This window comes from Streptomyces sp. KL116D (genome assembly GCF_030766975.1).
Classification (GTDB): Bacteria; Actinomycetota; Actinomycetes; order Streptomycetales; family Streptomycetaceae; genus Streptomyces; species Streptomyces longispororuber_A.
Genome location: NZ_JASERH010000113.1, coordinates 1 through 42,474 on the forward strand (window position 1 = coordinate 1; position 42,474 = coordinate 42,474).

40 protein-coding genes are annotated in these 42,474 nt (G+C 73.6%); 18 read left to right on the top strand and 22 right to left on the bottom strand.

Annotated features, from left to right (window positions below; translation table 11 throughout):
• The 5 genes from RBJ77_RS43710 to RBJ77_RS43730 form a co-directional block, all read right to left on the bottom strand.
• On the bottom strand, positions 1-682 hold a 682-nt coding region (locus RBJ77_RS43710; protein WP_372350077.1), incomplete at its 3' end, for an ABC transporter ATP-binding protein.
• Positions 679-1,779 carry an ABC transporter ATP-binding protein gene (locus RBJ77_RS43715; protein WP_372350078.1) on the bottom strand — a complete coding sequence of 367 codons (1,101 nt, stop codon included), beginning with the start codon at positions 1,777-1,779 and terminating at the stop codon, positions 679-681. The genes RBJ77_RS43715 and RBJ77_RS43710, both read right to left, overlap by 4 nt.
• Positions 1,776-2,711 carry an ABC transporter permease gene (locus tag RBJ77_RS43720; RefSeq protein ID WP_372350079.1) on the bottom strand — a complete coding sequence of 312 codons (936 nt, stop codon included), beginning with the start codon at positions 2,709-2,711 and terminating at the stop codon, positions 1,776-1,778. The genes RBJ77_RS43715 and RBJ77_RS43720 overlap by 4 nt, the downstream gene beginning before the upstream one ends.
• Positions 2,708-3,697, bottom strand: a complete 990-nt coding sequence (locus tag RBJ77_RS43725; RefSeq protein ID WP_372350080.1) for an ABC transporter permease — start codon at positions 3,695-3,697, stop codon at positions 2,708-2,710. The genes RBJ77_RS43720 and RBJ77_RS43725 overlap by 4 nt, the downstream gene beginning before the upstream one ends.
• 10 nt (positions 3,698-3,707) lie before the next feature.
• Complete coding sequence (locus RBJ77_RS43730; protein ID WP_372350081.1) at positions 3,708-5,396, bottom strand: ABC transporter substrate-binding protein; 1,689 nt, start codon at positions 5,394-5,396, stop codon at positions 3,708-3,710.
• A gap of 241 nt (positions 5,397-5,637) precedes the next feature.
• Here RBJ77_RS43730 and RBJ77_RS43735 point away from each other — a divergent pair, with 241 nt between their 5' ends.
• The 3 genes from RBJ77_RS43735 to RBJ77_RS43745 all read left to right on the top strand — a co-directional run bounded on the left by RBJ77_RS43735 (position 5,638) and on the right by RBJ77_RS43745 (position 9,835).
• Positions 5,638-6,657 carry a LacI family DNA-binding transcriptional regulator gene (locus RBJ77_RS43735; protein WP_372350082.1) on the top strand — a complete coding sequence of 340 codons (1,020 nt, stop codon included), beginning with the start codon at positions 5,638-5,640 and terminating at the stop codon, positions 6,655-6,657.
• Positions 6,658-6,810: 153 nt separating this feature from the next.
• Complete coding sequence (locus RBJ77_RS43740) at positions 6,811-8,754, top strand: cellulase family glycosylhydrolase (protein ID WP_372350083.1); 1,944 nt, start codon at positions 6,811-6,813, stop codon at positions 8,752-8,754.
• 82 nt (positions 8,755-8,836) lie between these two features.
• A complete protein-coding gene (locus tag RBJ77_RS43745) occupies positions 8,837-9,835 on the top strand; it encodes a Gfo/Idh/MocA family oxidoreductase (RefSeq protein WP_372350084.1) in 999 nt (332 codons plus the stop codon).
• A gap of 167 nt (positions 9,836-10,002) precedes the next feature.
• On the opposite strand, the gene RBJ77_RS43750 is transcribed toward RBJ77_RS43745, so the two are convergent.
• From RBJ77_RS43750 to RBJ77_RS43770, 5 genes are all read right to left on the bottom strand, one after another.
• Positions 10,003-10,419, bottom strand: a complete 417-nt coding sequence (locus RBJ77_RS43750) for a PaaI family thioesterase (protein ID WP_372350085.1) — start codon at positions 10,417-10,419, stop codon at positions 10,003-10,005.
• A gap of 22 nt (positions 10,420-10,441) precedes the next feature.
• On the bottom strand, positions 10,442-11,641 hold the full coding sequence (locus tag RBJ77_RS43755) for a cytochrome P450 (RefSeq protein ID WP_372350086.1): 1,200 nt from the start codon (positions 11,639-11,641) through the stop codon (positions 10,442-10,444).
• A 43-nt stretch (positions 11,642-11,684) separates the two neighbouring features.
• The gene (locus RBJ77_RS43760; protein ID WP_372350087.1) at positions 11,685-12,926 is read right to left on the bottom strand and encodes an ROK family protein; all 1,242 of its coding nucleotides are present in this window, start codon (positions 12,924-12,926) and stop codon (positions 11,685-11,687) included.
• An 89-nt stretch (positions 12,927-13,015) separates the two neighbouring features.
• Positions 13,016-13,681, bottom strand: coding sequence for a response regulator (locus RBJ77_RS43765; protein ID WP_372350088.1), 666 nt, complete (start codon positions 13,679-13,681; stop codon positions 13,016-13,018).
• A gap of 125 nt (positions 13,682-13,806) precedes the next feature.
• Positions 13,807-15,078 carry a histidine kinase gene (locus RBJ77_RS43770; protein ID WP_372350089.1) on the bottom strand — a complete coding sequence of 424 codons (1,272 nt, stop codon included), beginning with the start codon at positions 15,076-15,078 and terminating at the stop codon, positions 13,807-13,809.
• Between the two features lie 179 nt (positions 15,079-15,257).
• Between RBJ77_RS43770 and RBJ77_RS43775 the strand changes: the two genes are divergently transcribed.
• Entirely contained in the window at positions 15,258-15,476 is a 219-nt protein-coding gene (locus RBJ77_RS43775) for a hypothetical protein (RefSeq protein ID WP_255967268.1), read from the top strand.
• 25 nt (positions 15,477-15,501) lie between these two features.
• On the opposite strand, the gene RBJ77_RS43780 is transcribed toward RBJ77_RS43775, so the two are convergent.
• Together RBJ77_RS43780 and RBJ77_RS43785 are read right to left on the bottom strand one after the other, a co-directional pair.
• Positions 15,502-15,918 carry a ribonuclease gene (locus tag RBJ77_RS43780; protein WP_372350090.1) on the bottom strand — a complete coding sequence of 139 codons (417 nt, stop codon included), beginning with the start codon at positions 15,916-15,918 and terminating at the stop codon, positions 15,502-15,504.
• A 64-nt stretch (positions 15,919-15,982) separates the two neighbouring features.
• A complete protein-coding gene (locus RBJ77_RS43785) occupies positions 15,983-16,888 on the bottom strand; it encodes a DMT family transporter (RefSeq protein ID WP_372350091.1) in 906 nt (301 codons plus the stop codon).
• Positions 16,889-17,060: 172 nt separating this feature from the next.
• Between RBJ77_RS43785 and RBJ77_RS43790 the strand changes: the two genes are divergently transcribed.
• Positions 17,061-17,792: an SDR family oxidoreductase gene (locus RBJ77_RS43790; protein ID WP_372350092.1), complete on the top strand. Its 732-nt coding sequence runs from the start codon at positions 17,061-17,063 to the stop codon at positions 17,790-17,792.
• 64 nt (positions 17,793-17,856) lie between these two features.
• Here RBJ77_RS43790 and alc read toward each other — a convergent pair whose 3' ends face one another.
• The gene (alc, locus tag RBJ77_RS43795; protein WP_372350093.1) at positions 17,857-18,990 is read right to left on the bottom strand and encodes an allantoicase; all 1,134 of its coding nucleotides are present in this window, start codon (positions 18,988-18,990) and stop codon (positions 17,857-17,859) included.
• Positions 18,987-20,333 carry an allantoinase AllB gene (gene allB, locus RBJ77_RS43800; protein ID WP_372350094.1) on the bottom strand — a complete coding sequence of 449 codons (1,347 nt, stop codon included), beginning with the start codon at positions 20,331-20,333 and terminating at the stop codon, positions 18,987-18,989. Before allB ends, alc begins: the two co-directional genes overlap by 4 nt.
• Before the next feature lie 209 nt (positions 20,334-20,542).
• Between allB and RBJ77_RS43805 the strand changes: the two genes are divergently transcribed.
• On the top strand, positions 20,543-21,343 hold the full coding sequence (locus tag RBJ77_RS43805; protein ID WP_372350095.1) for an IclR family transcriptional regulator: 801 nt from the start codon (positions 20,543-20,545) through the stop codon (positions 21,341-21,343).
• A 140-nt stretch (positions 21,344-21,483) separates the two neighbouring features.
• Here the strand turns inward: RBJ77_RS43805 and RBJ77_RS43810 are convergent, their stop codons facing one another.
• Together RBJ77_RS43810 and RBJ77_RS43815 are read right to left on the bottom strand one after the other, a co-directional pair.
• A complete protein-coding gene (locus RBJ77_RS43810) occupies positions 21,484-22,170 on the bottom strand; it encodes an ABC transporter ATP-binding protein (protein WP_372350096.1) in 687 nt (228 codons plus the stop codon).
• Positions 22,167-23,225 (bottom strand): ABC transporter permease, encoded by a 1,059-nt coding sequence (locus tag RBJ77_RS43815; protein WP_372350097.1) that lies wholly within the window; start codon positions 23,223-23,225, stop codon positions 22,167-22,169. Before RBJ77_RS43815 ends, RBJ77_RS43810 begins: the two co-directional genes overlap by 4 nt.
• Positions 23,226-23,360: 135 nt before the next feature.
• On the opposite strand from RBJ77_RS43815, the gene RBJ77_RS43820 reads away from it, so the two are divergent.
• Together RBJ77_RS43820 and RBJ77_RS43825 are read left to right on the top strand one after the other, a co-directional pair.
• A complete protein-coding gene (locus RBJ77_RS43820) occupies positions 23,361-24,536 on the top strand; it encodes a sensor histidine kinase (RefSeq protein ID WP_372350098.1) in 1,176 nt (391 codons plus the stop codon).
• Positions 24,533-25,159, top strand: coding sequence for a response regulator (locus tag RBJ77_RS43825; RefSeq protein WP_372350099.1), 627 nt, complete (start codon positions 24,533-24,535; stop codon positions 25,157-25,159). Before RBJ77_RS43820 ends, RBJ77_RS43825 begins: the two co-directional genes overlap by 4 nt.
• Before the next feature lie 108 nt (positions 25,160-25,267).
• Here the strand turns inward: RBJ77_RS43825 and RBJ77_RS43830 are convergent, their stop codons facing one another.
• A complete protein-coding gene (locus tag RBJ77_RS43830; RefSeq protein WP_372350100.1) occupies positions 25,268-25,873 on the bottom strand; it encodes a universal stress protein in 606 nt (201 codons plus the stop codon).
• A gap of 100 nt (positions 25,874-25,973) precedes the next feature.
• Here RBJ77_RS43830 and RBJ77_RS43835 point away from each other — a divergent pair, with 100 nt between their 5' ends.
• On the top strand, positions 25,974-27,452 hold the full coding sequence (locus RBJ77_RS43835) for a PLP-dependent aminotransferase family protein (RefSeq protein WP_372350101.1): 1,479 nt from the start codon (positions 25,974-25,976) through the stop codon (positions 27,450-27,452).
• A gap of 25 nt (positions 27,453-27,477) precedes the next feature.
• On the opposite strand, the gene RBJ77_RS43840 is transcribed toward RBJ77_RS43835, so the two are convergent.
• Positions 27,478-27,798 (bottom strand): DUF5955 family protein, encoded by a 321-nt coding sequence (locus RBJ77_RS43840; RefSeq protein ID WP_255967294.1) that lies wholly within the window; start codon positions 27,796-27,798, stop codon positions 27,478-27,480.
• Between the two features lie 192 nt (positions 27,799-27,990).
• Between RBJ77_RS43840 and RBJ77_RS43845 the strand changes: the two genes are divergently transcribed.
• Together RBJ77_RS43845 and aceB are read left to right on the top strand one after the other, a co-directional pair.
• On the top strand, positions 27,991-28,593 hold the full coding sequence (locus tag RBJ77_RS43845) for an NTP transferase domain-containing protein (RefSeq protein WP_372350102.1): 603 nt from the start codon (positions 27,991-27,993) through the stop codon (positions 28,591-28,593).
• Positions 28,594-28,799: 206 nt separating this feature from the next.
• Positions 28,800-30,422: a malate synthase A gene (gene aceB, locus RBJ77_RS43850; RefSeq protein WP_372350103.1), complete on the top strand. Its 1,623-nt coding sequence runs from the start codon at positions 28,800-28,802 to the stop codon at positions 30,420-30,422.
• 280 nt (positions 30,423-30,702) lie between these two features.
• Here the strand turns inward: aceB and RBJ77_RS43855 are convergent, their stop codons facing one another.
• A complete protein-coding gene (locus RBJ77_RS43855) occupies positions 30,703-31,608 on the bottom strand; it encodes a HipA family kinase (protein WP_372350104.1) in 906 nt (301 codons plus the stop codon).
• 109 nt (positions 31,609-31,717) lie between these two features.
• Between RBJ77_RS43855 and RBJ77_RS43860 the strand changes: the two genes are divergently transcribed.
• The 3 genes from RBJ77_RS43860 to RBJ77_RS43870 all read left to right on the top strand — a co-directional run bounded on the left by RBJ77_RS43860 (position 31,718) and on the right by RBJ77_RS43870 (position 35,044).
• Positions 31,718-32,965: an FAD-dependent monooxygenase gene (locus tag RBJ77_RS43860; RefSeq protein WP_372350105.1), complete on the top strand. Its 1,248-nt coding sequence runs from the start codon at positions 31,718-31,720 to the stop codon at positions 32,963-32,965.
• Between the two features lie 61 nt (positions 32,966-33,026).
• The gene (locus RBJ77_RS43865; protein ID WP_372350106.1) at positions 33,027-34,298 is read left to right on the top strand and encodes a VWA domain-containing protein; all 1,272 of its coding nucleotides are present in this window, start codon (positions 33,027-33,029) and stop codon (positions 34,296-34,298) included.
• Entirely contained in the window at positions 34,298-35,044 is a 747-nt protein-coding gene (locus tag RBJ77_RS43870) for a hypothetical protein (RefSeq protein ID WP_372350107.1), read from the top strand. Before RBJ77_RS43865 ends, RBJ77_RS43870 begins: the two co-directional genes overlap by 1 nt.
• A gap of 70 nt (positions 35,045-35,114) precedes the next feature.
• Here the strand turns inward: RBJ77_RS43870 and RBJ77_RS43875 are convergent, their stop codons facing one another.
• Positions 35,115-35,759 carry a winged helix-turn-helix transcriptional regulator gene (locus RBJ77_RS43875; RefSeq protein WP_372350108.1) on the bottom strand — a complete coding sequence of 215 codons (645 nt, stop codon included), beginning with the start codon at positions 35,757-35,759 and terminating at the stop codon, positions 35,115-35,117.
• Between the two features lie 80 nt (positions 35,760-35,839).
• On the opposite strand from RBJ77_RS43875, the gene RBJ77_RS43880 reads away from it, so the two are divergent.
• The 4 genes from RBJ77_RS43880 to RBJ77_RS43895 all read left to right on the top strand — a co-directional run bounded on the left by RBJ77_RS43880 (position 35,840) and on the right by RBJ77_RS43895 (position 38,795).
• Entirely contained in the window at positions 35,840-37,048 is a 1,209-nt protein-coding gene (locus tag RBJ77_RS43880) for a pyridoxal phosphate-dependent aminotransferase (protein WP_372350109.1), read from the top strand.
• 28 nt (positions 37,049-37,076) lie between these two features.
• On the top strand, positions 37,077-37,697 hold the full coding sequence (locus tag RBJ77_RS43885; RefSeq protein ID WP_372350110.1) for a C39 family peptidase: 621 nt from the start codon (positions 37,077-37,079) through the stop codon (positions 37,695-37,697).
• A 3-nt stretch (positions 37,698-37,700) separates the two neighbouring features.
• Entirely contained in the window at positions 37,701-38,159 is a 459-nt protein-coding gene (locus tag RBJ77_RS43890) for a hypothetical protein (RefSeq protein ID WP_372350111.1), read from the top strand.
• 96 nt (positions 38,160-38,255) lie between these two features.
• Entirely contained in the window at positions 38,256-38,795 is a 540-nt protein-coding gene (locus tag RBJ77_RS43895; RefSeq protein ID WP_372350112.1) for a hypothetical protein, read from the top strand.
• 16 nt (positions 38,796-38,811) lie between these two features.
• On the opposite strand, the gene RBJ77_RS43900 is transcribed toward RBJ77_RS43895, so the two are convergent.
• The gene (locus tag RBJ77_RS43900) at positions 38,812-40,104 is read right to left on the bottom strand and encodes an SWIM zinc finger family protein (RefSeq protein ID WP_372350113.1); all 1,293 of its coding nucleotides are present in this window, start codon (positions 40,102-40,104) and stop codon (positions 38,812-38,814) included.
• Positions 40,101-42,474, bottom strand: a 2,374-nt coding sequence (locus RBJ77_RS43905) for a DEAD/DEAH box helicase (protein ID WP_372350114.1), incomplete at its 5' end; no start/stop codon positions are given. The genes RBJ77_RS43905 and RBJ77_RS43900, both read right to left, overlap by 4 nt.

Here is a 42,474-nt window from a genome sequence, read left to right on the forward strand (position 1 = left end):
CGACGATCTGGCCGCGGTACATGACCATCACGTCGGCCGCGAAGTGCCGGGCGGTGGCCAGGTCGTGGGTGACGTAGAGGAGCGCGAGCCGGCGCTCCTCCTTCAGGCGGTCGAGCAGGCCGAGGATCTCCAGGCGGATGGAGACGTCGAGCATGGAGACGGGTTCGTCGGCGAGGAGGACGGCGGGGCCGGGTGCCAGTGCCCGGGCGATGGCGACGCGCTGGCGCTGGCCGCCGGAGAGTTCGTGGGGCCGTCGGCGGGCGATGTCGGCGGCCGGGGCGAGGTTGACCGAGTCGAGCAGGGCCGCGGTGCGCGCGTCGACGTCGGCGCGGGTCGCCCGGCCGCTGACCAGGAGCGGTCGGCGCAGGTGGTGGCCGATGGTGTGCGCGGGGTTGAGGGAGGCGAAGGGGTCCTGGAACACCATCTGTACGGTGCGGCGGTACGCGGCGTCGCGGGTGCGCTCCGCACCGCCGAGCCTGACCCGGCCCCCGCTGGGCGCGACGAGGCGCGACAGGGCACGCACCACGGTCGACTTCCCGCTGCCGCTCTCGCCGACCAGGGCGAGGGTGTGGCCGGGGTGCAGGGCGAAGGTGACCTCGTCGACGGCGCGCAGCGGCGTCGTGCCGCGCCGCGCGAAGTCGACGGTGAGCCGGTCGACCTCCAGAGCGGGTGGGGCGTTCACCGGTATCTCCCTTCGGACGAGGACGAGGGGGGCGCGCCTTCCGGGGCGCGGGCGGTGCCGATGTGCGGCTCCGCCGGGTGGGCGCGGGCAGCCGCGTCGGACGGTGGCGCGGCGACGGCTCCCCCGCCCGGAAAGTGACAGGCCGCCGCCGACGACCCGGCACCCGACAGCTCCGGCCGCTCGACCCCGCACCGCTCCCTCACGGACTCGCACCGGGGCGCGAACGCACACCCCGCCTCCGCCACCCGCAGGTCCGGCGGCTGCCCAGGGATCCCGCGCAGGTCCCGCCGCTCCCCCGTGAGCGCGGGGAACGACCGCAGCAGGCCCCGCGTATAGGGGTGGACGGCGCCGCCCGCGGCGACGGTCGCCGTGTCGGCGTACTCCACCACCCGCCCCGCGTACATCACGGCCAGCCGGTCGCTGATCTCCATGAGCAGGTTCAGGTCGTGCGTGATGAAGACGACGGCGAAGCCGAGCCGCTCCCGCAGCTGCTCGATCTCGTCGAGGATCTCGCGCTGCACGACCACGTCGAGCGCGGTCGTCGGCTCGTCCATGATGACGACGTCGGGTTCGAGGGCGAGCGCCATCGCGATGGCGACGCGCTGGCGCATCCCGCCGGACAGCTCGTGCGGATGCGACCGCAGCCGCCCCGCGTCGATGCCGACCAGCTCCAGCAACTCCCCGCCACGGAGCCGCCGTTGGGCCGCGGACAGTCCGGGCCGGTGTGCCCGGAGGACGTCGTCGAACTGGCGGCCCACCGTGGTCACCGGGTTGAGCGCGTTCATGGCGCTCTGGAAGACCATGGCGAGGCGCGTCCAGCGCACGGCCCGCAGCGCGTCCCGGTCGAGCGCGTACAGGTCGTCGCCGTCCAGCGTCACCGTGCCGCCGGACAGCCGGCCCGGCGGTTGCAGCAGCCGGGCCAGGGCGTACGCGAGGGTGGACTTGCCGCAGCCCGACTCCCCGGCGATGCCGAGGAGTTCGCCGCGGCGCAGCTCCAGGGAGACGTCGCGCACGGCGCGGGTGGGGCGGCCGTCGCCGGAGTCGTAGACGACGTCCAGGTGCTCGGCGGTGAGGATCACATCGGACGGCGGCGTCATCGGGGCCTCCGTGCGCGCAGTCGGGGGTCGAGGATCTCGTCGAGCCCGAAGCTGATCAGGGAGAGGGCCGCGCCGAGCACGGCGATGGCGAGGCCCGGCGGGACGAACCACCACCAGGAGCCGCCCGCGAGCGCCTCCGCGTTCTGCGCGAAGTAGAGCATCGTGCCCCAGGTGAGGTTGGACGGGTCGTCCAGGCCGAGGAACGCGAGCGAGGCCTGGGTGAGGACCGCGAAGATCACGGCGAAGATGAACTGCGAGACGATGATGGCGAGTTCGTTGGGGAGGATCTCGACGAGGACGATCCGGCGCCTGCTCTCGCCGTAGAGCCGTGCCGCCAGGACGTAGTCCCGGGTCCGCAGCGACAGCGTCTGGGCGCGCAGCACCCGTGCCGACGCCGCCCACGTCGTCAGCGCGATGACGAGGATCGTGGACGCGGTGCCCGCGCCGACGTACGCGGCGACGACGATGACGAGCGGCAGCCCCGGGACGACGAGGAAGACGTTGCTGAGCAGCGACAGGGCTTCGTCGGTGAGGCCGCCCGCGAAGCCGCCGCCGATGCCGACGACGACCGAGACGGCCGTGGCGACCAGGGCCGCCGCGCCGCCGATGAGCAGGGTGCCGCGGGTGGCGACGACGAACTGGGCGAAGACGTCCTGGCCGGTCTGGGTGGTGCCCAGCCAGTGGGCGGCGGACGGCGACCGGGTCAGGTCGGGGCCGATCTCGTTCGGGTCGCCGAGGAACAGCGGGCCGAGCAGGGCCGTCAGGACGAGCACCGCGAGGACGCCGAGGCCGATCCGCAGCCGGCGCGAGCGCAGGGCCGCGCGGAGCCGGCCGGCCCGGGGTGCGGGCGCGGCGAGCGTGGTGACAGTCAGCGGGTGCGCGGCTGTGCCGCTCCATGAGGGGCGGTGGTCGGGTGACGGGCGGGCGGTCATGAGGCGGCCTGCCGGGTGCGCGGGTCGATGACGGCGTACACGAGGTCGACGAGGAAGTTCGCGGCGAGCACCGCGAAGGTGATCATCAGGAAGACCGCCTGCATGAGGGGGTAGTCGTTGTTGGTGACGGCCTGGAGCATCGTGTAGCCCATGCCGGGATAGGAGAAGACGATCTCCATCACGAGCGAGCCGCTGACGATGAAGCCGAGGGTGATCGCGAATCCGGCGACCGAGGGCAGGACCGCGTTGCGGGCGGCGTAGCCGATCATCACCGTACGGGGGCGCAGGCCCTTCGCCTCGGCGGCGATCACGTAGTCCTCGGCGAGGGTCGACACCATCATGTTGCGCATGCCGAGCATCCAGCCGCCGACCGAGCTGAGCACGATGGTGACGGCGGGCAGGATGCCGTGCTCGACGGCGGAGCCGAGGAAGGCGCCGCTGAATCCGATGTCGTACGTCTCGTCGTAGCCGCCGCCCTGTGGCAGCAACGGCCAGACCTGGCTGGTCAGATAGAGCAGGAGCAGGGCCACCCAGAAGTACGGGACGGCCGCCAGGAACGTCGCCGACGGGATCAGCGCGTCGAGCCGGCCGCCGCGGCGCCAGCCGGCGAGCGTGCCGAGGGTGATGCCGAGGACGACGCTGAGCAGGGTCGCCATGCCGACGAGGACGAGGGTCCAGGGCACGGCCTGCCGGACGACGTCGCCGACCGGGGTCGGGAAGTAGGTGATGGACAGGCCGAAGTCGAGGTGCAGGAGGGAGTCGAGGTACTCGCCGTACTGCTGGGCGAGGTTGCCGTCGCCGAGGCCGAGCATGGCCCGCAGCGACTCCTCCTGTCCGCTGGTGACGGATCCGCCGACGCCCTGCATGCGGGCGAGCATCAGCTGGACGGGGTCGCCCGGGATCAGCCGCGGCAGCAGGAAGTTGAGGGTGACCGCGAGCCAGGCGGCGATCACGTAGAAGCCGAGCTTGCGCAGGACGTGACGCATCGCCGCGGCCCTACTTCGACGTCTTGGCCGGCTTGAGGCGGGCGGCGACCCAGCCGCCGTCCGGGTCCAGCCAGACGGAGGGGGCGGCGTAGAGCTTGTCCTCGGTGGGGTAGCCGGTGACGTTGTTGCCGTTGAACTCGGCCTCGTTCTGCGCGGCGAACAGCGGGATCAGCGGCATGTCGTCGATGAACTCCCGCTGGATCGTGTAGTAGTGCGGCTTCTGCTTCGCCAGGTCGGTGGTGTCGGCGATCGCGGCGAGGGCCTTGTCGACGGTCGGGTTCTTGTAGCGGCCGTAGTTGCCGACGTTCGTGGTCTTGCCGATGGCGGGGGCGATCGCGCTGTCGAGGAGCTGGTCGTAGTAGGCGCGCGGGTCGGGCGTGTACCCGTAGTTGGAGAGCAGGAGCTGGAAGCGGCCGGTGGACTGGGCGTTGGCGAACTGCGCGTAGGCGACGGCCTTGATGTTGAGCTCGATGCCCGCCTTCTTGAGCTGCTGCTTGGCCATCTGGGCGACGCTGATGTAGTCGGTCCAGCCGGAGACGAGGGTGAGGTCGAGGCTGAGCTTCTTGCCGTCCTTGGTCCAGCTGCCGCCGCTCTTCTCGTACCCGGCGGCCTTCATGTGCGCGTCGACCTTGTCCTGGCCGGTCTCGAACGTCGCGTCCTTCAGGGACGGGTCGAGGACCGATTCGAAGTTGGGGCGGAGCAGGGCCGTCGGGCTGATGGCAGGGGCCTGGCCGTCGTAGACGCTCTTGCTCATGAAGTCGCGGTCGAGGGCGGCGCTGATCGCCTTGCGGACGTCGGGGTCGGCGGTGGGGCCCTGGGCGGCGTTCGGTACGAAGTAGGTGACCGCGAGGGGGATGTTGACGAGGGCGAACTTGGGGTTCTTGTCGAGGTAGTTCTTCTTGATGTCGGGGATGAAGCCGCCCGCCCAGTCGGTGCGGCCCGAACTGATCGCCGCGGTCGCGGCGTTGTTGCCGCTGAAGGAGAGGTAGCGCATGGTCTTGAAGCCGGGCAGGCCCTTGATGTAGTAGTCGTCGCGCGCGGTGAGGTCGAGGGTGGTGCCCTTGACGGACTTCACCTTCCAGGGTCCGGTGCCGACGGGGTCGGTGTTGAGGTCGGTCTTCTTCTTGCTGTCCGGGATCTTCGACCAGATGTGCTTCGGCAGCATCTTCAGCTTGCCGAGGATGAAGTACTCCTTGGTGTACGCCGGTTGGGAGAAGGTGAGGCGTACGGAGTCCTTGCCGCTCGTGGTGATCGTGTCGAGCGGGAGGGCGAACTGGTTGAGCTCCTCGTTGTCCTTGGCGATCTGGAAGGTGTACGCGACGTCGTCGGCGGTGAACGGCTTGCCGTCGTTCCAGGTGACGCCCGAACGCAGGGTGATGGTCAGGGACTTGCCGTCGTCGCCCCACTTGTAGGCGGTGCCGAGCCAGTCGTCGACCTCGCCCGCCTTGGCGGCGTTGAAGTGGAACAGCGGCTCGTAGATCATCCCGTGGGTCGCCTGGAGGGGCTGGGGCGCGAACGGGTTGAAGTTGCGGACGAAGTTGCCGGTGGAGCCGGTCGACACGGTGAGCACACCGCCGCGGCCGGCGCCGCCGTCGTCGCCCCCGCCGCCGCAGGCGGCCAACGAGGCGGAGAGGAGGAGGGCCGTGCCCGCGGCGACGAAGCGTCGGCGGCTCGGCGGGGAGGGTGGGGCGGCGGTCATGGCGGATTCCCTTGCTCTCGCTGTGGCACAGGGGTGCTAAGGGGTGCTGTGAAGGTGCTCGTGGAGCGCTGCCGCATTCGGTGGTCCGCGCACCGTCGGCGCCGTGAAAGTAGACGCGTGCGAAAGTGGCTGTCAATGCGCCCGCGGCAAACTCATGGGAATTCAACTGAACCGGATTAGCACGGCAGTTCATCGAATATCGTCGAACGAGCAGGCCACTCCCCCGGGAAGGGAATCGTCAGTGAAGCGACCCACCATGGCGGACATCGCGCGCCGCGCCGGTGTCACGAAGGCCGCCGTGTCCTTCGCGCTCAACGACCGGCCGGGGGTCTCCGCGCCCACCCGGCGGCGCATCCTCGCGATAGCCGAGGAGCTGGGCTGGCAGCCCAACAGCGCGGCACGGGCGCTGTCCGACGGCAGGGCGGGGGCGTTCGGTCTGGTCATCGACCGGCCGGCGCGCACCCTCGGCCTCGAACCGTTCTTCATGCAGCTGGTCTCCGGCATCCAGGCCGAACTCATCACGGACGCCACTCCGTTGGTCTTCACCATGGCCGAGGACCAGGCGGCGGAGATCGCCCTGTACCGGGCGTGGTGGGCGCAGCGCCGGGTGGACGGGGTGTTCCTGGTGGACCTCAAGGCGGACGACGCGCGCGTCGCGGTCCTGGAGGAGCTCGGCATGCCGGGGGTGGTGATCGGGGCGCCGGTCGGGACGGGCCGGCTGCCCGCGGTGTGGAGCGACGACGGGGTCGCGGTGCGTACGGTCGTCGGCCGGCTCGCGGAGCTCGGGCACCGCCGGATCGCCCGGGTCAGCGGCCCGTCCGTGCTGCGCCACACCATCATCAGGACGGACGCGTTCGCCACGTCCGTACGGGAGTTGGGGATCGCGGGCCGGATCGTCGAGGCGGACTACAGCGGCGAGCGGGGCGCGGCGGCGACGCGTGAGCTGCTCGCCGCGGGCCCGGACCGGCCGACGGCGATCCTGTACGACAACGACGTGATGGCGGTGGCCGGACTGACCGCCGCGCAGGCCGCCGGGGTGCGGGTGCCGGAGGACCTGTCGGTGGTGGCGTGGGACGACTCGGCGCTGTGCGAGCTGGTGCATCCGCCGCTGACCGCGCTCAGCCGGGACATCGCGGCGTACGGCGCGCACGCGGCGCGCCGGCTGCGGGAGGCGGCGGGCGGGCGCGAGGTGGGTGACCTGGAGGATCCGCCGCCACGGCTGACCGTGCGCGGCAGCGTGGGCCGGGCACCGATCCAGTAAACCGGTTAATCGATCATTCCCTGAAGCCGCACGTGGTATTGACGCTAAACCGGTACAGCGGTTCACTCGACATCCAGTACGCGGCACGCCCGTCCGCACGGGCCGCGCTTCTCGCCATCGCTCATGTCCCCCATTTTCAGGGAGAGTTCGCCGATGCCGCGTTTTGCTGCCCGGATTTCCCCCGACGGCCGCCCGGTGACCTGGATCGGGGCCAACTTCTGGTCCCGCTCGGGCGGTCCGCTGATGTGGCGTTCGTACGACCCCGGACTCGTCACCGACGAACTGCGCGTGCTGCGCGACCACGGCCTGAACATGACGCGCTCGTTCTTCTACTGGCCGGACTTCATGCCGGAGCCCGACCGGATCGACGAGGAGCTGTGCGGGCACTACGCCGACTTCCTCGACCGGCACCACGCGCTCGGCATGACGACCGTCCCGACGTTCCTGGTGGGCCACATGTCCGGGGAGAACTGGGATCCGGCCTGGCGCGGCGGTCGCGATCTGTACGGCGACGTGTGGCTGGTCGCCCGGCAGGCGTGGTTCGTGCGCGAGACGACCCGCCGCTTCAAGGACCATCCGGCGGTGGCGGGCTGGCTGATCTCGAACGAGATGCCGATCTACGGGGCGCGCGACACGTCCCGTGAAGTGGTCGAGTCCTGGGCCCAGTTGGTCGTCGACGCCGTCCGGGCGGGCGGCGGCACCCAGCCCGTGTCGCTCGGCGACGGGGCCTGGGGCATCGAGAACTCCGGTCACGACAACGGCTTCTCGGTACGGGACGCCGCCCGCCTGTGCGACTGGCTGGGGCCGCACGTGTACCGGATGGAGAACGACCCGGTGCGCCAGCACTACGCGGCGGCCTGGGTCTGCGAGCTGACGTCGACGTTCGACCGGCCCGTGGTCCTGGAGGAGTTCGGGATCACGTCGGCGTTCGCCTCGGACGAGAACGCGGCCACGTACTACCGGCAGGCGCTCCACAACAGCCTGCTGTCCGGCGCCACCGGCTGGATCGCCTGGAACAACACGGACTACGACACCCCCGCCCTGCGCGAGCAGCCGCCCTACCGGCACCACGCCTTCGAGCTGTACTTCGGCCTGACGGACAGCGCGGGCCGCCCCAAGCCGCAACTGTCCGAACTGCACGCCTTCTCCGAGCTCCTGGCCGACGTGGAGTGGGAGCGGTGCGCGCGGGCGGACACGGACACGGCGCTCGTCGTGTCCTCGTACCTCGACACCCCGTACCCGTTCACCCGCGCCGAGGACCGGTCGTACGTACAGGAGACCGGACGGCAGGCGTGGATCGCGGCGCGGCTCGCGGACGCGCCGGCCACGGTGGTGCGGGAGAGCGACGGGGAGCTGCCGGACGGGTACCGGCTCTATCTGGCGCCGTCCGTCAAGCAGTTGCTCGCGCCGACCTGGTACCGCCTGGAGGAGCTGGCGCGCGGCGGGGCGACGGTGTACGTGTCGTACGCGCCGGGCGCGCACGAGGAGCAGCGCGGCCCGTGGTACGCGCGGCTCGACGAACTCTTCGGCGTGCGGCACCAGTTGACGTACGGGCTGGTGAACCCCATCGAGGACGACGAGGTCACGTTCGCCTTCGAGCGGGACTTCGGGAGCCTGGGGGCGGGGACGCGGCTCACGCTGCGGGCGGCCGGGACGGAGCACAGCCGGTGCTTCCTGCCGGTGGAGGCCGGGGAGGGCGCCGAGGTGGTGGCCGTCGACGGGCGCGGGCGGCCCGCGCTGGTGGAGCGGGCGGTCGGGGCGGGGCGGCTCGTCCTGTGCACCTACCCCGTGGAGCACATGGCCGCCGTGACGCCGCGGGTGAACCCGGAGGCGACCGGCGTGCTCTACGACGCGCTCGCCGTGCGGGCCGGGGTGCGCAGGCCGGTGACCGTGGCGGACCAGCGGGTGGCGGTGGACCTCGTCGAGCACGCGGCCGGGCACCGGTGGGTGTGGCTGGTCAGCCAGTGCGCCACCGAGCTGCCGGTGAAGCCGGTGGTCGCGCGGGGGTGGCGGCTGACGACCCGCTCGGGCGAGTCCGCGGAGGCGGTGACGCTGCCGCCGTACGGGGTGCTCGTGCTGCGGCTCGACGCGGTCTGAGGCCGGGTCCCGCCCCGCTCGGGCAGGTGTTTGTCAGGACAAAGGATTGACAGCACCTGGGCGGGACGGCACGTTGGGTGCCATGCGCATCGGACTCATCGGGACGGGCCGTATCGGCACATTTCACGCTGGCGTTCTGGAGCGGTACCGGGAGGTGGGATCACTCGTCGTCACCGACGCGGAGCCCGCGCGGGCCGTCGCCCTGGCCGACCGGATCGGGGCGACGGCGGCGCCGAGCGTCGACGACCTCTTCGTCTGGGGCGTCGACGCGCTCGTCATCACCGCCGCGACCGCCGCACACGCCGAGCTGATCGGCCGGGCGGCGCGGGCCGGACTGCCGGTGTTCTGCGAGAAGCCGATCGCGCTCGACCTGCCCGGGACGCTGGCCGCGCTGCGCGAGGTGGAGGCGGCCGGCACGGTGCTCCAGCTCGGCTTCCAGCGACGCTTCGACGCCGGGTACACGGCCGCGCGGGAGGCCGTCCGCTCGGGACGCCTCGGCCGGCTGCACACGGTGCGGGCCGTCACCTCCGACCCGGCGCCGCCGCCCGCCGCGTACCTGCCGCTGTCCGGCGGCCTCTACCGGGACTGTCTGGTGCACGACTTCGACGCGCTGCGCTGGGTGACGGGGCGGGAGGTCGTCGAGGTGTACGCGGCCGGGTCCGACGCCGGGCCCGCCATGTTCCGGGAGGCGGGGGACGTGGACACCGCCGCCGTCGTGCTGACCCTGGACGACGGGACGCTGGCCACGGCGACGGCGACGCGGTGCAACGGGGCCGGGTACGACGTGCGGATGGAGCTCTCGGGCGAGCGGGACACCGTGGTCGTCGGCCTCGACGACCGGACGCCGATCGCCTCGACCGAACCCGAGGGGCCGCCGGCCGCGGACAAGCCGTGGCCGGGCTTCCTGGAGCGTTTCGCCCCGGCGTACGAGGCCGAACTGAAGGCGTTCGTGGACGTGGTCAGGGGCGAGCGCGCCAACCCGTGCGACGGCTGGGAGGCGCTGAAGGCCCTGCGGGTCGCGGAGGCGTGCGAGGTCTCGCGGCGCGAGCGGAGGGTCGTACGGGTGGACGAGGTGGCGTAGTCGACCGGTGCGGTCGGGGTGACGGGTGGGGCCGGTACGGCCAGGGCGACCAGTGCAGCCCGTGCGGCCCGTGCGGCCCGTGCGGCCCGTGCGGCCGGCGTGACCTGAACGGCCCGTGCGGTGGGCGCGTCGGGGCCGAGCCGGCGCCGACGCCCGGAACGCCCCGCTCAGACCGTGAGCACCGTGCCCTGCGCCACCGCGCACAGCTTCTCCGTGCCGTCCTCGTCCACCGTCACGAGATCCGCCCTGACCACCGCCTGCCTGCGCCCCGCGCTGACCACCTCCGCCCGGGCCGAGAGGGTCACGCCCCGGGCCGGGCGGACGTACTGGATCGAGAAGCCGGAGGTGAGGACGGACGGGCCGAGGGCGGCGCCCGCCGCGAACGTCAGGGCGTTGTCCGCGGCGTAGGAGAGGACTCCGCCGTGCAGGAAGCCGTTCTGCTGCTGGAGTTCGGGCCTGATGTCCAGTTCGAGGGTGGCCGCGTCGTCGCCGAAGGCGGTGAGACGGGCCTGGACGAGGCGGCTGAACGGCTGGGCCTCCAGGGTCTTCCGGGCGAGTTCCAGGTCGAAGACGGGCGCGGACATACGGAAGTCCTCCAGGGCGTGGCTACCAGCGGACCCGCAGTCTACGAACCCCGCGGATCAGCACCCCGGGCAGCCAGGCGTCCGGCGTCCCGTCGAGCGCCAGGTCCGGGCAGCGCTCCAGCAGGGAGCGCAGCGCGATGCGGCCCTCCAGGCGGGCCAGCGGCGCGCCCAGGCAGTAGTGGATGCCGTGGCCGAACGCCAGATGGCCGCGCGGGTCGCGGCGGATGTCGAAGCGGTCGGGCGCGGGGAAGCGCTCCGGGTCGCGGTCGGCGTTCGCGATGCAGATGACGACCGGCGCGCCCGCCGGGATCACGGTGCCGCCGATGTCGACCGGCTCGGCGGCGAAGCGGTGCGTGGCCGTCTCGACCGGGCCGTCGTAGCGGAGCATCTCCTCCACGGCGCCGTCCAGGAGGCTCATGTCGGCGCGCAGCGCGGCGAGTTGGCCGGGGTGGTCGAGCAGCGCCCGCACGCCGTTGCCGATCAGGTTCACCGTGGTCTCGTGGCCGGCGATGAGCAGCAGGAAGGCCATGCCCCGCAGTTCGTCGCCGGACAGCCGGTCGCCGTCCTCCGCCGTGGTCCTGATCAGCGCGCTCAGGAGGTCGTCGGCGGGCGCCGAGCAGCGCTTCTCGTCGATCAACTCGTCGAGGAATCCGGCGAGTTCGACATGGGCCTCGTACGCCTCCTCGTCGGACGTCGGCGCCACCATCTGCGTCGACATCCGGCGGAACCGGTCGCGGTCGATGTCGGGCACGCCGAGCAGTTCGCAGATGACGACGAAGGGCAGCGGGAAGGCGAGGGAGGCGATCAGGTCGGCGCTGCCGCGCGGCACCATGTCGTCGAGCAGCTCGTCGGTGATCTTCTGGACGCGCGGGGCGAGGGCCGCGACCCGGCGGGGGGTGAACTCGCGGGTGACGAGCGAGCGCAGCCTGCCGTGCTCGGGCGGGTCGGCGAAGAGCAGGTGCGGTCCGATGAGGTCGCCGTCCATGCCCCACGGCGGGCTCTTGACCAGGCGCGGGTCGGTGAACGCGGCGCGCGCCGCCTCGTGCCCCACGATCAGCCAGAGCTCCTCGGCCGGGCCGGGGCCCGGGGTGCGCACCTGGTGGACCGGGCCGAGGGCGCGCAGCTTCTCGTACACCGCGTACGGGTCGGCGTAGTACCCGTCCCTGCCGCCCTCCGCGTACTCTCCCAGGTCGACGATCCCGGCCCCGGCCCCGTCCACCATGTGCGCTCTCCCTCTCGCTGCGGCGACCCCGTCCCCACGGTGTCTAACTCGCCCCGCTGACGATCCGTTCCCGGCGCGCGCCGCCCCTCTCCAGGAACCGGGCCAGCGGCAGGGCCGCCGCGCCGACGGTGACGGCGTCGGTCCCGAGCCGGCCGAGTTCGACGGTGGTCTGGGCGAACGGGTGGCGCAGCGCGTACGCGGCGGCGGCCCGGCGCACCGGTTCGATGAGCCGCGGGCCGAGCAGCAGGCCCGCCCAGCCGCCGACGACGATCCGCTCGGGGTTGAAGAGGTTGACCAGGTCGGCGATGCCCGCGCCGAGGAACTCGGCCGTCTCGTCGAGGAGTTGGCCGGTCGACGGGTCGTCGAGGAGCTCGGCGAGCGCGCCCTCCTCGTCGGGGGACGTCCAGCTGCCGCCCGCCTCCCGCCAGCGCTCCAGGAGCGCCTCCGCGCCGACGTACGCCTCCAGGCAGCCGCGGGCGCCGCACCGGCACTCCCGGCCGCCGACCCGCAGGACGGTGTGGCCCCACTCCCCCGCGCTGCTGGACGAGCCCTGGTAGGGCACGCCGTCGGCGATGACGCAGGCGCCGACGCCGGAGCCGATGAGCGTGATCACCGCGTTCCGGGCGCCGCGGCCCGCGCCGAACCACATCTCGGCGCGGCCCAGGGTCTTGGCGCCGTTGTCGATGAACAGGGGCAGTTCCGGCGGGAGTTCGCCGGGGGCCCGGAGCATCGCCTCCAGCGGGACGGCGTCCCAGCCGATGGTCTGGCCGTGCACGACGGCGCCGCTGGGCCCCGAGGCGTCGACGATGCCGGGCACCCCGATGCCGACGCCGACGATCGAGCCGGGCTCGACGTCCGCCTCCCCGAGGACCCGGGTCAGACCGGTGGCGATGAGGCGGACGACGTCCTGGGCGTCGTACTTCCCGCCGGGCCGCCCGTCGGGCAACGGCGCGTCCACCCGGGCGAGTTCGCTCAGCGCCAGGTCGAACAGCTCGACGCGCACCCGGGTCTCGCCGACGTCGACGCCCACGAGGTGCCCGCTGCCGGGCGCGACCCGCAGCAGCGTGCGCGGCCGGCCGCCGTCGGAGTCCACGGACCCGGCCTCCTCCAGGAGGCCGTCGGCGACGAGTTCGGCGACGACGTTGCTGATGGAGCCCGAGCTGAGCGCCGTCAGCGGCCCCAGTTCCTGCCTGCTGAGCGGCCCGTCGAAGTAGAGCTTGCTCAATACGGTGGCCCGGTTGTTGCGCCGCAGATCGCGCACCGTCCGCCGGCGTGGTCCTGCCATGCCTCGCTCCCGCCCCTTCACCCGACTTCGCCGAACGCTTAGATCACGGTGTGAATTTACCCTGGCCGGCCGGCCGGGCCCCGCATCCGTCAGGCTTCGTCCAGCAGGCCCGCGTCGTGGACGAGCAGCGCGATCTGCACGCGGTTGTTGAGGTCGAGCTTGGTCATGATGCGGGAGACGTGCGTCTTGACGGTGGCGACGCTCATGTAGAGGGTCGCGGCGATCTCCGCGTTGGACTTGCCGCGGCCCACCTCGACGGCCACGTCCCGCTCGCGGTCGGCCAGTTCGTGGAGGCGCCGGCGGGACCCGGCGGCGCGCACCTCGCGCTCGGACGCGGCGGCGTGGGTCATCAACTGGCGGGTGACGGCGGGCGACAGGACGGGGTCGCCGGCCGCGACGCTCCGTACGGCACCGAGGATCTCGGCCGGGGTCGCGTCCTTGAGCACGAATCCGGCGGCGCCCGCGCGCAGCGCCCGCAGCACCTGCTCGTCGGCGTGGAACGTGGTGAGGACGACGACCTCGGGCGCGTCGTCCGCCGAGCGCAGCCGCTCGGTCGCCGTGAGCCCGTCCATGACCGGCATGCGGATGTCCATGAGGACGACGTCGGGCCGGACCGTCCCGGCGGCCACGAGGGCCTCCTCGCCGTCGGCCGCCTCCCCGACGATCTCGACGTCGTCCGCCCCGCCCAGCATGAACTTCAGGCCCGACCGGACCAGCGGGTCGTCGTCGACGAGCAGCAAACGGATCGCGTTCATGGGCCCCACCGTAGCCATCGGAAGATCGTCGGTGTCAGGAGGTGTCAGGAGGTGCCGGTCGGGTCCGGCGGCGTGGTCCGGGGCAGTGGCGGCCGCGGGGCGGGCGTCGCGCCGGGTGCGGATGGTCAGCCGGCCCACGGCAGCCAGGCCCGTACCGTGAACCCGCCGTCCCCGTCCGGGCCGTGGCTGAGGCGGCCGCCCGCCAGCGTGGCCCGTTCCGTGAGCCCGATCAGGCCCTGGCCCGAGCCGGGGACGTGCGGGACCTCGCCGGGGGGCGGCGGGTTGCTGACCGTGATGGTCAGGCCGTCGCCCGCACCGCCCTCGACGACGACCGCCACCTCCGCGCCGGGCGCGTGCTTGCGGGCGTTGGTCAGGCCCTCCTGGGCGATGCGGTAGGCGGTGCGGCCCGCGGAGGCGGGGACCGCCCCGGGGTCGGGCACCCGGTTGTCGAGGCCGACCTTCATGCCCGCCTCGCGGGACTCGGCGACCAGGGCGTCCAGGGCGGCGAGCGTGGGCTGCGGCCGGCCCGACTCCTCTCCGTGGTCGCTCGCGCGCAGCACGCCGATGATCTCGCGCAGGTCCTGCAACGCCTCGTGGGCGCTCTCCCGGATGACGCCGGCGGCGCGGGCGATCTCCTCCCGGGGTGCGTCGGGCCGGAACTCCAGGGCGCCCGCGTGCACGCTGAGCAGGGTCAGCCGGTGGGCGAGGACGTCGTGCATCTCGCGGGCGATGGCCTCCCGGGCCAGCCGCTGGGCCTGCTCGGCGCGCAGGGCGGCCTCGGTCTCGGCGCGGTGCGCCCGGTCCCGCAGGGACATCAGGAGCTGGCGCCGGGAGCGGACGAACATGCCCCAGCCGACGACCGTGACGATGAGGACCACGGTGAACGACAGGGACAGCGCGAACGACGAGTCGGGTTCGGGCCGCCACCAGTAGAAGAACGGCAGCAGGGCGACGGACACGCCCGCGACCCAGGCGACGTAGCGGAACGGCCGGTGCACGGCCAGCGTGAAGACGGAGACCATGACCGCGCCGGCCGCCGTGTTCGAGAGGAACCCGGCGGGGATCATCGCCACCGCGAAGCCGAGCGGCCAGCGCCTGCGCAGCCAGACGGCGGCGCAGGCCAGCGCGCCGATGACCTGGTCGACACCGGCCAGGAACCGGGGCGTGTTCGGGTTGTCCCAGGTCTGCTCGGCGAGGATCAGGCCGAGGAAGACGGCGACGAGGAAGCAGCTGAAGTCGACGATCCAGTCCCGGGCCGTGCGCCGCCCCCTGCCGGGGCGTCCCTCGGAGTCCAGGTCGAGGTCGTCGACGAGTGCCGAGGGCAGCAGCCAGCGGCGCCACGGCAACGGCGGCTCGTCCGCCGGCTGCGGGGGCACGGTCTGCTGCGATGGCTCCATGGTCGACAAATCTACGCACGATGGGGGCCGCGCACCGCCCCCCGCGGCCGAGCCGCGACCAAAGTCGTGGCGCCGGCGACTTTCGTCGCACCCGGCCGGGCCCGCGCGCGACTCGTGGCGGACGGGACTCGCCCCGCGGCCGATGTGGGTGGGGGGTCCGCGGGACGAGGGTTCCGTACATGAACAGGAAGCAGTTGTGGGAGTTCGTCGAGATCGTCGCCGGCTTCGCCCTGATCCAGGGGGCGGTGGGCCTGCTGCACGAGTTCACCGGCTGGCTCGGCTGGGGTCTGATCGAGCGGATCGGTTTCCTCGACGGCCGCGAGGTGTACGGCAGCATCGCGCTGATCGTGCTCGCGATCGCCGTGATCGCGGCCGCCGAGACCGCCAAGCAGAACTAGGGCCTGTCGCCGGTGGGGGAACGGTTCAGCAGGAGTGGTCGACCAGGTCGAACGACGCGTAGTGGTCCGACGTGTAGTAGTCCTCCTGGTTCGCCTCGCCGGTCACGATGCGGCGGGCGCCGCGGTCCGAGGAGCCCGGGGTGATGACCGTGTACTCGTGGTAGTAGCCGGTGGACTGCGACGGCAGGACGCCCTCGCGGTTCTGGAAGACGGTGCCGTCCTGCTCGTACGGGAACGGGCCGCCCGCCGCGATGAGGTCCAGGGTGTCGTGCGCCTGGGAGGGCAGGGCGGAGTAGCAGATGTCGCCGACCGCGGCGGCGGAGAACGTGGCGGAGGCCGCGACGGGGGCCGGGGCGGCCTGGGCGGCGACGGTGGCGGGGCCGCCGACGAACAGGGCGGCGGCCAGGGCTGCGACGCTGATGAAGCGTGGGGGAATCTTCATGCCCTCAGTGTGACGCGCGTAGACGGGTGCATGTCAACGACAACTGCCGCTTGTTTTCCAGGAGTTAACTCGTGGCCCGGCGTCCCCACATGGTTCCGGCCAGGACCAGACCACCGCCCAGCAGGCCCAGCGCACCCAGCCGTTCACCGCCCAGCACGATGCCGACGGCGGCCGCCCACAGCGGTTCGGTGCCCAGGAGCAGGCTGACCCGGGACGGCGAGGTGCGGCGCACGGCCCACATCTGCACGAAGAACGCGAACAGGGTGCACAGCACGGAGAGGAACAACAGGCCCGCCCAGTCGGCGGGTTCGAAGGAAGCCGCCGCGTCCCAGGGCGCGGAACCGGTGCCGGGCGCGGCGCACAGCAGCGCGAACACGGTCACGGCCGTGCCGAGCTGAACCGTCGTCAGCGGCAGCGCGTCGGCGCTCTGGACCGCCTCGACCCGGGCCATGACCAGTACGTGCACGGTGCGGGCGAGGGCCGCGAGGAGCATCAGGAGGTCGCCGCCCGAAGGTGACGTGAAACCGCCGCCCTGGGTGAGCAGCACGACGCCGAGCACGGAGAGGGCGGCCGCGGCGAGGAACGCGCGGGGCGGCCGGACGCGGGTGACGGCGGCCTCCGCGAGCGGCGTGAAGATCATGGTGAGGCTGATGATGAGGCCCGCGTTGGTCGCCGAGGTGTGCACGACGCCGTACGTCTCCAGCAGGAAGATCCCGCTGAGGATCAGCCCGAGCAGCCCCGCCCCGCGCCACTGCGGTGCCGTCAGGGCCCGCAGTCCGCGCCAACCGGCGCCCACGAGCACCGGCAGCACGATCCCGAAGCGCAGCACGAGCACCGCGAGCACGGTGGTCTGCGTGGTGACGCCCTTGGCGGCGAGGTAGCTGGCGCCCCAGACGGCGGCGACGCCGATGACGGGCAGGTCGGTGAGCCAGGCACGGGGGCGCGGCGCGGGCAGGGCGAGCGTGCTCATGTGGTCTCCGGTGCGGGCGAGTGCGTGCGGAGACGTCGGCGGCTCGCGCGGGGCGAGGACACCGTACCTGCGGACACGGCCGGCGCCATCTCGGTGTCCGTTTGCCGCCAGCTTCCGCCCGCGTACGTCGCTGTACTCGAAGCCACGACAACAGCTCGCTACGGAGGCGAAGATGAACGGCAAGGTGGCTCTGGTGACCGGCGGCTCGCGCGGGATCGGCGCGGCGACGGCGGTGCGGCTGGCCGAGGACGGCTTCGACGTCGCGGTCACCTACGTACAGGGCAAGGAGGCCGCCGAGGAGGTGGTGCGGCGGATCGAGGCGCTCGGGCGCCGGGGCCTGGCGGTGCGTGCGGACGCCGGTGACGCCGCGGAGGCGGCCGGGGCGGTGGGCGCCGCGGTGGAGCGGTTCGGCCGGCTCGACGTCCTGGTCAACAACGCGGGGGTGGGCGCGCTCGGCCCGCTGGCGGACCACACGGTCGCGGACGTCGACCGGGTGCTCGCGGCGAACGTGCGCGGCGTCTACCTCATCGCCCAGGCCGCGGCGGCCGTGCTGCCCGACGGCGGCCGGATCGTCACCGTCGGCAGCTGCATGGCGCAGCGCGTCCCGGGGCCCGGCGGCACGCTGTACGCGATGAGCAAGGCGGCCCTGATCGGGCTGACGAAGGCGCTGGCACGGGAGTTGGGCGGGCGCGGGATCACGGCGAACATCGTGCACCCGGGCCCGATCGACACCGACATGAACCCGGCGGACGGGCCGAGCGCGGACTGGCAGGCGTCGATGACCGCGCTCGGACGGTACGGGACGGCGGCCGAGGTCGCCGGGACGGTGGCGCACCTGGCGGGCGCGGACGCGGCGTACGTGACGGGCGGCGAGTTCGCGGTCGACGGCGGGTTCGCCGCGTGACGGCATGAGGATGCGGGGCGCACCGGTGCTGTCGGGCCGGTGCGCCCCGCAGGTTCCTTCGCCGTCAGGCGCCCGACTCCGCGTGGCGCGCGGCCAGTTGGGCGACGCCCTCGTCCGTCAGGGAGCCGAACAGCCGCAGCCGCGAGATGCCGCCGTCGGGGAAGATGTCGACGCGGGCGTGCGTGCCGACGGCCGGGGTGTCGAGGACGAAGCGGTGGTTCGTGTCGGGCTGCATCCGCGTACGGGGCAGCACCTCGACCCAGTCACCGTCCTCGCCGTCCTTGACGGAGACCGCCGCCCAGCCCGCGCTGTTCCCCTTGAGGTACGCGGTGTCGATCTCCAGGGCGCGGATCTCGGAGCGGGCGACGAGCCGGTAGCGGATCCAGTCGTTGCCGTGGTCGCGGCGGCGCCGGGTCTCCCAGCCGTCGTCCATCTTGCGGGAGCGGCCCGGCTGGATGGTGTTCGACGCGGGCGAGTAGAAGAGGTTCGAGGCGTCCTCGGCGCGGCCGCCGTTCTCCAGGGCGACGACGTCGAAGGTGCCGAGCGCGGCGAGCCACTGCGGGTCGGGGACGACCTCGCCGTGGACGCGCAGGCGGGCGACGCCGCCGTCCGGGTGCTGGTTGAGGCGCAGGTGCGTGAAGCGCTGCTCGACGTCGACCGCGAACCCGTTGGCGGCGTGGCCGCCGACCGCCGTGCGCGGGACGAGGGTCGTCCACTTCACGTCGTCGGCGAGCAGCTCCTCCGGGGTGGGCGCGCCCTCGACGGACGTGGCCTCCACGGAGACGGCCTGGGGGTAGTTGCCACGGAAGTGGGCGGTGTCGACGACGATGCCGCGGATCACGCCGGGGGCGCCGAGGCGGACCAGGGCCCAGTCGTGGTCATCGGCGGTGGGCCACGGGTGGTCCGCCCCGGCGCCGCGGCGCCGGCGGGTCTCCCAGCCGTCCATGATCTTGCCCTTGTGGCCGAAGTGCTCCGGGTCGAACTCGGCGCGCTCGGGCACGAGGAGGTTCTCGCGCTGGGCGAAGAACTCGTCGTTGGCGGCGATCACACCGGCGCCGAGCTGGCGCGCGGCGAGGTCGGCGTACCGCGTGAACGGGAAGTCCGCGGTGCGGTAGTCGGCGTACGGGTCGCCGCCGCCGTAGGGGCTGGCGTCACCGGTGAAGCTGGGTATCCCGGAGTTCGCGGTCACGGTCGTCACTTGTTCCTTTCGAGCAGCTTGCCCTGCGGGGCGGTGAACTCGCCGTCGGCGACGATGCGTTCGCCGCGCAGCCAGGTCGACTTCACGACGCCGTGCAGCGTCTTGCCCGCGTAGGCGGTGACGCGGTTGCGGTGCTGGAGGGCGGCCGGGTCGACGGTGAAGGTCTCCTCGGCGGCGAGGACGGCGAAGTCGGCGTCGCGGCCGACGGCGATGGCGCCCTTGCGGTCGTCGAGGCCGACCAGCTTCGAGGTCCGCTCCGACATCCAGCGGACCACGTCCTCCAGCGAGTACCCGCGCTCGCGGGCCGCGGTCCAGATCGCGGACAGGCTGAGCTGGAGACCGGAGATGCCGCCCCACGCGGTCGCGAAGTCGTCGGTCTTCAGGTCGGCGGTCGACGGCGAGTGGTCGGTGACGACGCAGTCGATGGTGCCGTCGGCGAGCGCCGCCCAGAGCAGGTCCTGGTTGGCGGCCTCACGGATGGGCGGGCAGCACTTGAACTCGCTGGCGCCGTCCGGGACTTCCTCGGCGGTGAGGGTGAGGTAGTGCGGGCAGGTCTCGACGGTCAGCCGGACGCCCTCGGCCTTGGCGGCGGCGATCAGCGGCAGCGCGTCGGAGGACGACAGGTGCAGGACGTGCACGCGGGCGCCGATCCGCTTCGCCGTGTCGATCAGGCCCTTGATCGCGACGTCCTCGGAGATCCGGGGCCGCGTCGCGAGGTAGTCGTCGTACTTCGGGCCGCTGTTGCTGGGCGCGACGTCGAGCTCGTGCGGGTCCTCGGCGTGCACGATGAGCAGTCCGCCGAAGCCGGCGATCTCGGCCATCGAGGCGGTGAGCTGGTCCCCGTTCAGATGCGGGAACTCGTCGACGCCGGACGGCGACAGGAAGCACTTGAAGCCGAAGACCCCGGCGTCGTGCAGCGGACGCAGGTCCTTGACGTTGTCGGGCAGGGCGCCGCCCCAGAAGCCGACGTCGATGTGCGCCTTGGCGGCGGCGACCTCCTGCTTCGTCCGGAGGTTGTCGACGGTCGTCGTCGGCGGCAGGGAGTTCAGCGGCATGTCGACCAGCGTCGTGATGCCGCCGGCCGCGGCGGCGCGGGTGGCCGTCCAGAAGCCCTCCCACTCGGTGCGCCCCGGGTCGTTGACGTGGACGTGGGTGTCGACGATGCCGGGCAGCAGCACGTCGTCGCCGAAGTCCTCGAGCCGGGCCCCCGCCGGTACCTCCGCGTCGTGCGCGCGCACGGCGACGATCTTCCCCTGGGCGACGGCGACCGCTGCGGGCCGCGTACCTTCGGGGGTGATGACGCGGGTCGAGCGCAGCACCAGTTCGACTTCGACGTCCGACACCCTGGACCTCCTCAGTTTCAACGTTCTGTTGAAGGAGTTTTCACTCCTTCTTCCTGAGCCGTCAAGGCTCTGGATGTTTCCACAAAGTGAAATTATGATTCCGGTACGCAGAACGTAGCTACCGACGAACTTAGAGGTCAAGGGATCACCGGCCGGGAAACCGCCGGGTACGCTGCATCTCTGCCTGCCCGCCTCGAAAGGAACGCGCCGTGCCGACGTCCAACGCCAGCACCACTGATACCGCCAAGTCCGCGCCAAGCGGCGGTGTCCAGTCGCTCGAGCGCGCCTTCGACCTGCTGGAGCGGATGGCCGACGCCGGCGGCGAGGTGGGCCTCAGCGAACTCTCCGCGAGCAGCGGCCTGCCGCTCCCCACGATCCACCGTCTGATGCGCACCCTGGTCGCCTGCGGGTACGTGCGCCAGCAGCCCAACCGCCGCTACGCGCTGGGCCCGCGCCTGATCCGCCTCGGCGAGTCCGCGTCGCGCCTGCTCGGCACCTGGGCCCGGCCGTATCTGGCCCGCCTGGTCGAGGAGACCGGCGAGACGGCCAACATGGCGCTGCTCGACGGCGACGAGATCGTCTACGTCGCGCAGGTGCCGTCCAAGCACTCGATGCGCATGTTCACCGAGGTCGGGCGACGGGTGCTGCCGCACTCGACCGGTGTGGGCAAGGCGCTGCTCGCGCACACGCCGGCCGACGAGGTGCGGGCGCTGCTCGGGCGGACCGGGATGCCGGCCGCGACCGAGAAGACGATCACCACGCCCGACGGTTTCCTCGACGCGCTGCAGGAGGTACGGGACCTCGGGTACGCCGTCGACGACAACGAGCAGGAGATCGGGGTGCGCTGCCTCGCCGTGCCGGTACCGGACTCGCCCACGGCGGCGGCCATCTCCATCTCCGGGCCCGCGGGGCGGGTCACGGAGGCGGCGACGGACAAGATCGTGCCGGTCCTTCAGCAGGTCGCCCGCGAACTCTCGGAGGCCCTCGCGAGCTCCGGTTCCGCGTCGTAACTTCGACCGTCTGTCGCCACCTGCGGGCCGGTGGGGGCTGGTCGCGCAGTTCCCCGCGCCCCTGTGGGCGCACGGAGTGCGCCTTTCAGGGGCGCGGGGAACTGCGCGAGAAGCCCCCACCGGGCCGCGGACGGCAGCGGTCAGGACGCGGCAGCCCGGGCACCGGCCAGGCGGCCGTCCACGATCTCCACGACCTGGTCCGCGACGCCCAGGGAAGCCCGGTCGTGCGTGACCAGCACCGTGGCCGTGCCCCGCTCCCGCGTCAGCCCCGCCAACAACTCCAGCACGGCCACCCCCCGCTCATGATCGAGCGCACTGGTCGGCTCGTCCACCAGCAGCACCCGCGGAGCGTTCATCAGGGCCCGCGCGATGTTGACCCGCTGCCGCTGCCCGCCGGAGAGCTGGTGCGGCCGCCGGTGCGCCTGCTCGGCGAGCCCCACCGCGTCCAGCAACTCCCGCGCCAGGGACCGGACTTCACGCGGCCGACGGCCGCCGAGGTGCGCCATGACCTGGAGCTGCTCCAGAGCGGTCAGGGACGGCAGCAGGTTCGGCTGCTGGAAGACGATGCCGATGGCGCGGCGCCGCAGCCGAGCCGCTTCGGCCCGGCCGAGCCCGGTCGCCTCGACCCCGTCGACGAGCACCCGCCCGCTGTCCGGCGACACGAGCGTCGCGGCGACGGCCAGCAGGCTGGACTTCCCCGATCCCGACGGCCCCACGACGGCGGTGAGCCCGCCCGCCGGAACCTCGAGACCGACCCGGTCCAGGGCCGTGAGGCGGCCGTCCCCGTCGGCGTAGGTGAGGGTGATGTCGTCGAGCAGCAGGGTCATCGGGCGCTCCCGAGCGCGGTGAGGGGGTCGACGGCGGTGATCCGCCGGATGGACAGGGCGGCGCCGACGAGACCGAGGACGGTCATCACGGCGGCGGGCCCGACCGCGGTCAGCGGCTCCAGGACGAACGGCACGCCGTCCGGCACGAACGCGCCGATGAGCGCGGCGAGGCCGGTCCCCACCGCCGTACCGCCGACCAGCACGAGCACGGCCTGGCCGAGCGCGTCCCGCAGCAGATAGCCCGTCGACGAGCCCAGCGCCTTCAGGACGGCGATGTCCGCGCTGCGCTGGATCGTCCAGACCGTGAAGAAGGCGCCCACGACGAGCGCCGAGATGACGAAGAGGAAGCCGCGCATCAGTTGCAGGGAGCCGTTCTCGGCCTGGTAGGACCCTATGGCGGACAGGGCGCCCTCGATGTCCTTCGTCTCCGTGCCGGCCGCCCGGTCCGCGGCCGGCAGATCGGCGCCCGAGGTGCGCAGCGCGACCACGGTGGCCCCGGCGGAGCGGGCCAGGGACTGCCAGTCGCCGAGGTCGGCCCAGACGACGGGGGTGTGACTGTACGAGGCGTCGCCCGAGACCGCCGCGACCGTGAGGGTCGTCCCGCCGAGCGTGATCTCGTCGCCGGTCCCGGCCCCCAGTTCGTCGGCCGCCTTCGTGGCGAGGACGACGGTGCCGGGCGCCGTCGCGTCGGGCGCGAGGCCGGAGTCCGGGCGCACCCCGAAGACCGATACGGCCGCGGTCTGCCGGCCGGCGTCCGCGTTGAGCGTCCTGATGCCGATCGGTTCGGCGCTCGTCACCCCCGGCCGCCCGGCGAGCCCGCGCCACTGGTCCGGGGTGACGGTCGAGCCGGTGAAGGACACCGACTGGCCGGCGGCGGGCCGCCCGAAGGCGAGGTGGTCGGCGGGCAGCCCGGTGAGCGCGGACGTGTTGTCCCGGGCCAGCCCGGCGGTCAGCCCCGAAAGCAGTCCCACCAGCAGCGTGATCAGTACGATCACGGATCCCATCAGGGCGAAGCGGCCCCTGGCGAACCGCAGATCTCTCCATGCGACGAACATGTCGTCCACCCTGCGTCCCCGTGGCCCTCCCGGGCATCGCGCCACAGCACGCTTCACCCGAATCGAAGGAGGGACGTCCGGATCGAACTTTCGGTTGACCGGTTCGGGGCGATGACTTCGTACGCTGGTGACGGTATGGATCCACGTTCGCTCACCCCCGCCCTGCGCGCCCTGCGCCTCTGCCTGCACCTGCTGACGGCGGGGCTGCTGGCGCTCGTCGTGCTGCGGGCCACGGGCGGCCCGGTGGTGGCCGTGGCCGTGGTGATGGGCGCCGTGTACGCGGCGGGCCCGCTGCTGCCCGCCGTGCGGGCCACGCGCGCGGGCGCCGCCTGCTGGCTCGGGACGCTCGGCGCGGTGTGGGCGGTGCTCCTCGCCCTCTCCCCCGACGGCCTGTGGCTGGCGTTCCCGCTCTACTTCCTGCTGCTGCACCTGCTGCCCGCCCGCTGGGCGCTGCCCGCGGTCGCGGTGGCGGCGGGCGCGGCCATCGCCTCGTACGTGGGGCACGGCGGCGGGCTCAACCCGGGGGCGTTCATAGGGCCGCTGCTGGGTGCGGCCGTCGCCGTGGCGACCGTGCTCGGCTATCAGGCGCTGTACCGGGAGAGCGAGCGCAGGCAGCGGCTGATCGAGGAGCTGATCGGCGCGCGGGCCGAGCTCGCCGACGCGGAGCGCACGGCGGGCACCCTCGCGGAGCGCGAGCGGCTGGCCCGCGAGATCCACGACACCCTCGCCCAGGGCCTCTCCTCGATCCAGCTCCTGCTGCGGGCCGCCGGCCGCGACCTGCCGCCGGACTCGCCCGCCGCCGCCCACATCGAGCGGGCCCGCGCGACGGCGCAGGACAACCTCGCCGAGGCCCGCCGCTTCGTGCGCGCCCTCACCCCGCCCGACCTGGCGACCGGCTCCCTCGCGGCCGCCCTGGAACGGCTCTGCGCGACGGCCCCGGGCCCGGCCGCGCGGTTCACGACGAGCGGCACCCCGCTCGCGCTGCCCACCCCGTACGAGGTGGCGCTGCTGCGGATCGCCCAGTCCGCGCTCGGCAACACGGTGCGGCACGCGCGGGCGGACCGCACGGAGATCACCCTCAGCTTCATGGAGACCTCGGTGACCCTGGACGTCGTGGACGACGGCATCGGTTTCGACCCGGCCCGCGCGGCCTCCGGCGACGGCGGCGACCGCGGCGACGGCGGGTTCGGGCTGCCCGCGATGCGCGCGCGGGTGCGGGCGCTGGGCGGCACGTTCACCGTCGAGTCGGCGCCCGGCCGTGGCACCGCCGTCGCCGTCAGCCTGCCGCTGCCCGCCGGGGGTGCCGGGTGATCCGGCTGCTGCTCGCCGACGACCATCCCGTCGTACGGGCCGGGCTGCGCGCCGTCCTCGACGCGGAGCCCGACTTCGAGATCGCCGCGGAGGCGCCCACGGCGGAGCGGGCGGTGGAGCTCGCCGGCTCGGAACGGGTCGACGTGGTGCTGATGGACCTGCAGTTCGGCGCCGGGATGCACGGGGCGCAGGCCACGGCGCTGATCGCCGCGCTGCCGGACGGCCCGCGGGTGCTCGTCCTGACCACGTACGACACCGACGCGGACATCCTCGCGGCGGTGGAGGCGGGGGCCTCCGGCTATCTGCTGAAGGACGCGCCGCCGGAGGAGCTCGCGGCGGCCGTCCGCACGGCGGCCTCCGGCCGGTCGGCGCTCGCTCCCGCCGTCGCGGACCGGCTGATGGACCGGATGCGGGCGCCGTCCGAGGCGCTCAGCCGTCGTGAGCTGGAGGTCCTTCAGCTCGTCCGGGACGGTCTGTCCAACGCGGACGTCGCCCGCGAGCTCTTCCTGAGCCAGGCCACGGTCAAGTCCCACCTGGTCCACATCTACGCGAAGCTGGGCGTCGACTCGCGCACGGCGGCGGTCGCGGCCGCGGTCGGTCAGGGCTTGCTGCGGTCCCGCTAGGGCCTGTCGTCAGACACCGCGGGGCAGACGGGAGTGTGCCGACAGGCCCCAGGGGCGGCTGGTCACGCCCACGCGGCGGAGCCGCGCATCGACCCGGTCCCGCGCCCCTCAGGCGGCGAAGTCCGCCGCCTTCACGTGCCGCAGGGCTCGAAGGTCCGCGCGCGGCACCGGACGCAGCGGAACCGTCAGGACCGGGCACACCGCGTACCGCCGGACGTACCGGTGCACGGCGCCGCGCCGCCGCCCCGGACGCAGACCGACGACCAGCAGGTCACCCGGGTGCGCGGCCAGATCGAGCAGCACGGCACCCGCCCGCGACCGCTCGACTCGCAACGTCACGTCCACCCCGGCCGGCATCCCGCCGAGCGCCTCGTCGAAGGCCGCGGTCAGCCCGGCGCGAGCCGTGTCGTGCCAGTGCCGGGCCCACTCCCGGTCGGGCCAGCGGCGGTACAGCCCCTCCCCCTCGGGCGGCTCCCAGGCCACCACCGCCACGAGCGGCCGGCCGGAGCGGCGTGCCTCGTCCACCGCGGAGCGCAGCGCGGCCCGGCTCGCCGGGGAGCCGCTGACGCCGACCACGACCCGGCCGCCCCGGTCCGGCACCGGCGGGCGGCCCGGACGGCGGCGCAGCCGCCACGGTCGCGCGGCGGTGTCCTCGGTCCGGCGCTGCAGCTCGCGCTCGACCCGGTCGCTGAAGCCACTCCTGTCGGTGTGCATGACGTGCCTCCTCGTTCCCACCCAGGCCACTTCTCCTCGGCCACTGCCGAGTCTGTACGCTGATTGGCCTGGGCAGCAGGGCCAATGGCGGAGATGTGGCATGGCGGTTGACGGAGTGGTCCGCAGCATGGACAGCAGGGCGCGGGGCCTGGGCAGCAGGCGGCTCGCCGAGCTGGTGACCGGGGTGGCCGGGCAGCGGCCCGGCTACCGGGCGCTCGCCCAGGGCGTGCGGACGCTGCTGCTCGACGGCCGGATCGCGCTGCACGTCCGGCTGCCCGCGGAGCGCGAGTTCGCCGCGGCGCTCGGGGTCAGCCGGGCCACGGTGACGGCCGCGTACGACCTGCTGCGGGAGAGCGGCTACGCGCGCAGCAGGCGGGGTGCCGGGACGTGGACCGAGCTGCCGGACGGGGTGCGGCCGACGAGCGTGGCCACCCCGGCGGCCGGGGAGGGCGTGATCGACCTGGCGATCGCGGCGCCGGGCGCCGTGGCGGACGAGCTGACGGCGGCCTACGCGGCGGCCGCCGCGGACGTGGCGCGGCACGCGGAGACCCCCGGCTACCACCCGTACGGGCTGCCGGAGCTGCGGGCCGCGATCGCCGAGCGGTACACGCGGCGGGGGCTGCCGACGCTGCCGGACCAGATCCTGGTCACGACCGGCGCCCAGCAGGCCGTGTCGCTCACCCTCACGCTGCTCGGCCGGCCCGGTGACCGGATCGTGGTGGAGAACCCGTCGTACGCCAACGCCCTCGCGGTGATCCGGCAGTTGGGGCTGCGCACCGCGCCCGTGCCGGTCACCGAGGACGGCTGGGACGCGGAGCTGTTCGCGACGACGCTGCGGCAGGCGGCGCCCCGGCTGGCCTATCTCATCCCGGACTTCCAGAACCCGACGGGCCGCCTGATGCCGACCGAGCAGCGGCAGCGGCTGATCGCGGCGGCGCGGGCCACGGGCACCTGGCTGGTCGTCGACGAGACGATCGCGGACATCGCGCTCGACGCGCCGACGCCGCCGCCGTTCGCCTCGCTCGCGGCGCAGGGCGGCGGCGAACAGATCGTCACCGTCGGCTCGTTGAGCAAGGGGCACTGGAGCGGGCTGCGGGTCGGCTGGGTGCGGGCGGGCACCCGGCTCATCACCGAGCTGACGACGCTGCGGGTCACCGCGGACATGTCCGGGTCCGTCCTCGACCAGCTGGTGGCGGGCCGGCTGCTTGACCGGGAGGCGGAGATCCTGCGCCGCCGGCTGCCGGTGCTGCGCGCGCAGCGCGACCACCTGGCGGCCGCGCTGAGCCGTGAATTCCCGGACTGGCGCTGGCAGTTGCCGCCCGGCGGCATGTCGCTCTGGGTCGATCTCGGGCGGCCGGTCGCGTCGGCGCTCGCCCGGGCGGCGCTGCGGCACGGGGTGCGGATCGAGGGTGGTTCACGGTTCGGCGCCGACCCGGGCACCTTCGAGCACCGGCTGCGGTTCCCCTACACGCAGCCGGTCGAGGTCGCCGACGAGGCGGTGCGGCGGATCGCCGCGGCCCTGGACGGCGGGCTCGGCGCGGCGGGCGACGAGCCCGGACGGCCGCACTGGGTCGCCTGACCCGTCAACCGCCGTGCCCGCCGCGTCAGTTGCGCTCGACCGGCGGGCCGCCGAACAGCTCGACCGCGCCCCGCACCTGGGTGAGCGCCGCGGACAGCGCGCTCACCGACCCGATGGCGCCCGCGACCAGCAGCAGCGACCGGCGCAGCCGCGGCACCTCGGGCGCACCGCCGCCCGCCATGGCGTCGAGTGCCGCCAGCTCGTCCTCCGCGATGCCCCGGTCGGGGAACTCGGCCGGGTGCGCCGCCAGTTCCCGCCGGAGCCGGGACACGGCGGTACGCAGCTCGGCCACCCGCGGGTCCTCGTCACTGCCGGTCACAAGCCTCTGCTCCACGCTCCGCAACACAGCTCTCCCCCTCGCACGTCGTCGTGCGCTGTCGTACGTCCCCGCCCGGACGGTGGTCGGGCGCCCAACCGGGGTTTGTGGGCGACTAGTTAACGCCACACCGACTGTCCGGCGCCAGTCCGTTGCGCAGGGCAACTGAAGTCGTGCGCGGCCGGGCGCGCGCCGGGCGCGGACGTGCGGTATGCAGAGGGCATGACGACGACGGAAACGGACGAGGTCGTGGGGCTGCTGCTGGCCGCGGGCGGCGGGCGGCGGCTCGGGGGGCGGCCCAAGGCCCTGCTGTCCCACCGCGGGCGCCCGCTCGTGGAACACGCGGTACGGATGCTGCGCGCGGGGGGATGCGACCGGGTGCACGTGGTACTCGGTGCGGCGGCCGGTGACGTACGGGCGCGGGCGGAGCTCGACGGGTGCGTCCTCGTGGTGAACCCGGAGTGGGCGGACGGCATGGGTTCGTCGCTGCGGGCGGGCCTGGGCTCGCTCGCGGGCTCCGGCGCCGGTGCGGCGCTGGTGCTCCTGGTCGACCAGCCGGGGATCGGCGCGGCGGCGGTCGGCCGCGTACGGCAGGCGTACCGGTCGCCCGGCTCGCTGGTGGCGGCCGCGTACGACGGGGAGCGCGGGCATCCCGTGCTGTTCGGCCGCGACCACTGGGCCGGGATCGCGGCGAGCGCGAGCGGGGACCGCGGGGCGCGCGCCTATCTCAAGGAACACGCGGCGGAGGTGGAGCTCGTGGAGTGCGGTGATGTGGCCGATGCGTACGACATCGACACGGAAGCCGATCTCCAGCACCTTGAGTGAGGTGCGTGGCACTCAGCGCCACGTTCTGTCGATTCAGAGAATCTCGACATCAACAAACGATTGAACTTCCACGATAAGGAAACTAGTATCCACTGATCAGAAGGGCCGGTCCCCCCTCGCGGGGCCAGCAGCCGTATCCAGACGTACCCAGACGCGCCCGGCACCGCGTGCCGCCCGCGTCCGCTCGCTGAAGGAAGTGACAGCTCATGTCCGCACCAGCGCCGTCCTCGCTGGCCATCGTCGACGCCACGCCCCTGCCCCGGCAGGACGAGGTGCTCACCGATGCGGCCCTCGCCTTCGTGGCCGAGCTGCACCGGCTGTTCACGCCCCGGCGTGACGAGCTCCTCACCCGCCGGGCCGAGCGCCGCGCCGAGATCGCCCGCACCTCCACGCTCGACTTCCGCCCCGAGACGGCCGCCGTCCGCGCGGACGACACGTGGAAGGTCGCGCCCGCTCCCGCCGCGCTGAACGACCGCCGCGTCGAGATCACCGGCCCCACCGACCGGAAGATGACGATCAACGCGCTCAACTCGGGCGCCAAGGTCTGGCTCGCCGACTTCGAGGACGCCTCCGCGCCGACGTGGGAGAACGTCATCGGCGGCCAGCTCAACCTGACCGCGGCCTACAACCGCTCCATCGACTTCACCGACGAGCGCACCGGCAAGTCGTACGCGCTCAAGGACGCGGGCGACCTCGCGACCGTCGTGATGCGGCCCCGCGGCTGGCACCTCGACGAGCGCCACCTGGTGGACGAGGCCGGCAAGCCGGTCCCCGGCGCCCTGGTCGACTTCGGCCTCTACTTCTTCCACAACGCCAAGCGGCTCATCGAGCTCGGCAAGGGCCCGTACTTCTACCTCCCGAAGACGGAGTCGTACCTGGAGGCCCGCCTCTGGAACGACGTCTTCGTCTTCGCGCAGGACTACGTCGGCATCCCGCAGGGCACCGTCCGCGCCACCGTCCTCATCGAGACGATCACGGCCGCGTACGAGATGGAGGAGATCCTCTACGAGCTGCGCGACCACGCCTCCGGCCTGAACGCGGGCCGCTGGGACTACCTCTTCTCCATCGTCAAGAACTTCCGTGACGGCGGCCAGAAGTTCGTCCTGCCGGACCGCAACCTGGTCACGATGACGGCCCCCTTCATGCGCGCGTACACCGAGCTGCTCGTCCGCACCTGCCACAAGCGCGGCGCGCACGCCATCGGCGGCATGGCGGCCTTCATCCCGTCCCGCAAGGACGCCGAGGTCAACAAGGTGGCGTTCGCGAAGGTCCGCGACGACAAGGACCGCGAGGCCGGCGACGGCTTCGACGGCTCCTGGGTCGCGCACCCGGACCTCGTCCCGATCGCCATGGAGTCCTTCGACAAGGTCCTGGGCACCAACCCGAACCAGAAGGACCGCCTGCGCGAGGACGTCTCCGTCGCCGCCGGTGACCTGATCGCCATCGACTCGCTCGACGCGAAGCCCACCTACGACGGTCTCGTCAACGCCGTCCAGGTCGGCATCCGCTACATCGAGGCGTGGCTGCGCGGCCTCGGCGCCGTCGCCATCTTCAACCTCATGGAGGACGCCGCCACCGCGGAGATCTCGCGCTCGCAGATCTGGCAGTGGATCAACGCGGGTGTCGTCTTCGAGAACGGCGAGACCGCGACGGCCGAGCTGGCCCGCGAGGTCGCCGCCGAGGAGCTGGCGAGCATCAAGGCCGAGCTGGGCGAGGACGCCTTCGCGGCGGGCAAGTGGCAGCAGGCCCACGACCTGCTGCTCCAGGTGTCCCTGGACGCGGACTACGCGGACTTCCTGACGCTGCCGGCGTACGAACAGCTCCGCTGACCGACCCGTACGAAGGCCCCCGGCACCGCACAGCGCCGGGGGCCTTCGTCTGTTCGTCACCTGCGGGCCGGTGGGGCTTCTCGCGCAGTTCCCCGCGCCCCTGAGATGCGCACTGCGTGCGGCATCTCCCCACCGGGGGAAGGCTGCGCGCCAGCGCACGCCTTCAGGGGCGCGGGGAACTGCGCGACCAGCCCCCACCGAACCCGCAGACACAATCGGTATCTAGGGGCGCGGGGAACTGCGCGAAAAGCCCCGGGGCAGACGCGATCCGACCCCCGGGTCAGCCCAGGTGAACGGACCAGTCCTGCTCCGCTGCCGGCTTGCCGTGGAGGTCCGGCACCCGCTTCAACCACGCCGGCCGCCCCTTCTGCGTCGCGGCAGCCCGCCGCGCATCCGCCGCGGCCAGCTCGTCCCGGGACGGGAAGTCCGTGGGGAGCCAGGCCGCGGAGGACCGGGCGCGGGCCAGGAGGTACGTCACGTACGCGTCCCGCGCCTCGTCCGGCGTGGCGAAGTCCGTGAGCCAGGCGTCCGGCACCAGGGCGAGGACCTCGCGCAGGAGTTCCCCGGTGACCCGGGGCGCCAGCTCCGCGTCGGCCGCGCGCGTGTCGGGGCCGTAGCCGCCGAGCGCGTGGTGCTTGAAGTCGTACGCCTTGTCGGGCGCCGCCCCCTCCCACCGGTGGTGGAAGACGAGCGCCGCACCGTGGTCGATGAGCCAGAGCCGGGGCGGGGCCGTCCCGAAGGTGGGCCAGACCATGAGGTTCGAGCTGTGCACGGTCCGGTCGACGTTGACGGTGAGCGCGTCGAGCCAGACGATCCGGCCCGCTTCGAGCGGGTCGACGGGGAACGTCTCGGCGATCTCGGGCGTGAAGTCGACCGCGCCCGGCAGGAAGTCCATGCCGAGGTTGAGCCCGGCGCTGGCCCGCAGCAGGTCCTGGACCTCCTGGTGCGGTTCGTCGGCGGCGACCGCGGGGTCGAAGTGGGCGAGCACCAGCTCCGGGAAGCGCAGGCCGAGCCGGCGCGCCAGCTCGCCGACGACGATCTCGGCGACGAGTGCCTTCACGCCCTGCGCGGAGCCGGTGAACTTCAGGACGTACGTGCCGAGGTCGTCCGCCTCCACCACACCGGGGACCGAGCCTCCGGTGTGCAGCGGGTTCAGGTATCGGACGGCAGTCACTTCGCGCAGCACGCCTGCCACTCTAATCGGCCGCGTCCGCTCGACACCGGCGTGTCCGCCGCCGCTGCCTGGGAGGATCGCGCGCGGTGCGGATCAGGGGCGACGGAGCGGGGAGTCGGGCATGGGCAGGGAAACGGGCGCGTCGGTCGCCGTGGTGGGCGGCAGCATCGCGGGGTGCGCCGCGGCGCTCGCCGTGCGGCGCGGCGGCATCGGCTCCATCACGCTCTTCGAGCGTGCCGAGGGGCCGCTCGGCGAGCGCGGTGTCGGGGTGGCGCTGCACAACGACCGGTACGCGGAGCTGGCCGCCTCCGGGTACGTCGACGCGGGGATGCCGTGGGTGCAGATGGCGACGCGCCGCTGGTACGTGCGCGACGGCCGCGACGGCGGGCCGCTGGGCCGGCGGATCTGGAGCGCGCCGTTCCCGTTCCGGACGTACAACTGGGGTCCGTTGTGGCGGGAGTTGCGGCGACGGGTGCCGTCGGACGTGGACTTCCGGTCCGGTGCGCCGGTCCGGGAGGTGACGGCGGCGCCGGACGGGGCCGGGGCCCTGGTGCGGGTCGGGGACCGGACGCCCGAGCGGTTCGACCTGGTGGTGGGCGCGGACGGCTACCGGTCCGTGGTGCGGGCCGCGGCCTGCGGGGCCACGAGTCCGGTGTACGCCGGGTACGCGGCGTGGCGCGGCGCGTTCCCCGTCGAGCGCCTCGGCGATCCGGGGCGGTGGCCCGAGGACGAGTGCGCGTACGTCGTCTTTCCCGGCGGCCATCTGGTCGTGTACCGCATCCCGGACCCGGAGACCGGCGGCCACCGCGCCAACTGGGTCCTCTACACGACACCGCCGCCGGGCCACGACGCGGCGCTCACCTCGCCGACGAGCCTGCCGCCGGGCACGGCGTCGGACGCGCTGCGAGCCCATCTCTCCCATGTGGCGGCGGAGTTGCTGCCGCCGTACTGGGGTGATCTGGTCCGCCTCACGACGCCGGACGAACTGATCCTGCAGCCGTTGTACGACTTCACGGCCGACCGGTACACGGCACCGGGGATGCTGCTGATCGGTGACGCGGCGACCGTGGCCCGGCCGCACACCGGCGCGGGCTCGGTGAAGGCGCTCCAGGACGCGACGGCCCTGGAGGCCGCCCTGACCACGGCCCCCGACCTCCCCGCGGCCCTCACCGCCTACGACGCGGACCGCGCCCCCACCGGCCGCACCATGGTCGACCTGGGCCGCCGCCTCGGCCGGGCGATGGTGGAGTCCACCCCGGACTGGCGGTCCCTGGACTCCGCGGGCCTGGCGGCGTGGTGGCAGGGGATGGACGGGGCGAAGGCTTTCGGCGGGCGGGAGTTGGGGCGCGGCGCGCGGGCGACGGGCTGAGGCAGGGGCCGGCCCCGGCCTCGTTTTGGCATCGCCCCCGCATGATCCATAGGATCCGCCGATGATCACTAGACAACGGCTGGCGGCGGGCGCGTGTGCCCTGTTCGCGGCCCTGGCCCTGGGCGGGCTCGCGCCTGCCGGGGCGTACGCGGACGAGCCGGACAAGCCCGCTCCCAAGGTCGAGCTCGTGCTGGACGTCAGCGGTTCCATGCGGGCCCGCGACATCGACGGCGACTCGCGGATGGCCGCGGCGAAGCAGGCGTTCAACGAGGTGCTCGACGCGACGCCGGAGGAGGTCGAGCTCGGGATACGCACGCTGGGCGCGAACTACCGCGGCGACGACCGCAAGACGGGCTGCAAGGACACCGAGCAGCTCTACCCCGTCGGCCCGCTGGACCGCACGGACGCGAAGACCGCCGTCGCGACGCTGCAGCCCACCGGCTGGACGCCGATCGGCCCCGCGCTGCTGAAGGCGGCCGACGACCTCGGCTCCGGTGACGGGACGAAGCGCCTCGTCCTCATCAGCGACGGCGAGGACACCTGCCAGCCGCTCGACCCGTGCGAGGTGGCCCGCGAGATCGCCGCGAAGGGCATCGGGCTCACCATCGACACGCTCGGCCTGGTGGCCGACGCCAAGACGCGGCAGCAGCTGTCCTGCATCGCCGACGCCACCGGCGGCACCTACACCTCGGTCCGCCACAAGGACGAACTCACCGACCGTGTGGGCCAGTTGGTGGACCGGGCCGCCGATCCCGTGGTCACTCCGGTCGCCGTCGACGGTACGGCGCAGTGCGCCGACGCGCCGGAGCTGAAGCCCGGTCTGTACACCGACCGGGAGAAGTTCGGCGAGCACCGCTTCTACCGGGTGGCCGTCGAGCCCGGCAAGGAGCTGCGGGCGTCGGTGAGCGTCGCGGCCGACCGCGCCGTGAACCGGGACTACGGGGTGCTGCTGCGCGCGGTCACCACGCACGGCCGGGAGATCGTCCGCGGCCAGGAGGCCGGCGACGGACGCACGGACGTCATCTCGACCGGGCTGCGCTATCCGAAGGCGGAGGCGGACGACGAGGACGAGGCCGGTGCCGCGGCCGAGACGGTCTGCCTCCAGGTGTCCCACTCCTACTCCGCGCCCGCGTCGGTGAAGACCACGCCGGGCCTGCCCGTCGAGCTGACCGTCGATGTGGTGGACGGTCCCGACGAGGCGTCGGACGTGGCGGCCTTCGGGCTCGGCCGCGGCTGGTGGTTCCTGGCCGCGCTGGTCGTCGCCGGCTTCGTCGCGGGTGTCGTGTGGGGCTGGATCTCGCGTTGGCGTATCGCTGTCTGGAGGACCAACTGATGCGTAGCAGACGGTATTTCGCGGGTGCGCTGCTGGCCCTGACGGCCCTGGCGGCGTTCGCCGGACCGGCCGCCGCGGCGGACTCCGACGACGACGCGAAGAAGGCGCCGGCCGAGGCGGGCACGTCGTTCCGTACGGCCGCGCAGTTCGAGCAGGGCCAGAAGGCGACGGCGAGCGCGTCCACGGGTGACTACCTGTACTGGTCGTTCCCGGCGGACGCCGGTCAGCGCCCGACCGTGAAGGCATCGGTCGAACTGCCCGACGCGCAGGCCCGGCACGGTGCGCAGACCTGGCGGATCGACGTGTACGACGGGCTGCGCCGCCGCCAGTCGTGCAGGTACGGGACGCAGGCGCGCACGGTGGCGGCGGACGCCGCCCGGGTGGACCTGGCCTGCACGCTGCGGACCGTCCGCGCGTGGTCGGAGCCGTGGGCGAACGACCCGCTGCCCGGCACGTACTTCGTGCGGCTGACGGTGACCGGGCTCGCGGACGCCGATCTGGGTCTGCCGGTGACGGCGTCGGCCGAGGCCACCTCGCGGGACATCGGCGGCGCGGCCGCGGTCGACGGCACGCTGTCCGCTCCGCTGGTGCCGGGCACCGTCACCGCGTCCGACGACCAGGACTGGTCGTCCGGCTGGTGGACGAGCCGGTGGCTGTGGACGGGCGCCGGTGCGGTGCTCGCCGCGCTGGCCGGGATCGGGGGGTACGCCCTGACGCGGGGCTCGGGCCGTCCGGCCGGAGTCTGACGCCGGAAAGTCTGACGGCTGAACGCACGCGGGGTCCGGGGCAGCGCCCCGGGCCCCGCTCCCCGACTCCTCAGTCGACGGCGTGGCTCGATCCACCCAGCGCCTTCGCCAGCGCCCCCTCGCCCGTCACCGCGATCCGGCCGCCCCGCACCGCTTCCACCAGTCCGGCCGCCCCCCGCGCCACCTCGTCGCACACGGCCGCGCCGATGACCAGCCGGGCGTCCGCGGTGCCCGCCTCGTACGGCCCGTCGCCGTACACCGGGTCGCCGCCCACCCGCACGTGGAACTCCCCCTCGTCCACGCGGACCTCGACCACGCCCGGCTCGCCGAGCGCCTCCAGTTGCCGCAGCAGCGGCAGGGCCAGCCAGTGCGCCCGCACCGCGTCCGTCGGCCGCCGCTCGGCCAGCTCCGCCGCGCCCCATTCGCCCAGCGCGTGCAGCACGGGCAGCAACTGGCGCCCCCGCTGCGTGAGTTCGTACACGTACACCGAGGCCGGCGCGGTGAGCCGCCGCCGGGTGGCGAGTCCGTCCCGCTCCATGTCCTTCAGACGCGTGGCCAGCATGTCCGTACTGACGCCGGGGAGGTCGGCGTGCAGGTCGGTGTAGCGGCGCGGCCCGGCGAGGAGTTCGCGCACGATCAGGAGCGTCCAGCGGTCCCCGACGGCGTCGAGGGCGCGGGCGGCGGCGCAGTACTGGTCGTAGCTTCGGCGTGGCATGACGCGCAGTCTATGCATCTTGTTGGACTTTCCAAGCTCCCACTTGGTAAAACCAAGTACCCCAGCTAGGAGGCACGCACATGGAGTTCCGGCAGTCGAGCAAGCTGAGCGAGGTCTGCTACGAGATCCGCGGCCCGGTGATCGAGCATGCCAACGCGCTGGAGGAGGCCGGCCACAGCGTGCTGCGGCTGAACACCGGCAACCCTGCGCTGTTCGGCTTCGAGGCGCCCGAGGAGATCGTCCAGGACATGATCCGGATGCTCCCGCAGGCGCACGGCTACACGGACTCGCGCGGCATCCTGTCCGCCCGGCGCGCCGTCGCCCAGCGCTACCAGGGGCTCGGCCTGGACGTCGGCGTCGACGACGTGTTCCTCGGCAACGGCGTGTCCGAGCTGGTCTCGATGGCCGTGCAGGCGCTCCTGGAGGACGGGGACGAAGTCCTCATCCCCGCCCCGGACTTCCCTCTGTGGACCGCGGTCACCACGCTCTCCGGCGGCAAGGCCGTGCACTACGTCTGCGACGAACAGGCCGACTGGTACCCGGACCTGGACGACATGGCCGCGAAGATCACCGACCGGACCAGGGCCGTCGTCCTCATCAACCCGAACAACCCCACCGGCGCCGTCTACCCGAAGGAGATCGTCGAGGGCGTCCTCGACCTCGCCCGGCGGCACGGCCTGATGGTGTTCGCCGACGAGATCTACGACCAGATCCTGTACGACGACGCCGTGCACCACAGCGCCGCCGCCCTCGCCCCCGACCTCGTCGTGCTCACCTTCTCCGGCCTGTCCAAGACGTACCGCGTCGCCGGGTTCCGGTCCGGCTGGCTGGTCGTCACCGGGCCGCAGCAGCACGCCAAGAGCTATCTGGAGGGGCTGACGATGCTCGCCTCCATGCGGCTGTGCCCGAACGCGCCCGCCCAGTACGCCATCCAGGCCGCACTCGGCGGCCGCCAGTCGATCCGTGAACTGACCGCGCCCGGCGGCCGGTTGCACGAGCAGCGCGACAAGGCGTGGGAGAAGCTGAACGAGATCCCCGGCGTCAGCTGCGTCAAACCCAAGGGCGCCCTCTACGCCTTCCCCCGCCTCGACCCGAAGGTGCACAAGATCGTCGACGACGAGAAGTTCGTCCTCGACCTGCTGCTGCGCGAGAAGATCCAGGTCGTCCAGGGCACCGGCTTCAACTGGCCGCGCCCCGACCACTTCCGCATCCTCACCCTCCCGTACGCTGACGACCTCGACGCCGCGATCAGCCGGATCGGCCGCTTCCTGAGCGGCTACCGCCAATGACGCTGCCGGCCTGAAGACGGGAGCACCCGTGCCGTCCTGCACCACCTGCTCGTACCCGAGCCACACCCAGTTCGCCTCGCCCGAGCTGGTCGGGCCCATCGTGTCCGGGGAGTTCGACCGGGCGCAGGACCCGGCGTGGCGGGAGTCGGGGGCGACGACGGTGGCGGACTACGCGCGCTGGTGCGGCCATCTGTGCGGGGCGACCTGCCTGCGGATGGCACTCGGCGCCGAGGCGCCCTCGCTCTTCGAACTCCGCGACGGGGCCCTGAAGTTCGGCGCGTACACGGTCGACGCGGCGGGCGAGATCCACGGCATGGTGTACGCCCCGGCGGTGGAGTACGTACGGGACGTGCACGGCCTGGACGCCCGGGTGCACCGCGAGCTGAGCGTGGCCGGGATCGGGGAACAGCTCGACGCGGGGCGTCTCGTCGTCGCCTCCGTCCACTACGCGATCCGCCGCCCGCACGAACCGGCGCCCGGCCGGGGCGGCCATCTGGTCCTGGTCACCGGCCGCACGGCCGACGGCACCGGCTTCCACTTCCACAACCCGTCGGGCACGGACGCCGCGACGCGCACGGCCGAGCTGCCCGCCGCCCGGTTCGCGGACTACTTCGCGGGCCGCGGCATGTCGCTGCCCGGCCGGGGCTAGCCCGTGGACGCCGCCCTGATAGCCGTGCTCGGCACGCTCCTCGGCTCGGTCGTCACGCACTACTTCCAGGGCCGTGCGACGGTGCGCAGCGCCGAACTGGCCCGCGCCGAACAGCTCCGCCAGGAACGCATCTCCAGTTACAGCGCGTTCGCCGGTGCGCTCTTCGACTTCCGCCGCAGCCAGAACGACCGTTGGTTCCGCTCCCACGAGAACCCGGGCGGCCGGGAGGCGGAGACCGCGCGCTTCGCCTCGTACGAGGCGCGGATCGCGGCCCGCCAGGCACTGGTCCGGGTCCAGCTGGTCTGCGACGACCCGCGGCTGCGCCAACTCGCCGAGCAGGCCTTCGAGTTGACGAACTGCATGCACGAGGCGACGGACGAGACGGACCGCGACCGCCGCTCGCAGCGCAGCAAGGAGGCACTGAGCCGTTTCGTGGAGACAGCGGCGCCGAGCGTGCGCTAGCGCACTTCGGTACGAGCGCCAGGGCCTCTCGGTACGGGTACGGGTACGGGCGGCTGGTCGTGCGTACCCGCGGGCGGCGGCGGGCATTTTCCCGGTATGACCGACAGGCCGTTGCTGCTGCTCGACGTCGACGGGCCGCTGAACCCCTACGCGGCGCGCTTCCCCCGGCTGCACGGCTACCACGCGCACCGGCTCAGCCCCAGCACCTGGCTGGCCCGTCAGGAACCGGGCTCGCGCAGCCGGCGGCGCGGGCTTCGGGTCGTGCTGCACCCGGGACACGGGGCGCTGCTGCGGGCGCTGCCGTACGAACTCGCCTGGGCCACCACGTGGATGCACGAGGCGAACGAGATGATCGGCCCCGCGATCGGCCTGGCCGGGGAGCTGCCGGTCATCGAGTGGCCCGAGCTGTTCGCCCACGACCCGGACGGGCTGTACTGGAAGACCCGGACGCTCGTGGAGTGGGCGGCCGGGCGGCCGTTCGCCTGGGTCGACGACATGGTGACCGAGCGGGACGTGGCGTACGTGCGAGCCCACCACGACGCGCCGGCGCTGCTGCTCACGATCCATCCGCGGCGGGGACTGCGCGCGGACGACTTCGCCCGGCTGCGGGAGTGGGCCGTGCGGACGGGCGCCTGATGAGGCGCCGGGCGGGTCAGCCGCCCAGCAGTCCGTCGAGGGCCCGCACCGGGTCGGCGTCCGGCTCGCCGCGCGGCCACCAGTCCTCCCGGCCCGGGTCCGACTCGTACCCGTACCACAACCCGTCGCGGCCCAGGCGGAGTTGGAGGGACGGGGTGGACAGATGGTTGCGGCGGGGGCGGAACTCGGGGTGGCCGGTGGCGAGGAGGGCCGGGCGGGCCCGGTCGAAGGGGCCGGCCGGCGGGTCCCACTCCTCCTCCAGGACCCCGAGGCCGTCGATGCCGCCCTGCCGCCAGGCGGCGACCGCGCGGGCGAGGTCGGCGGGGGTGCGGCCGGTGCCGCGGGCCAGCGACGCGTACAGCGCGCGCGTCGCCGCCGTCAGCCCCGAGCCGGGGTGGGCGGCGGCCAGCCGGACGGCGTCCTGCCACGCCGTGAGGCTCGCGATCGGGTCCGTGCCGGTGGTGAGGAGCGCATGGGCGCGGCCCGCCGCCTCGGTGGCCAGCAGGTCGAGCGCGAGCGGGTCGGGGGCGCCCGGCGCCTGCGGGTAGGACGGGGGCCGCTCGGGGAGGGCGGGGGCCGGGAACTCCGGTGGCAGCGGCGGCCGTTGCACGTCGGAGGTGAGCGTCTCGTGGGCGGGCACCGAGTCGAGCGCGGGCGCGGCCGCCTCGGACTGCTCCGCCGCGGCGTGCGTCGCGTTGCGCCGGGTGAGGTCGGCGAGGAGCTCCTGCTCGCCCCGGCCGCGCAGCAGGAACAGGACGAACGGGTCCTCGTCGACGAGCCGCGCCGTCTGGTAGCAGAGCGCCGCCGCGTGCTTGCAGGGGTGCGCGCGGTCCGGGCAGGTGCACTCGGGCACCACGTCGTCGACGGCGGGCAGCAGGTCGACGGCGGCGGCCAGCGCGTGCGGCACGTCCTTGTCGAGCAGGGACGCCATGTGGTCGGGGCGGGCCGCGGCCGTGTCCAGGAAACGCTCCCACGCCTCCTCCGACAGGGTGCGCAGGCGCAGCTCGGCCCGGTACGGGCGGGGGCGCGAGCCGTGCACGTAGGCGACGACGCGGCCGGGGGTCACCGTGATCGCGTCGACGTGGCCGCGGTCCGCGTAGGACCGGCCGCGCGCGAGGCGGGCCGGGTCGAGGGCGGTGTCCTCCAGGGCGTCCACCCAGGCGGTGCCCCACCAGGTCAGGGCGGCGCCGGCGGACTCCGCGCGCGGCGGCAGCGGCGGGAACGTGCGGCGCAGGTCCGTGTGGCGGGCCTGCGCCTGCTCCCCCGCGCCGGCCCGGCTCGGGACGTGCGGCCTTCGCGTCGGGCTCATCGGATGGCCTCCCGGCGCAGCGACACCAGGTCGGACAGCTCCCGGTCGGTCAGCTCGGTCAGCGCCGCCTCGCCGGAGCCGAGCACCGCGTCGGCCAACGCCCGCTTGGACGCGAGCAGTTCGGCGATCCGGTCCTCCACGGTGCCCTCGGTGATGAGCCGGTGCACCTGGACCGGCTGGGTCTGGCCGATGCGGTAGGCACGGTCGGTGGCCTGCTCCTCGACCGCCGGGTTCCACCAGCGGTCGAAGTGGACGACGTGGCCCGCGCGCGTGAGGTTCAGTCCGGTGCCCGCCGCCTTCAGCGACAGCAGGAAGACGGGGACCTCGCCGGACTGGAAGCGGTCCACCATCCGCTCGCGCTCGGCGACCGGGGTGCCGCCGTGCAGCAGCTGGCTGGGGATGGCGCGGGTCGCCAGGTGGGTGGCGAGGAGCCGGGCCATGGACACGTACTGGGTGAAGACGAGCACGGAGCCGCCGGAGCCGTCCTCGGCGACGATGGTGTCCAACAGCTCGTCGAGCAGCGCGAGTTTGCCGGAGCGGCCCGCCAGGCGCGGGCGGCCCGACTCGGCCTCCTTCAGGTACTGCGCGGGGTGGTTGCACACCTGCTTGAGGGAGGTGAGCAGCTTCATGATGAGGCCGCGGCGGCCGATGCCCTCGGCCGCCTCGATCTGTGCCATCGACTCGCGCACCACGGCCTCGTACAGCGACGCCTGCTCCCGTGTGAGGGGGGCCGGGTGGTCGGACTCGGTCTTGGGCGGCAGCTCGGGCACGATGCCCGGGTCGGACTTCTTGCGGCGCAGAATGAAGGGGCGGACGAGCCGGGAGAGGCGCTCGATCGCCTCGGGGTTCACCCCGCCGTGGCCCTGCAGCGGGACCTCGCCCTCGACGGCGCGCGCGTGCCGGGCGCGGAACGCCTTGAGCGGTCCGAGGAGTCCGGGGGTCGTCCAGTCGAGCAGGGCCCACAGCTCCGACAGGTTGTTCTCCACGGGGGTGCCGGTGAGGGCCACGCGCGCGGGGGCGTCGATCATGCGCAGGGCCTTCGCCGTCGCCGAGTTCGGGTTCTTCACGTGCTGCGCCTCGTCGGCGACGACCATGCCCCAGGTGTGTCCGGCGAGCTCGGCGGCGCGGGTGCGCAGCGTGCCGTACGTGGTGAGGACGAAGCCGCCGCCGAGGCCCTCCAGGGTGCGGTCGGCGCCGTGGAAGCGGCGCACGGGGACGCCGGGCGCGAACCGCTCGATCTCCCGCTGCCAGTTCCCGAGGAGCGAGGCGGGGCAGACGACGAGGGTGGGCTGCGGCCGGTCGCGGCGCAGGTGCAGGGCGATGAGCGTGACGGTCTTGCCGAGGCCCATGTCGTCGGCGAGGCAGCCGCCGAGGCCGAGCGAGGTCATCAGGTCGAGCCAGGCCAGACCGCGCAGTTGGTAGTCGCGCAGGGTCGCGCGCAGGGCGGCGGGCGGCTCGACGGTGTCGAGGCCCCGGGTGAGCCGGTCGCGCACCTCGGCGAGGCGCCCGGTCGGCACGGCGGCGACCCGCTCGCCGTCCACCTCGGCCTCCCCGGTGAGCGCCACGGCCAGCGCGTCGACGGGCTCCAGCAGGCCGAGCTCCCGCTTGCGCGCCTTGCGGACGAGGTCGGGGTCGACGACGACCCACTGGTCGCGGAGCCGGACGACGGCGCGGTGCGACTCGGCGAGCTCGTCCATCTCGCGCTCGGTCAGCGGGTCCCCGTCGAGCGCCAGCTGCCAGTTGAACCTGAGCAGTTCGTCGCTGTCGAAGAACGTCGTCCCGTCCGTCGCCGAGCCGGGCGCCGTCCGGGCGCGGACGACGGCGGTCGCGGTGAGCGAGCGGGCCAGCTCGCGCGGCCAGTGCACGGTGACGCCGGCCTGCGCGAGGCGGGCCGTGCCCGGGCCGAGCAGATCGATCAGCTCGCTCTCGGCGAGGGCCAGCACGTCCGGCACGTCCTGCTCCAGGAGGCGGGCGAGCGGGGGCCAGGCGGCCGCGGCGCGGCGCACCGCGAGGATCGCGTCGATGCGGGTGCGGGGGCCGAAGTGGTCGCCGGCCTCCCCGGCCCACAGGCGGGCGGCGTCCACCACGCGCGTGGGGTCGGCGAGGCTGTGCACCTGGACGACGGCGGCGCCGGCCCGGCGGGCGCCGGGGTCGTCCGCCGCGTCGGTCTCCTCCGCTCCGTCGAACAGGGCGTGCTGCGCCAGGTCGAGGCGGAGCGACACCTTCACGCCCGCGTCGAGTCCGGCCGCCGCCTCGACGGCCCAGGGGCGGGCCTGCGGAATGTGCTGGGCCGCGGCGGCGGCGAACGGGGCGCCCGCCGCGTGGGCCGCGGCGGGGGTGCGCGGCAGTGCGTCGGCGACGGCGTCCAGG

Bases quoted from the DNA above. Each gene is read 5' to 3' on its own strand.
- RBJ77_RS43715 (WP_372350078.1), bottom strand. From the start codon at position 1,779: ATGACGCCGCCGTCCGATGTGATCCTCACCGCCGAGCACCTGGACGTC.
- RBJ77_RS43720 (WP_372350079.1), bottom strand. From the start codon at position 2,711: ATGACCGCCCGCCCGTCACCCGACCACCGCCCCTCATGGAGCGGCACA.
- RBJ77_RS43725 (WP_372350080.1), bottom strand. From the start codon at position 3,697: ATGCGTCACGTCCTGCGCAAGCTCGGCTTCTACGTGATCGCCGCCTGG.
- RBJ77_RS43730 (WP_372350081.1), bottom strand. From the start codon at position 5,396: ATGACCGCCGCCCCACCCTCCCCGCCGAGCCGCCGACGCTTCGTCGCC.
- RBJ77_RS43740 (WP_372350083.1), top strand. From the start codon at position 6,811: ATGCCGCGTTTTGCTGCCCGGATTTCCCCCGACGGCCGCCCGGTGACC.
- RBJ77_RS43745 (WP_372350084.1), top strand. From the start codon at position 8,837: ATGCGCATCGGACTCATCGGGACGGGCCGTATCGGCACATTTCACGCT.
- RBJ77_RS43750 (WP_372350085.1), bottom strand. From the start codon at position 10,419: ATGTCCGCGCCCGTCTTCGACCTGGAACTCGCCCGGAAGACCCTGGAG.
- RBJ77_RS43755 (WP_372350086.1), bottom strand. From the start codon at position 11,641: ATGGTGGACGGGGCCGGGGCCGGGATCGTCGACCTGGGAGAGTACGCG.
- RBJ77_RS43760 (WP_372350087.1), bottom strand. From the start codon at position 12,926: ATGGCAGGACCACGCCGGCGGACGGTGCGCGATCTGCGGCGCAACAAC.
- RBJ77_RS43765 (WP_372350088.1), bottom strand. From the start codon at position 13,681: ATGAACGCGATCCGTTTGCTGCTCGTCGACGACGACCCGCTGGTCCGG.
- RBJ77_RS43770 (WP_372350089.1), bottom strand. From the start codon at position 15,078: ATGGAGCCATCGCAGCAGACCGTGCCCCCGCAGCCGGCGGACGAGCCG.
- RBJ77_RS43775 (WP_255967268.1), top strand. From the start codon at position 15,258: ATGAACAGGAAGCAGTTGTGGGAGTTCGTCGAGATCGTCGCCGGCTTC.
- RBJ77_RS43780 (WP_372350090.1), bottom strand. From the start codon at position 15,918: ATGAAGATTCCCCCACGCTTCATCAGCGTCGCAGCCCTGGCCGCCGCC.
- RBJ77_RS43785 (WP_372350091.1), bottom strand. From the start codon at position 16,888: ATGAGCACGCTCGCCCTGCCCGCGCCGCGCCCCCGTGCCTGGCTCACC.
- RBJ77_RS43790 (WP_372350092.1), top strand. From the start codon at position 17,061: ATGAACGGCAAGGTGGCTCTGGTGACCGGCGGCTCGCGCGGGATCGGC.
- RBJ77_RS43810 (WP_372350096.1), bottom strand. From the start codon at position 22,170: ATGACCCTGCTGCTCGACGACATCACCCTCACCTACGCCGACGGGGAC.
- RBJ77_RS43815 (WP_372350097.1), bottom strand. From the start codon at position 23,225: ATGTTCGTCGCATGGAGAGATCTGCGGTTCGCCAGGGGCCGCTTCGCC.
- RBJ77_RS43820 (WP_372350098.1), top strand. From the start codon at position 23,361: ATGGATCCACGTTCGCTCACCCCCGCCCTGCGCGCCCTGCGCCTCTGC.
- RBJ77_RS43830 (WP_372350100.1), bottom strand. From the start codon at position 25,873: ATGCACACCGACAGGAGTGGCTTCAGCGACCGGGTCGAGCGCGAGCTG.
- RBJ77_RS43835 (WP_372350101.1), top strand. From the start codon at position 25,974: ATGGCGGTTGACGGAGTGGTCCGCAGCATGGACAGCAGGGCGCGGGGC.
- RBJ77_RS43845 (WP_372350102.1), top strand. From the start codon at position 27,991: ATGACGACGACGGAAACGGACGAGGTCGTGGGGCTGCTGCTGGCCGCG.
- aceB (WP_372350103.1), top strand. From the start codon at position 28,800: ATGTCCGCACCAGCGCCGTCCTCGCTGGCCATCGTCGACGCCACGCCC.
- RBJ77_RS43860 (WP_372350105.1), top strand. From the start codon at position 31,718: ATGGGCAGGGAAACGGGCGCGTCGGTCGCCGTGGTGGGCGGCAGCATC.
- RBJ77_RS43865 (WP_372350106.1), top strand. From the start codon at position 33,027: ATGATCACTAGACAACGGCTGGCGGCGGGCGCGTGTGCCCTGTTCGCG.
- RBJ77_RS43870 (WP_372350107.1), top strand. From the start codon at position 34,298: ATGCGTAGCAGACGGTATTTCGCGGGTGCGCTGCTGGCCCTGACGGCC.
- RBJ77_RS43875 (WP_372350108.1), bottom strand. From the start codon at position 35,759: ATGCCACGCCGAAGCTACGACCAGTACTGCGCCGCCGCCCGCGCCCTC.
- RBJ77_RS43880 (WP_372350109.1), top strand. From the start codon at position 35,840: ATGGAGTTCCGGCAGTCGAGCAAGCTGAGCGAGGTCTGCTACGAGATC.
- RBJ77_RS43895 (WP_372350112.1), top strand. From the start codon at position 38,256: ATGACCGACAGGCCGTTGCTGCTGCTCGACGTCGACGGGCCGCTGAAC.
- RBJ77_RS43900 (WP_372350113.1), bottom strand. From the start codon at position 40,104: ATGAGCCCGACGCGAAGGCCGCACGTCCCGAGCCGGGCCGGCGCGGGG.